Source organism: Paenibacillus lemnae (genome assembly GCF_012933385.1).
In the GTDB taxonomy this organism is placed as follows: Bacteria; Bacillota; Bacilli; order Paenibacillales; family Paenibacillaceae; genus Paenibacillus_AQ; species Paenibacillus_AQ lemnae.
In genome coordinates this window covers 1-57,671 of record NZ_JABBPN010000012.1, presented here as the reverse complement: position 1 = coordinate 57,671, position 57,671 = coordinate 1, and the positions used below count along the sequence as shown (strand labels likewise).

Genomic DNA, 57,671 nt, shown 5'->3' with positions numbered 1-57,671 from the left:
CGGTCTTCCCCTACCAGCAGAGCATTGGCTCCTGCTTTCAAATAGGCTTGTGCTTCTTCGAGCGATCCAGCGGGAGCCAGAAGCTCAGGTGTATGGGTCATGATTCTTCCTCCTACTGCTTATTATTCCATTTTCTTGCTGATCTCAATATTTTTAAGATGTTCTTTATAAGTCTTTGCAAATAAATGTTCCTGCGTGCCATCCTTTTTCGTAACATAGAAAAGATAATCAGACTTTTCCGGCATCAGGGCAGCTTTTATCGAATCCAGACTGGGACTAGAAATAGGCCCCGGAGGCAGTCCTTTATTCCGGTATGTGTTGTACGGATTTTCAACCTCCAGATCTTTATAGAGCAGACGTTCCTTCGGCTTATCCAGCAGATACTGGACGGTAGCATCAATTTCCAGCTTCATGTCCTGCTCCAGCCGGTTATAGATCACGCCAGCCACAAGCGCACGCTCTTGATCTGCCACCACTTCCCGCTCGACAAGCGAAGCTACAGTAAGCAGCTCATGCAAAGTTAACCCTCTTTGTGCTAACAGCGTTTCCCAATCCGTGATTTCCTCCAGACGTTTATCGGTCTGGCTCAGCATAGTCTGAATGACCGTCTCTGCCGTCACATCTTTAGGCAGCTCATATGTAGCCGGGAATAAATATCCTTCCAGATGATGGCGAAGCGCAGCTTGTTCAGGAATTTGTTTCGCTAACTCAGAATCCCAGCCGCTGTTTGTATCCATCAGGCTCAGTAGTTCATCACGATCCAAACCACTTTCCTTCGCAATGGTCTCCGCCATCTGCAGCACGGTGAACCCTTCTGGTATAGTGAAACGAATCATTTCCGCAGGCTTGACTTCCCCATTGTTCAGCATGGTTATAATTTGATCATATGTGATGCCCGGTGACGTCTCATATGTCCCTGCCATGAAACGGTTCCCCTCATTATTCAGCTTCAAGTATCCTTTGAATAATAAATCATCTTTAATAATTCCCTTTTTCTTTAACAGTTCAGCGATGCCTGAAGTGCCCATTCCGGGCTGAATGGTAAATTCAATCGCTTCCTCTGAAGCTTCTACAGGCTTCATTCCTTCCCACACATACCAAGCCGCACCGCCGGCAAACAAGAGCAGCACGAGAGCCGCAATGGCCAGTTTCTTCATGAAGTCGTCTCCTCCATACCAAAAAGGGCGGACTTCTCCGCCCTTCCTGGAACTGATTGAATTTGTGCCTGTATTACCGGGCACGTATTCTTTAGTACTCGTCTTCTTCAGGAAACGTCAGCTCATCATACAGCTCTGAGACGTTCTCCCACTCTTCGTCATTATCAATGGTCGCTAATTCCAGGCTACCATCAGGACTTTTTACAATTCGAAGCACTTCATATTCCTCGTCCTTGCGGTCCGGCTGCACCAATATAGCATAACCTCTGCCGTCCACTTCAAACTCGGCTGCAATATCATAAATTTCCTTCTGTCCCTGCTCATCCTGCAGCTCGACACTTTCACCAAAAGCTTCTCTCAGCGATTGAGTCCAGACGACCTGCTCCAGAGAAAACTCAGTCATTGTCCTGACTCCCGTCCAGCTGCTCAACAAGGGTGTTGAAGGTCTCTTCCACGATACTCCATTCCTCGTCATCCTCAATCATGTACAGCTTGAGATCGTCTCCATCTTCTTCATAACGGAAAGCATAGACCTCATCCGTCTCTTCGTCGGCTGCTTCCACCGGAACCACCATCATATACTTGGCGTCAGAGTCGTCGACTTCAAATTTCATAATGACTTCGAATTCTTCTTCATTACCTTCGTCATCTGGAATATAAATAATTTCCGGTTCTTCTTCCATGCCGATTTGTTCGTTTGTCATCTGTTATCACCCTCACCTTTACCTTTTAGAGTCCAAGTAGTTTTGCAAAATCAAACCTGCAGCCATCTTGTCTACGACTTGCTTGCGCTTCTTCCGGCTGACATCGGCCTCCAGCAGTGTCCGCTCAGCGGATACGGTGGATAGCCGCTCATCCCAAAGGTGAACAGGTAAGCACAGGGATTCTCGCAGCAGATCAGCGAATTCCATGCAGATTTCACCCCGGGGACCGATACTGCCATTCATATTCTTGGGCAGGCCGACCACGATTTCACTCACCTCGTACTCTTTTACCAAGGCGGTAATCCGTTCCAAACCCGTGTTCTCTCCGCGCCGTTCGATGACTTCCAACCCTTGAGCTGTCCACCCGAACACATCGCTGAGCGCCACACCGATTCGACGGTCCCCGTAATCCAATCCCATGATCTTCATCCTTGCACTCCTAACGGTGACTGGCTAGGTAGAACCGGACCAGTTCTTCAATCAATTCATCTCGCTCTTTCTTGCCGATCAGGCTTCTGGCATTGTTGTGCCGAGGTATATAAGCAGGGTCCCCGGAGAGCAGATAGCCGACAATCTGATTGATCGGGTTATACTCTTTTTCAATCAATGCGTCATACACCGACAACATTATTTCCCGGGCGGAAGCCTCCTCCTCATCACCTTTTACATTGAACTTGACTGTCTTATCCATTGAGTCCATGTGTGACACCTACCTTCTTCAAAGAACATGTTCTGAACACGCTTCGTCGAATATATATTTACCAGCTTGATCTGATTCTATCATACCACACCCGCGGCCACCTTAGGAAATCGAAGAGTAAAATTTTAGAGGGATCCAACGATTTCCTCAGCACGCTTTAATGCTTCCTTGAGTTTCGAAGCATCTTTGCCTCCCGCTTGCGCCATATCAGGACGTCCGCCGCCGCCGCCGCCGCAAATAGCTGCTACTTCTTTGACCAGCTTGCCCGCATGAAGTCCCTTCTTCACCAATTCCTGAGGAACAGCAACGACAAAATTCACTTTGTCACCGGAAACCGCTCCCAGCACAAGAACAGCATCGCTCAATTTGCCTTTCAGTTCATCGGCTATCGTGCGCAGTGTATCCATACTGCCAGCCTGAACTTCGGCCGCGAGCAGCTTGGTACTGCCTGCGGTGATCACCTGATCACTCAGCTGCCCCGCTTCAATCGCACTCAATTTACCTTGCAGCGATTCATTCTGGCGAAGCACGTCTTTCAGTTGAAGCTGAAGAGCTTCAATGCGTTTGGGAACATCGTTAACACTGCTCTTCAGCAGTCCCGCTGACTGCTTGAGCAGTTCGATCTGGGCTTCAGCAAAATTGTAAGCATAACGTCCGGTTACGGCTTCAATCCGGCGGACACCTGAACCAATACCGCTTTCTCCCACCAGCTTGAAGATGCCAATCTCCGAAGTATTCCCCACATGACATCCTCCGCAAAGTTCCAGGCTGTAATCCCCCACCTGTACCACGCGTACCACATCACCGTACTTCTCGCCGAAGAGCGCCATTGCGCCCATGGCTTTCGCCTCGTCAATCGATTTATTCTCAATAATGACCGCTGATCCTCTCCAGATCTGCTCATTCACACGCTGCTCGATATCCGCGAGTTCTTCAGGAGAGATGCTGCCAAAATGAGAGAAGTCAAAACGCAGACGCTGAGGTTCCACCAAAGAACCCGCCTGGTTCACATGTTCGCCGAGAACTTCTTTAAGCGCTTTATGAAGCAGATGCGTGGCCGTATGGTTTTTCACAATATCCCGGCGCTGGCTTTGAGCTACTTCGGCTTTTACGGTCATATTCACTTTGAGCTCGCCGCTTTCCACGGTAACCAGATGAACATGCTGTCCGTGGGGGGCCTTGAACAGACCGTCCACTCTCGCCCGTACACCGTCACCCTCCAGTATTCCCTTGTCACTGACCTGGCCGCCGCTTTCCGCATAGAACGGGGTTGCATCCAAAATCACTTGACAGGACTGGCCTTCACCCACTTGCTCGACAAATCCATCCTCGGTAACTAACGCAATAACCCTGGATTCATGTGTGGTGTCCTGATACCCTACAAATTCACTTTCAGTGGTGAAATCCGATAGAGCACCTCCCTGAACCTTCATACTTTCGGTTTCTTGACGTGCAGAACGGGCGCGGTCCCGCTGTTCCTTCATCGCTTCATCAAAACCTGAGCGGTCCACAGTAAGTCCATGCTCGGAAGCATAGTCTTCCGTCAAGTCAAACGGGAATCCGTACGTATCGTACAATTTAAACGCATCACTTCCGCTGATCTGAGCAAGTCCCTGCTTTTGTGCATTGGCACTCATGTCAGCCAGGATGTTCAGTCCATCGGAAAGCGTTCTGTGGAACTGTTCTTCTTCCGTTGCAATCACTTTTTCGATAAATTCGCGCTTCTCCACAACTTCCGGATAGTACATCCCCATGATATCCCCGACTGTTTTCGTCAAGGTGTACATAAAAGGTTTATCCAATCCCAGTACCTTGCCATATCGTACAGCACGGCGGAGCAGGCGGCGGATGACATAACCGCGTCCTTCGTTGGAAGGAAGCACACCATCACCCACAGCGAATGCTACGGTGCGGATATGGTCAGCAATGACTTTCAGCGCCACATCAAACTCCGTTTTTTCATTATATTTCACGCCGGCGATCGCTGCGGTTTCCTGGATGATAGGCTGGAACAGATCTGTATCGAAGTTGGAATCCACATTCTGCAGAATGGATGCAAAGCGCTCAAGACCAGCTCCGGTATCAATATTTTTATTAGGAAGCGGTGTGTAGCTGCCGTCCTTGTTATGATTAAATTGCGAGAATACAAGGTTCCACACTTCCAGATAACGTTCATTCTCGCCGCCCGGGTACAGCTCCGGATCCGAAGTATCACTGCCATAGGCTTCGCCACGGTCATAGAAAATTTCCGTGCAGGGACCGCAAGGCCCTTCGCCAATATCCCAGAAATTATCTTCCAGTTTGATAATTCGGCTCTCAGGCAGTCCGATTTTGTCTTTCCACAATGCATAGGCTTCTTCATCTTCAGGATACACCGTCACAGACAGGCGCTCACCATCAAATCCGATCCACTTCGGATCCGTCAGGAACTCCCATGCCCAGGTAATGACTTCTTCTTTGAAGTAATCCCCAATCGAGAAGTTACCCAGCATTTCAAAAAAAGTATGGTGACGGCGCGTCTTGCCGACATTTTCAATATCATTGGTACGGATACACTTCTGGGAGTTGGCAATCCGTGGATTCTCAGGCTTCACCCGCCCGTCAAAGTAAGCTTTCAAGGGTGCCATACCCGCATTGATCCACAGCAGCGACGGATCGTTATGGGGAACGAGGGGCGCGCTGGGTTCAATTTTATGTTGTTTTTCTGCAAAAAACTCCAGCCATTTAGAGCGGATCTCACTTGCTTTCATATATTTAGCCTCCAGATCTCATATGCAGTCCGAAATGTTCCGGACAATAAAAAAAGCCCCTGAATAAAATCAGGGACGATGTTCTCGCGGTACCACCCTGGTTATCTCCCAAGCACATCTGACTGTAGACTTCTAACGGTCATGACGGCTCAAGTGATCGCCTTGTAAGCAGGGATAACGGCCGCCACCCGGTGAGGTTTGTCTCACACTCGGAAATTAGCTTTCAGCATGCAACCCTTTCAGGCTCTCCCACCCATCGGCACAACGTCCGAAGGAGCCTGTTCTCTGTGAAAGAATACGCGCGCTTACTTTTTTTCCTCATCGATTTCTTCTAATTCACGCTTAATATTTTCAAGTATATCCATGCCTAAAGGTTATGTCAATGCAAGCAGTCTACAGGATTTTCATCAGATTTTCCGGCGCACATAATAGGCAAAAAAATGCTGCAGCAGAACCTTGATGACCGCAAATACCGGCACCGCGAGAATCAATCCCACCATTCCGGCCAGCTGCCCGCCTACCAGCAGGGCAAAAATAATTAGAAGCGGGTGCATATGCAGCTTTCGGCCAACCACCTGAGGCGAGATCACATTGCTCTCCAGCAGCTGGCAGACCAGATTCACAAGGGCAACCATAAGCATCATACGCCAGGAGATCGTCGAAGCCATGAGCAGTGCAGGAGCGGCACCAAAGAACGGCCCTACATAAGGGACGATATTGAAGACAGCGACAATACTGGCAAACAGCAGCGCGTATGGCATACCGATCAGCATGTAACCGATATAGGCAAACACACCGATAATGAGACATACAAGAAACTGCCCTCTTACATAATTACCTAATGCTGTGTCAATCTCCCGCAGCAAGGTCACGATTGATTTTCTTCGGCTGCGCGGCAGATAGGAAACCGCTGTACGCTGAAACACATCAAAATCCTTTAATATATAAAAGATGAGAAACGGAACCACCAGCACATTAAAAAGCACACTGATGGTAGCTCCAATATTGTCCATGAACTGTGATATGTTTCCCGCCAGACGCGTCTCCATATGATACAGCCAGCTGTTCATCCCTGTCCGGACACCTGGAGGCAGGAGTTTGCTGTCCAGGCTGCTCATCAGGCTTTGTGCATGCATCGTAAACTCCGGCAGATGTTCATTCAGCTCTTCCAGCTGGCGAATCAGCATCGGAATCATGTTGATTACAATGACCGCCAGGCACGTTAAGAACACGGCATAAATCAGCAGGACCGCAATACTCCTGGGTACCTTTCTCTCTGAAAGCATGCAGACGATCGGGTTCAGCACATAGGATATGATCATGGCGATAAGGAACGGAGCCAGTACTGCTTTTAAAAAACGGTAGACATCCATAAATAACGGCCGCAGCAGCCAGATAAAATAAAGAGCAATGAGTCCCAGCAGCAGCCAGATCAGAAACCGGAACCACTTGTTTGCCGTCAGTTGATCCACAGGGCATTTCTCTCCTCTCGAAACTGGCTTACCCTGTAAGTATATGTACGGGCCATCGAAATTAATCTCTTGGGCCAATTATAACGATCATTCGCGGCAACAAAAAAGATGCTGCAGCAAGCGTTCATCACGCAGCTTCAGCACCCTTTTTCGGAACTAGGTTATGTATGCATCAGTTGGAAGCATGGATTTGTGGAAAATCCTGCGGGAACTCATCGCCGAAGAACAGATCGTCCAGAGAACTGAGCGTTCCGTCTTCCTCCACCTGATAAACAGACATTTTCTCACCGTTCACGGTTAATTCTATAAAGCATCCCCAGCAATAAAACTGATGCGAACCAATTTTACCAATATCTTTGGAACTGCAATTTGGACATTTCATCATCCTTACCTCACCCTATCCATTCACAGAATTAATGGCTTTTTCCAATCGCTGTTCGCTGAGCGAGGGCACCATGACGGCACTTTCTCCAATACTCATCTCCGAGGTGCAAGGCAGCCATCTCCGGCCTTCAATTAAATCCGTTACAAATCCGTCTGAAATTTCGAGTCCTAGTACTTTATTGCCCTGTTCCTGCTCAAAATAAACATCCGAAATTCGACCTAGCAGCATCCCTTCCTCAGTCAGCACCTGCATATCTTTCAGTTTCCGCCGCCCAAGCAGATAGGTAAAAGGTATTTGATCGGCATCCGTTTTCTCGATAGATTCTTCATTCCGGATCATAACGGCATCTTCACCGTAAGCCTCGATGTTGTCCCATGAGACGGTTTTCACATGCGATGAGAAAAGAGTTTTCCCTTCCAGTTCAAACCCGATAATATTCCATTCTTCATCTAATATGAAATCGTGGATTTTGCCGATTTCCTTGCCGTTCTCCACGTCGAATACAGACAGTCCAATCATCTCCTGGAGCTTCATGCTGATGAATACCTCCTATCTACGCAATCGTTTAAGAATGGTTCCAATTTTCTGAGATACGTACTCCATTTCCTGAGTAGTATTACCCAAACCAAAACTAAAACGAATCGCTGATGCAGAAACATTTTCAGGAAGATTCATCGCTTTTAGTACATGTGAAATTTCCAGTGAACCTGAGGTACAGGCTGAGCCGCTCGCGGCCGCAATCCCCTCCATATCCAGATTCATCAGCATCGTCTCTGTGCGCACTTCCGGAAAGCTGATATTCAGAATATGCGGCAGGAAGTGATCTGAGCTGCCATTGATCATGTATGCATCTTCTCCGGCTTCGCTGTTAATGCCCGTAAGCAGTGTATTCCGAAGCAGCAGATGATGCCCTCTTCGCTCCTGCAATCCATGAACCGCCAGATGAACCGCCTTGGCGAATCCGGCAATTCCAGCCATATTCTCCGTCCCCGCGCGCCGTTTCTTCTCCTGCAGTCCGCCGAACTGCCGGGGCATTAGCGGGATCTCCTTACGCTGTACAAGAGCTCCCACTCCCTGAGGGCCATTAATCTTGTGGGCTGAGAAGCTCCATATATCTACCGGAAAGTCGCTGCTGCAGCTGATCGCCTCTGATCCCAGAGCCTGTACCGCGTCTGTATGCATGATAACTCCGCGGCTGCGGGCCATCTCCCCAATCTCGGCAATCGGCTGAAGTGTTCCCACCTCATTATTGCCATACATGATCGAAATCAATGCGGTATTGTCCCGGATACTGGCCTCCACGTCCTGCAAGGAAACCCGGCCACTCTGATCTACGGGAAGATACGTCACCTCACATCCTCTGCGCTCCAGCTCACGGCAAGTATGCAGTATAGCATGATGTTCCACGGAAGAGGTAATAACATGTTTACCTTTAAAACCAGCTGCTTCCATTACCCCAAATAATGCTAGATTGTCGCTCTCCGTACCACCGGACGTGAAAATCAGTTCATCTGCGGAGCATTTCAGAAGCGATGCCATTTCATCTCGCGCCCCGTTTACAATTTTCTTGGCTTCCCGTCCGTAAGCATGTACGCTCGAAGCATTGCCAAACCGGCCTGTCATGACGGCCATCATGGTTTGTGCGACCTCTGGATGGACCGGCGTAGAGGCTGCATGATCCAAATAAATAGACTTCATCACTGCGCCCCTAGATGTAGAACATATAGTTGTCCGCTGCGGACTGCTCTTGATAGTTAATCAGGTAATCCAGTGTTGTCGAATCCAGCACCTCGGCAATGCTGTCCCGGATCCGGAGCCAAAGGTCACGCTTGGCCGGATCATCTTCTTCTGTGAAATCCACGGGGGAAATCGGGCCTTCCAGCACCCGGATGACATCTCCTGCCGTAATGCTCGCCGGCTCGTTTGAGAGAATGTAGCCGCCATACGCACCGCGGACACTTTTCACCAGTCCGGCATTGCGCAGAGGCGCTATGAGCTGCTCCAGATAATGCTCGGACAGCTGGTTTTTCTCGGCAATGCTCTTAAGCGATGTTGGGCCTTCACCAAATTTTGCTGCAAGCTCCATCATAATGGTCAATCCGTATCTTCCTTTTGTCGATATCTTCAAAGATGACACCTCTCTTAACTTCATTTGTATGTGTTCAAGCGATTTAAGTACGTTAAGGTTAACGAAAACAGAAGGTCTACATACTGACTGCTGTATATATTCTCTGTATTCCGATTAAACACCTCTGTATATGGTAACATACCGTCACACTGAATGGGTAATTTTCAGACCGCATTTTCAGAAAATGTTCACGTGGAGTGGACAAATCCTGTCGTGTAGAGTTGGACAGCTTGTGTTAAAATATACAGATGGGCACACTTTAACAGAAAAATGGTGATCATAATGTCAGAACCTATACAAAAACAAAATAAACGCATTATCGTCGGCATGTCCGGCGGAGTCGATTCATCCGTAACCGCGCTGCTGCTTAAACAGCAGGGGTATGATGTGATCGGCATTTTCATGAAAAACTGGGATGATACCGATGAGTTCGGCTACTGTACCGCAGAAGCGGACGCTGAAGATGTCCGCCGCGTCTGTGAACAGCTGGATATCCCATACTATACCGTCAATTTCGAGAAAGAATACTATGATAAAGTATTTTCCTATTTTCTCGATGAATATAAGGCCGGAAGAACACCAAATCCGGACGTCATGTGCAACCGTGAGATCAAGTTCGGAGAATTCCTGAATAAGGCCCTGGATTTGGGAGCAGATTACGTGGCCACCGGTCATTATGCACGAGTGGTACAGAATGATGGCGTCTACTCTCTTCTTCGTGGTGTGGACAGCAACAAAGACCAAACCTATTTCCTAAATGCACTCAATCAGGAACAGCTATCCAGAGCCATGTTCCCGATCGGACACCTGCCGAAACCGGAAGTCCGGCGCCTTGCCGAGGAAGCCGGTCTGTACACAGCGAAGAAGAAAGACAGCACCGGTGTTTGCTTTATCGGGGAAAGAAATTTCAAAGAATTTCTAGGTCAATATCTTCCGGCCCAAGGCGGCGATATGGTCGATATTGTCACCGGTGATGTAAAGGGACGGCATGATGGTCTGATGTATTATACCCTGGGTCAGCGTCAGGGACTCGGCATCGGCGGTTCAGGTTCCGGTGAGCCCTGGTTTGTAGCCGACAAGAATCTGGAGGATAACATTCTGTATGTGGTACAGGGCGACCATCCAAGCCTGTACTCAACAGGTTTGATCGCATCAGGAATTAACTGGATTGCAGGAGAAGAAGCGATGCCCATCCGCTCATTCAACTGTACGGCGAAATTCCGCTACCGCCAGCCAGACCAGGATGTAACGATTACTCGTCTGGAAGACGGGAATCTTCATGTTGCTTTTGCTTCTCCGCAAAAAGCTATCACGCCCGGCCAGGCCGTTGTATTCTACCAAGGCGATACTTGTCTTGGGGGGGGCACGATCGAATCCGCTGAAAAAATTCCATACTAATGGATTTATTCCCACATTAAAAGGCACGTCCTGCAGTCAAACTGCATGGACGCGCCTTTTTTTCATAATTAATTTGCTGCTGACGGCATCGGCGTCGGTGTGGGTTTACCATAACCGGTGCTGTATTTGGCATCAATCGTCTCACGGATGTCCGTCAGGCTTTTCCCTTCGCTCTTCAGCATGGCTGATTCTACAGCAATATCCAGACAGACGCCGCAGCGGGTGCCATGATCATCCCACTCAACACTGCCGTCTTCCCGAACTTCGTTGATAAAGCAGTTCAGGTTGCTCTTGTGTCCCGCACTTTCCCCACAGCCGCAGTAGCACGGCATAGAGGAGAGCACATCATCAACCTGCGCGGCAAGCGCATAGACCGTACGAATTTCTTTGCTTTGATGATCAAGAAAAGTTGGCAGCACATCCTTAGAGGCTGTCACTTCCTGTATATCACCATTAGCCAGCTGGACATGGGATTCATGCTGATGCCCGGCTTCACTTTCGTGAACGGCTTCAGTCGATTCCTGTTTCTGATCCTGGCCGCAGCCGCTCAGCAGAATTCCCGCCGATAAAAGAAGGATTACAAATTTGGATCTCTGCATCTTGGGTTTGCTCCTGTTCTTGTATAAATTTTACTTTAAAGCTTTACTCCCCCCGGCGCAGGCGCTGATTATGGGCAATCTTCTGCTCGTTTCCCTGCTCCGTTGCCATGTAAAACTCCCGATTGGAAAGCTCTTTTGGCAAATAATCCTGTTTCACATAATGTCCTGGATAATTGTGCGGGTACTGATATCCTTCATGTCCTAACTTCACCGCACCTTTGTAATGCGTATCCCGGAGATGCAGCGGGACCTCAGCCGATGGATATTCCTCTACGGCAGACATCGCTGAAGCGATGGCCGTATAGACCGCATTCGATTTGGGACTTTCCACGCAGAACAGAATAGCCTGAGCAACGTTCAGCTTCGCTTCCGGCCAGCCATTATTCCGATATGCCTCCAGCGCACTCACCGCCTGAACCATCGCCTGGGGATTGGCCAGTCCAATATCTTCACTGCTGGCTGCGATCAGCCTGCGGATAAACGTCATGGGGTCCATCCCGAGCTTCTCCACGGCGTAAAAGAACCAGAATAATGCAGCATCACTGGAACCGCGGATGCTTTTATGAAATGCTGACAACACATCATACTGTGTAGACTCGTCCGCTTTTACAATCGGTCGCCGGATCGACTCTTCCGCCACCTCCAGTGTAATGTGAACCATGCCCGAAGCATCCGGAGGTGTCGTCATGGCGGCTAACTCCAGTGCTTGTAAAGCCCTGCGAATATCTCCATTCGCCATGGCCGCGATGTGCTCCAGCGCCTCTGTTTCGACCTCAAGCTGCATAAAGCCCAGTCCCCGCTCAGCATCCTGCAGCGCCCGCTTCATGGCAATCATCGCATGCTCCTGGTTGAGCGGCTGCAGCTGAAAGAGTGTGGAGCGGCTCATCAAGGCTCCATTGACGTAGTGAAATGGATTTTCCGTGGTTGCTCCGATGAATATGATGGTACCCTTTTCTACGGCAGGAAGCAGCGCATCCTGGCGAGAGCTGTTAAACCGGTGAACCTCATCCAGAAACAGGATGGTTTTCGTGCCGTACAGCGAACGGTTGCTCTGGGCTTGTTCAATCACTTCCCGTACATCCTTGACCGAGGCATCAACCGCGTTTAGACGGACAAAGGTCCCCTGGGTATGCTTTGAAATAATATGAGCCAGCGTCGTTTTACCGCATCCAGGAGGCCCGTAGAGCAGAATGGATGACACCTGATCGGCCTCAATGGCTCGGCGAAGCAGCTTGCCAGGGCCTACGATATGCTCCTGTCCTATATATTCATCCAGGCTTTCAGGACGCATCCGGTCGGCCAGAAGCCGAGAGCTGATGTCCTCATCCCGCCCGAACGCAAATAAATCCATATCTATACACTTCCTTGCTGTATCTTAAAATCATTCATCATTTTTCGTTTGTCGATGGTACTATCATATCACATTGCACAAGGATCTTTCCTCCATGGGAAAGAGACTGCAGCAATCGCCGCAGCCTCTTTCACTATACTGTAATAAGTATGCTTATGATCCTTCCGGCCACCCGGTTTCTGTAATGTCATCCAATCCGCTGTGCAGACAGGCAGGAAGCTGATCTTCATAGAAAAGCCACAGCTCATGCAATGCTCTTGTGCAGCCAACGTACAACAGTTTGGCATCCCATATTTTGTCCGCATAATGATAGGCATCCACATCGGCAGCAATGACGGCATCAAACTCCAGCCCCTTGGAGAGGTACACTGGCAGAATGGAGAGTCCGCCCTGGTATGTTCCTTTGCCACCATCAATAAGATTGAGTTCCGGCCATTCCCCGGCCAGCATCTCATGAAGCTCGGCGGCTTCCCGCAGTGTACGTGTCAGTATAGATACCGTCCGGTAACTGCCTTTGGAGCTTAAATGACGCAGTGCGCGCCGCAGATCCTCTTCACGCCCGGCACCTTGCCCATAAGGTATGAGCCGGACGTCATCCCCGCTGCGAAATACAGGAACTGCCAGCAGGTCACTCCGAACACCCTGATCCAGAATGACATTACCAAATTCAATAATTTCCATCGTGGACCGGTAGCTTGTAGTCAGTGCAAAGTAAGCCTGATGTTCCTCTTCAAAAAGTGAGCTCAGTTCATCCCAGGCATGCACGCCTTTATAAGCATGAATCCCTTGAGAAAGGTCCCCAAGAATGGTAAAAGAGTGTCCTCGGACATATCGGTCCAGCAGTGCGATCTGGAAGGGCGAAAAATCCTGTGCCTCATCAATAACCACATGATCAAATCTGAGATTTCCATCCATTTCATGGAGCATGGTCTGAATGTACAGCAGCGGGGTCAGATCCTCTTCCTTAATCAGACCTGCTTTCAAGTTTTTGCGAGTGACTGCCATCGTTTCCTGCGGAATTTCCTTCAACCAGGCTTCCGGCCAAATTGACGATTTGGACGCCCCGAACAGCTGCTTGTACAGAGTCAGCGGATCAAACTTCGGCCATTTATTGGCATAAGCCTTTTCGCGCTGAGATGCTTTTTTCTTCCGTTCTTTCAGTACGGCCTGAGAAGGAGACTTCTTCAGTTCCATCTCCACCCAGCGGTGAATTCTGGCAAGCACTCGTTCTTTCCGTTTAGCCAGAGGATACGGTTTGTATTCCACTTGAAACCATTCCTGTATCTGTTCCTTGAGCAGGACAGCACCGTCCCATGGCGTGAAATCCAGTTCCGGCAGTGAAGCATCTTCAAGCTGCTCCATGCAGCGCGTGATCAGGTCCATGAAAGTGATAGAACCTTTGTATCTTCCACTGTCGTTGTTGCTCCATTCACGGGTACCCTGGCCGGTTTCCGTCTCGAACCAGTAGGCAAACGTCTTGCCTGTATCTTCTCCGTTCCATGGGAGATCCAGCTGCTCGGCTGCCCAATCTTCAAAGGTACGCTGCTGGATATCGCCTACGCCTAACTCCGGGAGAACATTTGAAATATAGTCCAGAAACATGCGGTTCGGCGCAAAAATAATCATCTTGTCAGCCGTGACCTGTTCTTTGTACTGATACAACAAAAAGGCGAGTCGGTGGAGAGCAACCGTCGTCTTTCCGCTCCCAGCAACCCCTTGTATGATCAATGCCGTGTTTTTGGCGGCCCGGATAATCTTGTCCTGCTCTGCCTGTATGGTGGATACGATATCACGCAGTTTATTGTCCTTGTTTTCCCCTAGCCGATAAACGAGAAATTCATCCGTAACTGCAGGTCCGCCGCTGTCCCGGTTGTATGTATCGGATACGCGCTCCAGAATCTGCTTTCGGATGACCATGTTTCTTTTGAGGTACACCCGTCCTTCCACAAGGCCTTCCGGTGCTTCATAGGAAGCGAGATCCTCTCCCCCTGTAAACGAGTAAAACAGGCTTGCTGCCGGTGCTCTCCAGTCCATGACCATCGGATGCTCGCCGGCCGTCTCACGGTCGAAACCTACCTTACCGATGTACAGCGGCGTTTGCGCATCCTTACCGCTTTCCTGAAAATCCAGCCTGCCGAAATAAGGTTCGGCCTGGCTCTTGAAAAGCGCCTGACGCCGCTCCTCACGGCCAGCCTCCAGCACCTGTTCTGTAAAATCATGCCCGGTATATACGGGTATGCTGGTCAATCGATCGAGCTGACGGTCAATTTCAGCAATCGTTTCATTTAATTTCCGTTCTTCTTCTTGATAGGCACTTTGAAAAGAATCTGCCACTTTCAGTTACCTCCTAAGATACGATTTTCCCCGAAAAGGATTCTCATTGTAGCATAGTCGAGACATAACAACAAAGTATTTTAATGAAAGCTGTGAACACATCAAAAAGACGTAAGCCTTTTAGAAGATCGGCTTTACGTCTTTTCGAGGTTATGGGAGTTTACGTGTTGATGCCCTGCTTCTCCAGCAGTTCTCGAACGGCAACAGATACCATAATTAATCCGGCAACCGGCGGCACAAATGCATTACTCGCTGGCGGCTGTTTCGCCTTCCGGATTTCCGGAGCATTCTCCGGCACGATTTTGTCCGTGACATCTTTCCGGGGTTTCATCGGTTCTTCCAGCGAGAACACAACTTTGACGCCCTTCTTGATGCCTTCTTTCCGCAGCTTTGTGCGGATGACCCGGGCAATGGGATCCATGGATGTTTTTGAAATATCAGCAACCTGGAATTTTGTAGGATCCATTTTGTTCGCCGCGCCCATGCTGGATATCATCGGAATTCCGCGTTTCAGGCATTCCTTGATGAGATGAATTTTGTACATAATCGTATCGGAAGCGTCCAGCACATAGTCCAAATCATACTTGAACAGCTCCTCATAGGTTTCATCGGTATAGAACATATTCAGCGCAATCGCTTCACACTCGGGATTGATGAGCTTGACGCGGTCTACCATCAAATCCGCTTTTTTCTGGCCGACGGTGGTCGTCAGAGCATGAATCTGTCGATTGATGTTGGTGATATCGACAACGTCCTTGTCGATCAGAATAATACGGCCTACTCCCGTCCGGGCAAGAGCCTCGACAGCGATGGAACCGACACCGCCAATCCCCAAGACAGCAACCGTACTGTTCTTCATAACATCCAGGCCCTCTGGGCCAATGGCAAGCTCGGTACGTGAAAATTGATGCAGCATATTAAGCAGCCTCCTTAGCAGAGAAAAACGGTGGTCCATGCCTTTAAAGGATAGGGTCCGCCGTTTTTCCCGGATATGGTATCTATTACTTCTTCGCTTTACGCTTTCTTCTCTTCAACCGGCTTTTTGGACAGCTTGATGTGCAGCTGTTCCAGCTGACCGCTGTCTACTTCAGATGGCGCATCCATCAGCAGATCTGTAGCGTTCGCTGTTTTCGGGAAGGCAATCGTCTCACGCAGGTTTGTGCGTCCAGCCAGCAGCATAACCAGTCGGTCAAAGCCGAATGCAATTCCGCCGTGAGGAGGTGTACCGTATTCGAATGCATCCAGCAAGAAGCCGAATTTCTCGTATGCCTCTTCAGGGGACAGACCCAATGCTGCGAACATCTTCTCCTGAATATCACGTTTGTAAATACGCATGGAGCCGCCGCCTACTTCATAACCATTGAGCACGAGGTCATAAGCTTGTGCACGGACGGCAAGCGGGTCTGTATCCAGCAGTTCAAGGTCTTCGTCATTTGGACGAGTGAACGGATGGTGCTCTGCAACATAACGTTTTTGTTCTTCATCATAGCTGAGCAGCGGGAAGTCCAGTACCCAGGCAAATTTGAATTCTTTATCGTTAATGAGACCCAGCTGACGTCCGATTCTGAGGCGAAGGGCACCCAGTACATCTGCAACGACTTTGCTGTTGTCTGCGGAGAAGAGAAGCAAGTCTCCGTCTTCTGCGCCGGTGCGTTCCCGTACCGCTTCAATTTCTTCAGGGCTGAAGAACTTCACAATAGGACCCTTGAATTCGCCTTCTTTAACCTGGATCCAGGCCAGGCCTTTAGCTCCATAGCGGGCTGCAAACGGTCCGAGATCATCAATTTCCTTCCGAGTCCAGGTACCGCAGCCTTTGGCGTTCAAACATTTCACTTCTCCGCCTTTTTCGATGACCGAAGCAAAAACTTTCACGCCGCTGCTTGCCACGATGTCATTCATTTCGATCAATTCCATACCGAAACGCAGGTCAGGCTTGTCCGATCCATATTTACCCATCGCATCTGCATGGCTGATTCGCTGGAACGGGGTCGCCAGTTCCACACCCACGGTTTCCTTGAAGAGGCGAACCATCAGCTCTTCCATCATGGTCAAGAGATCATCCCGCTCCATAAACGAAGTTTCGATGTCGACCTGTGTAAATTCCGGCTGCCGGTCAGCACGAAGATCTTCATCCCGGAAACAGCGGGCAATCTGGTAATAGCGTTCCAGGCCGCTCACCATCAGGAGCTGCTTGTAAATTTGCGGAGACTGCGGAAGCGCGAAAAATTCACCGGCATGAACACGGCTTGGCACCAAGTAGTCACGCGCGCCTTCAGGTGTACTTTTTGTCAGAATCGGTGTTTCTACATCAGCGAAGCCTTCTCCGTCGAGGAAATCGCGGAAAATTTTTGACGCTTTCGAGCGAAGCATCAGCGTCTGCTGCATTTCCGGACGACGCAGGTCCAGGTAACGATATTTCAGGCGGAGCTGCTCATCCACCTCTACGCCGTCTTCGATAAAGAACGGAGGCGTTTTGGCAGCATTCAACACTTCAATTTCCGTAACCTGTACTTCAATCTCACCTGTAGCAAGATTTTTGTTGACCGTGTCCGGGTCGCGCTTTACAACTGTACCGGATACAGCCAGTACGTATTCGCTCCGCACTCTGTCTGCCGTAGACAGCGCTTCTCCGGAAAAATCAGGGTTAAACACAACCTGCATAATGCCGCTTCGGTCGCGCAGATCAATAAACAGCACGCCCCCCAGATCGCGTCTGGTCTGCACCCAGCCGTTCAGTGTTACTATTTCTCCAATGTTCGCAGCTGTCAATTGACCGCAATGATGTGTCCTCTTTAACATGATTTCATCATACCCCTCTTGTTATAATAAAGCCAAAATGGCCGTTTAACCCAGTTCAAGGTGAAGATCGTTCAGCTTGACGAAGCGCTGCTCACCGGTTTCCATTGATTTCAGGGCAATTTCTCCGCGTGCCAGCTCATCATCCCCGAGAATCGCAGTAAATCGTGCGTGCAGCCGATCCGCTGATTTCATTTGAGCTTTCATTTTGCGGCCCATGTAGTCTCTTTCTGCGGAGAACCCAGCTTCCCGGAGCTTGAAAATGATCTTCACAGCTTCCTGCTCTGCTGCCTCTCCGAGACTTACCACGTATACATCCAGCGGTTTGACTGCCTTCAATTCAACCTTCTGGTGTTCCAGAATGAGCATAATCCGCTCCAAGCCAATGCCAAATCCGATCCCTGGCTGATCGGGTCCGCCGATCTGATCAACCAGTCCGTTAAAGCGGCCTCCGCCGCCAACCGTATCAATGGCACCGATCCCCTCGGCTTTGAATTCAAAAGCGGTGTGCGTGTAGTAATCCAGTCCGCGGACCATGCGCGGGTTCACTTCATAGATTACGCCCATAGCATCCAGATAACCTCTTACCTTGTTGAAGTGAGTCGTGCACTCCTCGTCCAAGCTATCCAGAATGGAGGGTGCTCCAACGAACTTATCCTGGTCTTTCTTGCAATCCAGCACTCGAAGCGGATTGCGTTCCATCCTGGATTGACAGTCACTGCACAGGCTGTCCTTCATCGGTGTAAGGAAAGCCAGCAGTGTATCCCGGTAAGCCGCACGCACCTCTGGTGTCCCCACCGAATTGATTTCCACTTTTACGCCGGAGAGTCCTAATTCCCTGGTAAACGAATAACCCAGTGCAATCACTTCTGCGTCGATGGATGGATCGGCTGTACCGAATACCTCCACCCCAAATTGGTGGAATTGACGATATCTCCCGGCTTGGGGGCGTTCATAGCGGAACATGGGAGCAATATAGTACAGCTTGGTAATATCGGGCTCCCCGTACAGCTTGTTCTGTACATAGGCCCGAACGACACCGGCAGTTCCTTCAGGACGGAGTGTCATGCTCCGGCCTCCCTTATCGAGGAAGGAATACATTTCCTTTTCGACAATATCCGTCGTCTCGCCGACTCCACGCTCAAACAGGTCTGTCTGTTCAAATAAAGGTGTCCGAATTTCACGATAATTGTAGCGGCGGCACAATTCTCTTGCCTTCTCTTCTACGAACTGCCATTTTTCTACTGTACCCGGCAAAAAATCCTGAGTTCCGGTTGGCTTTTCAAATCTCATATTCGCCATGATTCATGTCCTCCATTGATCATCAGAATAAAACAAAAAAACTCTCGCCCTGCTGTTCCAAGAACAACAACAGGGACGAGAGAGTTCATTAATGAAATCACCCGTGGTGCCACCCACATTTCGAAAGATATCATGTCACTTTAGCCGTATCATGAAGTGCAAGCACAATGTCTTTCGCTTAACTAACCGATAACGCCCGGAAGCGCAGAGTCAGCTACATGTGCAGATCTCCTAAGGTCTGCATTTCGCTGTCTGTTCTCGGGGAAGTCATTCGTCCATTCATCATGAGAATCCTTACAGCCTGTTGAGATTCTTCTCTGAACATGTGGGTCTGGATTACTTGGTCCCGTCATCAAATCACTATTCTGTTATTACAGGCATTGATCCGCCCAAAACTTTATATTTTTAGATTGTAATGAACCACTGCATTAAAGTCAAGAAATTCTACAGCAATTTTCGATATCGTGAAAAAAAAGACCTGCGATCCGTGATCGCAGGTTTCAAGGTTATATAAAAAAGGGGGTCATGCTCTTATTATAAACATCCTATATTAATAAACGATGTATACTTTATTACAGTTATATTACAGCTCTGGAAGCGTTTTAAATAGCAGACATTAAAAAAGCCGCCTGTCAGGCGGCCTTTCAATGAATTATTCATCAAAACGTTCGATGAATGCATGGTTGGAGCGAAGTTTACGAACAATGCTTTCATAGTCAGCATCATTAACTTTAGCAGTAAGCACATATTTAAGATCATCAAAGTCTGCGTCGTCCAGATCAGCATCTTTCCATTCATCACGGTCATGATCATCCTCGGTCACTGGCTCATCCTCGGAACGATGGTTGTCTGCAGGTACACCCTGTACACCTACAACAGCTCCTGCTCCGCTTGGATTACCTACAGTACCGCTGCCAGATGTTACGCCGCCAGAGCCTGCGCCGCTCCATGGAATCAATGGAACCAGAATATTCGCCCCACGGCCCACCGTTTCCTGCAGTTCACTGACTTCAAGCTGGTCGGTTTTGTACGTTAATAGCGTCGTTTTTGCGCTCTCAGCTTCGTCTTCTGATCTGAAATAAGCTTGAAGATGTTTGGACATGATTAATTCCTCCTTTTTCATCAACAGTTTTCATGGTCCGATATTCGTGCTGGCGGCAAGCGGTGAGCTGTGACTGGATGTTAAAGCACCTTCAGCAATTCACGGACAAATGCGGGTTCATCCTTTGGTGTTCGCGAGGTAATAAAGTTTCGATCCACAATTACCTCTTCGTCCTTAAATGAAGCTCCGGCATTCACCATATCATCTTGAAGCGGAGGATATGATGTAATAGTCCGACCCTTGAGAAGTCCTGCACTTGCCAGAATTTGAGGACCGTGACAGATCGAAGCAATCGGTTTGCCAGATTTGTCTGCCTCTTTTACAAAGTCTAGTATATGGGAATCCAGTCTCAGATTTTCTGGAGAAGATCCGCCTGGAATAACCACCGCATCATAGTCCTGAACATTGACTTCGGAAATCGATTTTTCAATTGTATATTGGGCTTTACCCTGCTTACCTTTAACTTCTGATCCCTTTTCCAATCCAATAATATCCGCCTGATGGCCGGCTTGTTTCACTTCATCGTAGGGAACCTGCATTTCAGAGTCCTCGAATTGATCGGCGATAAGAAAAGCTACTTTACTCATAATCTGTTAAGTCTCCTTTCGTTTCGTTCCTCGATTTCTTATTACCCTGTTGTGCAATTTTTATAACAGTTCTTCGTTGAGAACTTTTTAAGATGATGACCATTTAAAGCCCATACTAAAAAGCCCTGCTCACTTATCAGGATAAGCAAACAGGACTTTTGTGAAGGAAGTAAAACTCATTTTCGAACTAAGTGACTCTTCATATTTATTTTTTGATCACATGTTGATATGAGGTCCCCGGGCTGCTGCATAAGCGAGTTCAACCTGTATGTCTCGCTCATGCTTCCTGATAACAGTATAGAAACATTCTTACAAGCTGAGTATTGGGGAGAATAGCGCATAACAAACTCCTTATCACAAAAGAGATTTGTACTTATTATGCCCGCGTTTCTCGTGTTTAAGCACATTTTGATGCCTAAAGCTAACTGCGGCTGTCGATGATTAATGTAACCGGTCCCCAGTTTGTCAGAGATACATCCATATCTGCACCGAATACTCCCTTTTCGACGTTCAGACCGTTCGCTTCCAATTCACGGTTAAATTGATCATACAGACGCTCGGCGGCTTCCGGCCGGGCTGCAGCCATAAAGTTGGGCCGCTTTCCTTTTCTGCAGTCTCCATACAGCGTAAACTGGGATACCGACAGAACGGCACCTCCCGTGTCCAGTACACTCAAATTCATTTTCTGCGTCTCATCTTCAAAAATCCGCAGCCCTGCCACTTTATTCGCAAGAGCCTTGGCGTCTTTCTCATCATCCTCATGCGTAACGCCGACCAGTACCAGGAGACCGTGACCAATTTCCCCTACGACCTGATCTTCAACTGTTACTTTTGCATGTTTGCATCTTTGAATAACAACCTTCATATTGTTCCACTCCTAGCATAAAAATAGCGGGCCAAGAGCTTCAAATGAAGCCTTAACCCGCATCGAAATTCTAGCGTTACTGCATAATACGGTTAACCGTATAAACATCCTTAACACGTTTAATCTTATCTACTACCGACTGCAGATGATCTGTGTTGCGGATCAGGATGGTCATATGGATCATGGCCATTTTATTCTTGTCTGAACGGCCGGTTACCGCCGAAATATTGGTCTTGCTCTCGGAAACCGCCTGGAGGACTTCATTCAGCAGGCCGTTGCGATCATGGCCTGTGACTTCAATATCCACACTGTAATTGGCTTCCACTGTTGTTTCCCATTCCACTTCAATGACCCGAGCCGCATCTTCGCCATCTCCTGTGGCCGGAAGATTCGGACAGTCTGCACGGTGAACAGAGACTCCGCGTCCTCTTGTCACATATCCAACAATATCATCTCCTGGTACCGGATTGCAGCATCTGGCGAACCGGACCAGCAGGTTGTCGATTCCCTTCACCCGCACCCCGTTCGTCGGACGGTTGCGCTTCTCAGGCGGAGCTTTGATCTCTTTCATCTCTGAAGTCAGTTCAAGGAGATTGGCTTCCTCCTGCTCCTTCCGGAGCTTTTCCGTAAGCTTTGTACAGATCTGAGCTGCCGTAATGCCGCCAAATCCGACAGCTGACAGCATATCTTCAATATCATTAAAAGCAAACTTTCGGGCAGCATCAATCAGCTTGTCATCTTGCAGCCAATCGGAAGAATCGAGACCCAGCCGCTTCAATTCACGCTCAAGCAAATCGCGGCCCTTCTCGACATTTTCTTCCCGCTTCTCTTTTTTGAACCACTGCTTGATCTTGCTTCGGGCATGGGAAGACTGCGCGATTTTTAACCAGTCCTGACTTGGGCCGTACGAGTGTTTGGATGTTAAAATTTCGATGATATCGCCGGTTTTCAGCTGATGATCAAGCGGCACAATCCGGCCGTTAACCTTGGCGCCAATCGTGCGATTTCCGACTTCAGTATGAATACGATAAGAAAAATCCAGCGGCACCGAACCCGCCGGGAGCTCAATGACCTCCCCTTTCGGAGTAAACACAAATACAAGGTCAGAGAAAAAATCCATCTTAAGCGATTCTACAAACTCCGATGCATCTTTAGCTTCATGCTGAAGCTCCAGAATTTCGCGGAAAAAGGTAATTTTATTGTCAAAATTGCCGGAAGCGGAGCCTTCCTTGTAAGCCCAGTGTGCCGCGATCCCGAACTCTGCTGTCCGGTGCATCTCCAGTGTACGAATCTGCACCTCGGTCGGTTCACCGTTTGGACCTACGACGGTCGTATGCAGGGATTGGTACATATTCGCCTTTGGCATCGCAATATAATCCTTGAAGCGTCCCGGCATCGGCTTCCAGAGGGTATGAATAATACCGAGTGTCGCATAACAATCCTTAATATTGTCTACGATAATCCGGATGGCAAGCAAATCGTAAATTTCATTAAACTGCTTGTTCTTGACAGACATTTTGTTAAAAACACTGTAAATATGTTTGGGACGGCCCGAAAGATCAGCCTGAATTCCCATCTCATCCAGCTTCTCGCGGATACAGTCAATAACATTATCAATGAACTGTTCCCGCTCAGCGCGTTTCTTGTGCATCAGATTAGCAATGCGGTAATACTGCTGCGGATTGAGATACCGGAGGGCAATATCCTCCATCTCCCACTTGATCGCAGAAATACCAAGACGGTGGGCTATGGGACAAAAAATTTCCAGGGTTTCATGAGAAATTCGCCGCTGGCTTTCCTCAGACTGGTATTTAAGTGTTCTCATATTGTGCAGCCGGTCGGCAAGCTTAATGACAATAACACGGATATCCCGGGCCATCGCAATAAACATTTTCCGATAATTTTCGTTCTGCTGTTCTTCCTTGGAGCCAAATTTGATCCGTTCCAGCTTCGTTAATCCGTCTACGAGCATCGCACAGGTATCGCCGAATATGTTCCGAATCTCTTCAAGCGATACCGTTGTATCCTCCACGACATCATGAAGCAGAGCAGCAATAATAGACAACGTGTCCATCTGCATATTGACAACGATGTCTGCTACCGCGAGCGGGTGAAGAATATAAGGTTCTCCCGATTTACGCACCTGTCCATGATGGGCCTGTTCCGCAAAGTCGTAGGCTTCCTGGATGCGAAGAAGATCGGGTTCTTTAATATAGGCGCCTGCCTTTTCAAGTAATCGCTCTATGCCCATTGACGAGTCCTTTCTATTCCTATCTATATAAAACGAAAACCCGCCCTTGTCAAAACGCGCAGGTTGCCTTAAGTGATGGTTTTCTACCATTATGACGCTTCAGGCGCTGTACGTCAACATCATGGTACATAAGGGAATACTTCTGATTTTCGAATCGTGGAAAGGCTGATAAAAAGTCCTGCTGCTCTTGCAATCCTGCCTCCAATAAATTACACAATTATAGAGAAACTAGTCGTTTCGTGAAAATTAATGTTGAAAAAACGAACAAACCTATTTAATCTAGTAAAGATCATTAGGAAATAGAACCTCTGATGAAACAGAAATTGAGGAGTGAATGGTTTTGCAGCGCGAAATTCAAGTTGATGAGAAACTTCCATTCGGACCGGGCTTTCTGCTGAGTTTGCAGCATTTGTTCGCCATGTTTGGAAGCACGGTACTTGTACCGAACATTTTCGGGGTAGATCCCGGTATGATCCTGCTGATGAACGGTATCGGCACACTGCTCTATATCCTGCTCTGCAAAGGAAAGATCCCGGCTTACCTTGGATCCAGCTTTGCATTTCTGGCTCCGGTCGGAATCGTCCTTCAGGACAATCCGGATGCGAATTACGGAAAAGCGTTGGGAGCCTTTATTATTACGGGTATCATCTTCTGTATTGTTGCGCTCATTGTGAAGTTTGCAGGAACGCGCTGGATTGATTTTGTATTCCCGCCTGCCGTCATGGGAGCCATTATCGCAATGATCGGTCTGGAGCTGGTTCCGGTCGCGGCAGATATGGCAGGCTTCCTCCCTCCGTCCGATCCTGCAGCAGCGGAAAGCTGGAGCATGGATCCCGCAACCGTTACCGTGTCATTGGTCACACTTGGAGTTACCGTATTCGGCTCTGTGCTGTTCCGGGGCTTTCCGAAAATCATCCACATATTGATCGGTATCATTTCCGGTTACGCACTGTCCTTCGCACTCGGACTTGTCGAGACCGATAAGATCAGCGGGGCAAGCTTTTTCTCAGCTCCTACTGTAACGACACCAGAGTGGGATCTTGCTGCCATCTTGACTATCATCCCTGTATCCATTGTTGTCATTGTGGAACATATCGGCCATTTGCTTGTAACGAGCAACATCGTAGGCAAGGATTTGTCCAAAAATCCAGGGCTTCACCGTTCTCTCCTGGGTAATGGTATTTCCACAGTCTTATCCGGCTTTGTCGGATCTACGCCAAATACAACCTATGGTGAGAACATCGGCGTCATGGCTCTGACCAAAGTGTATTCCATACGCGTCATTGCGGGTGCTGCCGTTATCGCTATTCTGCTCTCTTTCTCGGGCACCTTCTCCGCAGTAATTGCCAACATTCCTCGTCCGGTTATGGGCGGTGTTTCCCTGCTGCTGTTCGGTGTTATCGCTGCATCCGGTCTGCGGATCTTTGTAGAGAAACGCGTAGACTTCTCTAAAGCAACCAATATGATTTTGGCAACCATCGTTCTGGTCGTCGGCATCAGCGGCGTTACGCTCACATTCGGAGATGTTGAATTGAAAGGAATGGCCTTGGCTACCCTTGTCGGCATGGTGCTAGCCATCTTGTTCCGATTGTTCGACATTCTGGGAATATCCAATGAAAGATCAGAAGAACAGCCTCTCCCTGAAAAGGTAACAGAATAAACAGCAAGGACCGCCCCTGTTCAACCAGAGGCGGTCCTTATTTATTTCCCGGGAAAGGGCGTGCAGCAATTAAACCTTATTCGTAATTCATGAGTGTAAATACATCGATATCCTGCAGCTTGTCGCGGCCGTTCAGGTCTGCAAGCTCGATCATAAAGGCTGCACCGACAACATTACCGCCCAGCTGGCGCACCAGATTAACCGATGTTGCAATGGTTCCACCTGTAGCGAGCAGGTCATCAGCGATCAGCACATTTTGACCCTTCTCAATCGCATCAATATGCATGGCCAGCTTATCTTTTCCGTATTCCAGATCATATCCGACCTCGATCGTTTCATAAGGCAGCTTGCCGCTTTTGCGAATAGGTGTAAAGCCGACACCCAGCGCATAAGCCAGTGGTGCGCCTACTACGAAACCGCGGGCTTCTGGACCTGCAATGACATCAATCTTCAAATGCTGTACCATCGCCTTCAGTTCATCAATCGCACTGCGGTAAACCTCGCCCTGATTTAATAAGGTGGTAATATCTTTAAAACTGATCCCGGCCTGCGGGAAGTCGGGGATGACCCGGATATAATCCTTGAAATTCAATTTAATCTCCTCCTAAATTATGCTGCACTGTACATTAAACTTTTTATTTAAGATACGCCTTGTGAGCGGTTCTTCATCCAATCCATAACCTGTGTCGTGTTACCGAATAATAAATGCTGTTCCATCTCAGCCATACTGGCAAGCTCACGAAAATGACTGGAGGCATCCAGCGGCTTTTTATCCGGATTCGGAACGAAGGATATCATATCTCCAGAGACCTTGATAAAAGATAATTCTTCAAACACATTCAGCACCTTGGACAGCATACGAACCGACAAGCCCGACTGCTTTCTCATCCGGGCAATGATGTCGCTTCTGGCGACAGACTCTGCTCCCGTTCTTGCCAGAACCGTATACAAGGTTTTGAACTGCTCGCGTGTCGGGATCTGCAGTCTCTCCCGCTGATCTCGCGCCGGATGCAGCAAAAATATATTAGGCACCTGACGGAATTGTGACATCAGCTCATCCATTTGTGACGGCATTTCAGGCAAATCGACAATGAACAGAACAGATATTTGTCCTGTTTCCGCCTGCTCTGCCCTATCGTTCGCCGGCAGAATGCCTGCTGACATATCATATACCCAAAGAGCCAGCCCGGGCAAATGAGTTTTCACTTCCTGAAGTCTATTATCGGCACATATAACCGCCGTGCGGGATTCCGCACAACGCAAGTGAGGCTCTAACGATTCCCTCAGCCGGGTTATCTCACGCAGAGGGTCTTTAATGCCCCGATAATCAAACACCTGATTTTCGGGTACAGACATGTCATGAATCATTAATTGTGGTTTACGGTTACCGTTCCATTCGTTTACTGACATTTCTCCTAGCACATCCAGCCTCGTACCTGCTGGCAGAACATCTGCCAAGTGACCATATCCGAATGCTACACCTTCCAAAGTATCAGAGTTCTGCTGCATTCGAAGTTTTAGATGTCTGCTGTCTTTGCCCATTTTGCGGGCTTCCTTCACTTCCAGATTCCGAAAGATTATCTTGGGAACAGCATTCCCCATACCGAAAGGACCTAATAACTCCAGTGCGTCCAGACTCTCAAGCGTAACATCACGGATACAGCATTCCAGATCCGCCTCTTGTACCGGAACAAAATGTTCCTCCTGCAGTACAGTATCCGCAAAGCGGCACAAGGATTCTTCAAATTCCTGAAGTTTGTCTCTATGCAGGCTCATCCCGGCTGCAGCCGGATGGCCTCCAAAATGGTCCATGGTCTGTCTGCAGGAATGCAGGGCTTCGTAAATATCCAATCCGGGAATGGAACGTGCAGAACCTTTGCAGGTTCCGGTGTCAGGATCGATTCCCAGAATAATAACCGGTCTGTAGAACCTTTCTAGTATCTTAGAAGCAACAATGCCGACGACACCGACGTTCCAGCCTTCCCCGGCAGCAATCAGAACCGGGGGAAGCTGATCCGCTCCCCATCGGTTCAGAATCATACCCATTGCTTCCTGTACGATCAGTTCTACCGTCTGTTGACGCGACTTATTCAAGGCATCCAATTCCCATGCCAATCGTTCGGCATCCTCGCGTTGTTCTGTCGTCAGCAGGGTGACCGCTCTTCCCGCATGATCCATACGCCCAGAAGCATTAATTCTAGGTGCCACAGAAAAAGCGATATGAACAGCGGTTACCTGATCTACATGCACGCCGCTGACTTCAAGCAGTGCTCTCACACCCTCATAGCGGGTATGCCGCATGGATTGAAGACCCTCTTTGACCAGGATTCGGTTCTCGTCATGCAGTGGCATCAGATCGGCAATCGTGCCAATCGCCACAATCTCCAGCCATTCTGCAGGAGGAGACTTAACCAGAGCCTGGGCCAATTTATAAGCCACCCCTACTCCAGCCAGCCCTTTAAACGGATAAGGGCATACAGAAAGCTTTGGATTGATCAGTGAGTATGCATCCGGCAGCGTTTCCGGTGGTTCATGATGATCCGTGACAATGACATCCATGCCCAACGCATTCGCATAGGCAATTTGTTCCACCGCACTAATTCCAGTATCAACGGTAATAACGAGGGTGACTCCTTGCTGGTGCGCCCAATCCAGAGCATGGTTGTGAAGACCGTAGCCTTCATTGGAACGGTGGGGAATATAAATGTCATACGAAGCGCCAAGATACCGCATCAGCTGTATCATCAATGTGGTGCTGGAGACGCCGTCTGCATCATAGTCACCATAAATCAGAATGTGTTCACGTTCCTCCAGAGCTCTGTGTATTCTCGGAACTGCTGTGTCCATCCCATGCAGCAGCATTGGATCATGAGTATGCTCAAAGGATCCTTTCAGGAATACATCCGCATCTTCTGCAGAGAGAATCCCTCTGCCTGCCATTAATGAAGCGGCCAGAGGGGATATATTCAGTGCTTTGGCAACCTCTAGGGCCGCTTCCTCATTTCCCGGAAGTGTTCGCCATTCATACTTGGGGTACAGCACAATGATTCACCTTTCTTCCTTGCTTAATAACGCAAACATCTATCCTGCTGCTGAATTATTGAGGCAGCGTCGGGAGGTCGTTGTCGATCAAATCATAGTTGGATTTATACGGATATCCAGTCTCATAAGGCACGGTAATAATCTGGGCTTCTATAATCTGAACAAAACGGTGCTGAAGCAGTTTGCGTATACGTTCGGCAATTTCATGAGCCTCCCACACCGTGATCTTCGGGTTGACGGTCACTCTCACGTCCAGCTGCACCTGGGCGTGTCCGCGCGGATGCACCTTTAGCTCCTCAATGGTAATGACGCCGTACACACGCTGAATGGTATCGTAATAATCAGCACTATGCTCAAGTGAGGGCGGCAGGTCAGCATCCCGCTCCTCTAATGCTTCCAGCATTCGTTTTAATCCTTTATACACGACTACCAGCGATATTAGGAAGGCCATCAGCCAATCTGAGTACAGCAGGGCATTCCAGCCGATATAAGGAGCTGCCATGGACAATCCGATTCCGATGATTACGCCCATGGAAGCGTATATACCAGTCCGATGATTTCTGGAATGAACCTGAAAGCTTGCACGGCTGCTTTCCGCCTGATTCCGTGCATGATATTGAAAGACCGCTTCCTTCACCATGAGTGATATCAGAACAACAAGAAGAGCAGAATCCTTCGGCACCTCTGGTGTACGCGAAAATACATCACGAATTGCAGCGAATGACATCCACAGTCCTCCCATGACCAGGAGCAGCGGGACCAGGATGGCTCCCATTCGCTCTGCATCAGAGTTGTGATCATTATCTTTACGAAAGCGCCTGCTTAAATAAGTGTCTGATGGCCCGCGGGCAGCCAACAGTGCCAGTCCGTTCGCCGCTGAATGCAGAGCATCAGCCATGAGTGCCCGGCTCCCCGAAAAATAACCAACAGCTCCCTTTCCGGCAGCTATAGCAAAGTCACTAATGATTCCAGTCCATACCGCTCTGGTTTGTTGTTGCGGAGATGGTACATTATTCACATGAGGCCCCCCTCAGTTATCTCTGCTGCAGCATCCACAAGCCTGTAATTTAGAAAGCCGCGTCGCCTGCGACACGGCTTTCTATCATTTTAAATCTCAAACAATCCGTCTATACCTCAGTTTTGGAAGGCTGTGGTGCAGACGGTTTGGCAATATTTTTCCCTTTCAGCACCAGCCACAGTGGACTTGCGATGAAAATGGAAGAATACATACCGACTGCGAGTCCGATTACAATCGCCAGCGAGAACATACGGATTGAATCACCGCCCATGACCAGCATGAGGAATGCGGCAATCAGTACAGACAGCGCAGTATAGATCGATCGTTTAAACGTCTGCGCCACACTCTTGTTCACCAGTTCCACGAGATCTGTATACTTTTTAATCTTGGCAAATCTCAGGTTTTCCCGAATTCGGTCAAAGATTACGATCGTATCATTGATGGAGTAACCAATAATGGTCAAAATCGCAATGATGAAGGTAATATCCACTTCCAAACGCAGGATCGAGAACACACTGATTACGACAAACGCATCATGCAGCAGCGCAACAATGGCCGCCAAGGCGAATCGCCATTCAAAGCGGATGCTGACATAAATAATAATACCGACACAGGACAGGAGTACGGCATAGATCGCGTTTCTGCCCAACTCCTTGGCCATCTCCGGGTCTACCGTATTGACTTCAAAAGAAGCGGTCTCGTCCAGTTTCAGTATGCCAGCCTTTAAAGCGGCATCTTGTGTTTCTGTCAGCACATCACTGAATCGGATGTTCGTACGTTCTGCACCTGGAACGATCACAGGCTCTTCCTCAACCCCAATCTCATTAATAACAGGAAGAAGCTGCTCCTCCGTCATCGGCTTGGAAGTTGTAATATCAACATTGGAACCTGATCGAAAATCAACGCCGTAATTCAAACCGAAAGCCGCCAGAAAAATCAGGCCCGCTATGGTCAAGATGATCGAGAACGTATAAAAGTATTTGCTTGTCCGTACAAAATCAAAATTGTTAAAGCGCACGTATATCACTCTCCTTTACACCGAACTGCCCCGGTTTGCTGGCCCATCCAATTTTCACAAGAAGATTGAGCAGGAAGCGGGAGAAGTATACGTTCGTTGCAATACTTACCAGAATTTCAAGGATGAGCACGATCGCAAATCCTTTAACAGCCCCGGTACCGAAGGCAAACATTACGCTGGCCACGATAATGGTTGTAATCTGGGAATCCATAATCGTCCGGAACGAAGATTTCCCTCCTGAAATAACAGAAGAGTTAATGCTCTTGCCGCTGCGCATCTCTTCACGGATCCGTTCGAATGTAATGATGTTAGCATCCACGGCCATTCCGATCCCGAGAATAAATGCCGCAATCCCTGGAAGCGTCAGCGTAAAGTCAGCCAATACGAAAATCAAAATCAGCAGCCAGGTATGAAGAATCAGGGCAAAGCTGGCTACAAGTCCCGGTATACGATAAATACCCACCATAAACACTAGAATCAGCAATGATGCGATCAATCCCGCTTGGAGCGTCTTGGTTAGTGATTCCATGCCCAATGTTGCTCCAACACTTTGGGAGTATTTCTCAGTCAGTTTCAGCGGCAGGGCGCCCAGATTAATGGTATCCCGCAGCTGCTGTGCTTCTTCTCTGCTCTCGGATCCTGTAATGGTTGCATTGCCATCTGTCAGAACGGCTTGCACCGTCGGCGCAGAGAGTAATGTATCGTCCAGATAGATAGCTAATTGCTTGTTAAGCAGACGTTTCGTAATATCAGCAAATTTTGCTTTATCTTTCACTTGAATGCTGACAATCGGCTCATTCAGATTACCGACACCAGCAGAAGCTCCGTTCTCCACAAAATCATCACCGCGAAGCTCAATCTTACAGAACTCTTCTTCGCCTTCTTTACAACCGTCATTACTCCGGAACGTCAGGTTTGCCGGTTCCTTCATAGTCTGACGAATCTCTTCCTCGTTCGCCACGCCAGGCACCTTCAAACGAATGCGGTTGGCGCCCTCAGGTGTAATCTCAGGCTCGGTCGTTCCCAGAGCATCTGCACGTTTCTGCAGGCTCTTCGCGGTCTCCTGAAGAGACTCAGGCGTAACCTGTTGTCCTTCAGTGAGCGGCTCTGCTTCATACAGGATTTCAAATCCGCCCTTAAGATCCAGACCCAAACGGACGTCTTTGACTAATCCCGGACTCGTCACAACCATAATACCGGTGAGCACGAGCACGGTAACGATGAAACTGATGATTCTTTTCATGCCGTCCCTAGTTCCCCCTTTTGTTTCAATATTCCTATTATAGCCATGCCTCAAAACCCAGTCAATTTATCAAAAATTGTCGGGACGAAAACGTGATACGCCAGCCCAAGAAAAAAGGACCTTCCTCTCAATCAATAAAAAGGAGATCCCTTATATGCAGAAATCGTCATATAATTCATTAGACTTGTGGCCTTTAACGACAAGATATCATTAACCATCTTATGAAGCCGCGGAATGCCTTGTTTCTCGTACTTGCTGCTGACACAGCGCCAGATATCATCGGCGGTTACATGTTCATAGCCGATTAACCGCATCTCTTCGGCCTTACTGGTACAGATCAAATCAATGGTCTCCATCCATTCTTCATCTTTGATGGATTCTATCTCCATACACCTGGCCCCCTTCATCGTTGTCCTTAGCATATCATTCGACCGGCTGCATGAACTATCCTTCTTTTAGTAACACGTACTGTTAAAAAAGTAAAGTCATCAGATGGGACATGTAGGGCATATTCATGATAAGGATATCAAAATAAATGAGTATCTGAGCCAAGGAGTTGGGATGAGCATTGAACAAGCAATCGTTTATCAAAGGGACCCTGATCCTGCTGACAGCTGGTATTCTTAACCGTCTGCTCGGTTTTATCCCGCGGATCGCACTCCCCCGGATTATCGGACCGGAAGGAGTCGGTATTTACCAGCTCGGCTATCCTTTTTTTATCGTTCTGGTTACGTTGATTACCGGAGGCATCCCTTTAGCCATCGCCAAACTGGTCGCTGAAGCTGAAGGGGCCGGCCATACGGAACGCTCCCGTCAAATACTCCGAACCAGCCTGATCCTCACTGTTTCTGCAGGCGCAATGTGTATGGTACTCAGCCTTTTGCTCGCTCCTTGGATCACCCAGGTCATTCTCCCGGATGCACGAGTTTACCAGACTTTTGTCAGCATGACACCCATGATGATGATCATCGCTGTATCTGCCGTGTATCGCGGATATTTTCAAGGAAAACAGAATATGGTTCCTTCAGCGGCCTCATCCATTATCGAAACGATCGTACGCATTGTATGCATGCTGTGGTTTGCTCATCTGCTGATGCCTAAAGGAATTGCTTTCGGTGCAGCAGGAGCCATGCTCGGTACGGCAGTTGGAGAGTTGATCGGAATGTTGGTCCTGCTGTGGCAGTATGAGCGTGAGCAGAAAAGGCGCAAAAAGATGCACACCGAAAAGTCTTTAGATGATCCTGAGTCTGAGAAAAAGAATAGCCAGGGCACCGATGATGCATCACTGAACAACCGCAGCATTCTCAAACGGCTTGCGGGAATCGCTCTTCCTGTCACCGGAGGGCGGATGATCGGTTCGGTTTCCTATCTCCTGGAATCCATAATTACCGCCAGAAGTCTGGCTCTGGCAGGAATCGCCACATCTGTGGCAACGGCCCAGTATGGAGCACTGCAGGGCATGATCATTCCGCTGCTGCTGCTTCCCGGAGCTATAACCATGTCGCTCGCAGTCGCCCTCGTTCCTTCTCTATCCGAAGCGGCAGCTCGGGGGGACAAAACTTTGATCCATAAACGCATGAATCAGGCTTTACGTCTTGCTCTTGTCACCGGAGCCCCTTTTGCCGTCATCATGTTTGTTTTGGCAGAGCCTTTATGTATGCTGATGTACAGCAATGCCGAAATCGGCAGTATGCTGAAGATCATGGCTCCGTTTGCTCTGTTTCTATATGTACAGGCCCCGCTTCAAGCTGCCCTGCAGGCATTGGACCGGCCAGGAAGAGCATTGATCAATACGCTCATAGGGGCTTTTATCAAGCTGGGTCTCATCTTGTATTTATCGTCCAATCCGGAGTTCGGCATTCACGGTGCGGTGATCGCCATCATTGTAAACAGCATTATAGTTACCTTCCTGCACAGCTTCAGCATCTCCCGTCTCATCGGGTTCCGCTTCAAAGGAGTTGACTATATCAAAACCATAGCTGTCATGATCATTATGGGGGGCGGACTTCTTTACAGCTATCGTCACTTTCCTTTTTCAGAAGTACCTTGGCTTCAATTTTTGACGGCCTGTTTCGCAGGCGTCGTTCTATTCGCAGCAGCTGTTTTTATGGCCAAACTCGTAACACCAAGAGATTTGGTGCGTGTGCCAGTACTGGGGAAATGGTTTGTCCGGTTTCAATAAACAACGAATCCGGTTAGGTATCCTTTCGATCTACGTAAATTTTACCTTTGTGATCAATGGAGCATAGAAATATATCTTTAAAATCCCGTCCTCCATGTTTTTGGATCTCGTTTTTCAGCCAGAAGCGGGTTTTATCAATGAGCTTCAGATTGTCATCCTGAACCTTGCCGTCCAATATTAAAGGCACCGGCAGACCTTCATATGTTATTTTGTCATACGGAATCGTGATCTGCTCCTGATCCCGGTTTCTTGAATGGTTTGGACTTGATTTCTCGGGTTGTTCATTCGATGACTGCTGTGAATCCTTGGGAATAACGGTGAGCTGACCGCTCGTTTCCAAGATTGCAAACTCCACATCTGCCAGACTGTCGATGTCTTTTCCTCTGAGCTGCTGCATCAGATCATCCAGATTATATCGGAGCCTCGACATTTCTTTGCGATGAAGTTTTCCATTCGATACGAGAATGCTCGGTTTACCGTCTGCCAGCAGCCTGACTTTTCGATTTTTCAGCCCCCAGAAAGCCAGCCCCACCTGGATTGCTACCAGGATAACAATAGGAATCAGCCCTTCGTGCAGGGGTTTGTTCACATCTTCAATGACAAAGACCGCGATCTCAGCAATCATAATCGAAATAACGAGGTCAAAGATCGAGAGCTTCCCAATCTCCCTTTTGCCCATGATACGCATCATCAAGAAAGTGACCCCGTACATGAGTACAGTTCGGGATATCAAAATCACGATAGGATTGGTCAATGCCATTTCCCTCCCAGCATAGATAAACAGTCTCACAGTAATGGTATTCTGCCCTGGACCTGCCTTTCCATTCGAGATCGTATGATTAATTTATGGTAATTCAAAGTACAAGGTATATGTACTATCTGCAGGGGCTTGGCCATACAATGAAAGTAACAAAAATCGTTCATTAAAGGGGGCATTTTATCTTGGAACCGATCCGGCGTGTGTTCTCGATTCGCATCACCAACCCGATACTTTCGGGGCTGTTGTATGCGTTTATGTGGATGCTTGCAGGTGCGTTTGCACTTTCACTTTTGTTGTGGGCAAGTAATCTATCAGAGGCAGATCTCAACTTATATACGTACTTGGTTCATGGGGCAGCCGCGTTGTTTGGAGGGGTGGTCAGTGGTAAACGTTCGGGAAGCCGGGGGTGGTATTACGGGATCGTAACCGGACTGCTATACGGATTCCTTCTGCTGTTGATCGGGTTTCTTGCACTGGACAGTTCCATTTCTGCAAAAGATTTGACTCTGCTGGCTGCCGTGGTGGGAACAGGCGCCTTAGGCGGTATGTTCGGAGTCAATTTACGTAAATAAATTGTTAATTCTCTTTCCGGAAATTGTGGTAAACTAAAAAACGCTGTCTGACAATCAGGAAAGAGGGGGCTCTTGTTTTACCGTGTTATATCAATCCATGAACACTATTACTTTATTCACTACACTCAATATTATCGGGCTGCTGTGGATCGGAACACTCGCCAATCCATTTAAAGCCATCTATGCACTCATTAGAGAACTGATTACGAATTACCGTTTTCTACTGTTGTTTGGAGCCATGGCGGGTATTTTTCTTTTAAACAAAATGGAACAGCAGTATGAGCTCGATCACCCTGTACAGGCTGATTACACCTCGTGGATGTTTCTATGGGAAGGCCAGTTCGTGAGACATTTGCAGGAGATATTTTACACTCCATGGCTGACTCCGATTTTGGCTTATTTCTATCTTCTCGTGTTTCAGGCTGTTATTATCGGATCTCTCGGCGTGTATCTGATTCAGCAGAACAAAACACTCGTATACGCCGTCTGCTATGCCATATTAATCAACTATGCCATAGCCATTCCGTTTTTCCTGCTGTTCCCGGTGAACGAGGTTTGGTCCTACGCACCTGCAGGTGTCACCTTTTATATGCTTGATGTATTTCCGGCCTTTGAGACGATCTACAGGCCTTTGTCCGGTCTGGATAATTGTTTTCCCAGCCTTCATACATCCTTGTCCGTCACCATGGCGCTGCTGGCCTTTAAATCAGGCAACAAACGATGGGCCTGGATGACCGGCATTAGTGCCTTTATCATTGTTTTCAGCATTTTTTATCTGGGGATTCACTGGGTATCGGATATGCTGGCTGGCGTAACACTGGCTGTCCTGGCATCTACGGCAGGCCTGTACTTGGGCAAATGGACAAATGCCAAATCTTCCGAACTGCCTCTTCTGAAGAGAGCTGCTTGATAATTATGCACGATGACTGAAATATAAAAAAAGAGCTGCCCCAGAATGTAGAAATCTACTTCAAGGGACGGCTCTTCTTTTAGTTTATGCTTCTGCATTGCTTACACTGTGGCTGATCGAACTGCGATCAAAGGTCAGCTTCGTGACATCATTCACTTTCAATACCACAATATCGTCCGTGATCTCGATGATCGTACCGTGAAGGCCACCGATGGTAACGACCTTATCGCCCTTCTTCAATGCGCTAAGCATCGCGGTGCGTGTCTTCTGTTTCTTCTGCTGCGGGCGAATGAGCAGAAAATAAAAAATTACAAACATCAACACGAAAGGTAAAATCAGCCCTAGCAAACTTCCGCTTTGATTTTGTCCTGCTGCAATATCCATACTAAACATATCTTTCCCCCCCTTCATGGACCATCCATGATGGTAACCTCTTAGAACCCTTTTTCATTGTTATGCAGACCATATTTGTCAAAAAACTCATCGCGGAAATCCAGCAGACGGTCATCCATAATACTCTGGCGTACATTTCTCATCAAATTCAGAAGAAAGTGAAGATTATGATAGGTCGTCAGGCGAAGCCCGAACGTTTCATCACTCTTGATCAGATGACGAAGATACGCACGAGAATAATTACGGCATGTATAGCAGTCACATTCAGGATCAAGCGGCCCGAAGTCCCTTGCGTACTGGGCGTTGCGAACGACAAGACGACCTTGGCTTGTCATGGTCGTTCCGTTGCGGGCGATCCGCGTCGGAAGCACGCAGTCGAACATGTCCACACCCCGGATCGAGCCTTCCAGCAGCGCATCAGGCGAGCCGACTCCCATCAGGTAACGTGGTTTGTTGTCCGGAAGCAGGGGAACCGTATAATCCAGCACTTCATACATCAGCTGCTTGGATTCTCCCACACTAAGTCCACCAATAGCATAACCCGGGAAATCCATGGAAGTCAAATCCAGAGCGCTTTGGCGGCGAAGGTCTTCATGCATGCCTCCCTGTACGATGGCGAACAGTGCCTGATCCTGAGGCCGGGCATGGCTTTTCAGGCATCTTTCCGCCCAGCGGGATGTCCGCTCAGTGGATTTTTTGACGTATTCATATTCAGCCGGGAACGGCGGGCATTCATCAAATGCCATCATAATATCCGAGCCAAGGGCATTCTGAATATCCATAGCTACCTCAGGAGACAGGAACAGCTTGTCACCGTTCAGATGAGAACGGAAATGTACGCCCTCTTCGGTAATCTTACGCATTTCTGCCAAACTGAATACCTGAAAACCTCCACTATCCGTCAGAATCGGCCGATCCCAGTTCATAAATTTGTGCAGTCCGCCTGCATCCTTAACGATTTCATGTCCAGGACGTAGAAACAGGTGATACGTATTGCTCAGAATAATATGGGCATCCATGGCCTTTAATTCTTCCGGGCTCATCGTTTTAACCGTGGCCAGTGTGCCTACTGGCATAAAGGTCGGCGTATCGATCACGCCATGCGGGGTGTGCACACGCCCCAGTCTGGCACCCGACTGCTTGCATGTTTTGATATGTTCATAAGTAATTGCTGCTGCCATGTTAGACAAAACCTCCGAGTTAATAAATAAACATTGCGTCTCCGAAGCTGAAGAAGCGGTATTCCTGTTCTACAGCTTCTTGATAAGCGGACATAATATGATCCCTGCCTGCCAGTGCACTTACCAGCATAACCAGGGTAGATTTAGGCAGATGAAAGTTCGTAATCAAGGCATCAACGACTTGAAATTTATAGCCGGGATAGATAAAAATATCCGTCCAGCCGCTGCTCTCTGCCAAAGGCATGCCCTGATGCTGACTTCCTACGGTTTCGAGTGTACGGCAGGATGTCGTGCCAACAGCAACAACTCTGCCGCCCCTCTTTTTCGTTTGATTAAGCAGGTCTGCCGTTTCTTGAGAAATCATATAGTATTCCTCATGCATGACATGGTCTTCCACCCGCTCGACAGACATTGGACGAAATGTCCCTAGTCCGACATGAAGCGTAATAAAAGCAATATCGATTCCCTTGCGGGTGATGTCTTCCAGCAGTTTCTCCGTAAAATGAAGGCCGGCTGTCGGTGCAGCTGCCGATCCTTCATGCTTCGCGTAAACGGTTTGGTACCTCTCTTTATCCTCAAGCTTTTCTTTGATATAAGGAGGAAGCGGCATCTGCCCCAGAGCATCCAGAATTTCCTGAAAAATGCCTTTATAGGAGAATGACAAGGTGCGTGCTCCCATCTCTCCTTCATCTTCGATCACAGCCTTAAGCTGACCTTCTCCAAAAACAATCACGCTTCCGGTCTTCAGCTTCTTGCCCGGCTTCACCAGCGCTTCCCAGCGGTCACCTGAAAGGTTTTTGAGCAGCAGTACCTCTGCTTTGGCGCCGGTATCCTCTTTCACACCGAAGAGGCGTGCCGGAATAACTTTGGTATCGTTAAGCACCAGTGTATCACCTGGTTTTAGATGGTCTATGATATTTCCAAAGAGTTCATGAGACGTTTCGCCATTCTCTTTATTTAAAGTCAGCAGCTTGGATGCGCTGCGGTCAAGCAGCGGAGTCTGAGCAATCAGAGACTCCGGCAGCTCGAAATCATACATATCTACATTCATTTCGGTCAGTCCTTCATTATAGTTGAATTGCGGTAATAGTGTTGCAATATTTCTCTGTAATCATACCCTTGGTCAGCCATTCCCTTTGCTCCCCACTGAGAGAGGCCAAGACCATGTCCGTTCCCCTTACCGATAAATCGGAAGCCAGTGCTGTTCTGAACAGAACGTGCCTTTCCGTCAGCACTCATGATCACGGATCCCGCAGCAGCACTTTGCTTCACACCGCTTCCCGATATCACATTGATCGGACTTCCGCCGGCTAGTGTGGATGTCTTGCCGTCAGCGCCCAATACAGTATAACTTCCGGCTGGTTGTATATCAAACAGTGTGCTTGGCAGGCCGCCAAAGGCCGAACGGAACATATCCGGATAGTTCACTTTCAGCACCTGACCATTTAATTTGACTTCGGTGACTCTGCCGGAGGGACCTCTTGAAGTCACTTCCAGTGTCCTGATTTCGGACGGCAGGGCAGTTGAGGTTCTGCCCTTCAAAGTTTTAAGAATATCTTCTGATGTAAAAGGCCCGCGTACCCACTCGTAGCTGCCCGATTCCGGTACAACATCCAGAATAACCGCTGTCTGACCCGGATTCATCTGAGCCACAGGTTTAACTGCCGATTGAATCATAGGGATCGGACGCACATTCGTCGAATTTGCGGTTACCGTCATCATCTTCAGTCCCGATAGGGAGGCTCCGGATTCTTGGACATTGTCCTCACGAACATAACCGCTCTGACCGCCAGGCAGCAGGATATAATACCATTTCTTGGAGGAAGCTTGTGCCGACGCATCACCAGGGCTTTCGACAGCGGCAAACATGGCATTACCTCCAGTCCATACCTCTGATGGATCGGCAGTCATCCCTCCGCTGTTGGAAGAGAATACGGCTTCCACAACCTTGCCGCCGTTCCATATTACCTCACCTGCTGTAGCGTTGACCGCATCCGTCGTTCTGGCCGCTTCGGAACCGATACCATTATAAGCTTGGGTCAGGACGGTGTCGACCACATGGGCTACTTCAAAGCGCAGTCCTTGATACAGCGCATAGCTTCGAGCCGCGACCGCCTGCGCTTTCAGGGCTTCTTCCCCCCAGCTTGATGGAACTTCTGCTCCGACAACTGAGTACAAGTATTGTTCGAATGGCAGCTCGTTCACAAGGTACAGCTGTCCATTTTTCAAGCCGGCTTCCAGGGCTCCCCGGTATGTCCGTCCTGACCGCTCTTTGACGTAGATACCTGCTCCGCTTCCTTCAATCCATAATTTAGAATCTGTTCCGGATATGTTATATTGAACGGATTTCAACGGACCTGTCATCTCGATCCCCGCTTCTTCACGGAGGATAATTCCGGCCGGCTGGATTCCTGCCGGTTTAAAAGGGACGGCCGCTGCTGCCTGAACCGTGTTCTGAATAAGACCAAGCTCTGCAGCATTAAGAGCCTCACCTGCCCAAACCTCATATGTCATCCCGCTGCCCGTTGGAACCATCACTTTAAAAGCATCGATTTCCGCATTCCTCAGCGCTTGAATTATATTTCCTGCGGCCGCTTCAGATGCTAAAGGTCCTGATGTCAAATGCATCGTGCCTCTTGCAGCAGGAATTTGACCGTTTAAATGAGCTGATGCCGTTTTGGCAGTTCGTACTGCAGCCTCAGTCGCTGCTTGTTCTGTCGCATACATCCCCGTGTAGAGCTGATAGGATATCCCTTTCAGGCTTTGTGAAGTAAAAACCATAGGCTTATCCGCCGTCGCCTGCAGCTTTTGGGCTGCTTCCGATACGGTTTTCCAGTCATTTGACTCCAGCACCTTGACTTTATATGAATGGATGCCAAGACGAGCTTGGCTCCCTGAGGCAAGTGCTGCTGCCTGAATCGTACCGGATGGGCTCACAAAGGAAATGTTCAGAGGCTCTATGGAGCTGATCGTGACCGCTGGTGTCGTCGATTTGTATTTACTGCCCAGATCCAAATACAGAGCCACACGAATGTTATCCATCACTGACACTTGTGCTTGAACCGCTGCTGGTGCTGTCAGGCAGACACTGCCTGTTACCGCAGCAGCGAGCATCACTTTCATGCTTACAGCAAGTATGTTCTGTCTCCAGTTTCTTCTCATCCCGATATTTCCTCCTGAAACAGGCGTATTGTATTTATCTTGATCAATAACGGCGGTCTTCCGGAAATGGAATGCCTAGATGGCTGTACCCTGCCGGGGTTACCATTCTGCCTCGCGGTGTTCGCTGCAGGAATCCGATCTGAAGCAGGTAAGGCTCGTACACATCCTCGATCGTCTGGCTTTCTTCCCCGATCGTTGCAGCAATCGTATCCAATCCGACCGGGCCGCCCCGGAAATTCCGGATCATGGCGTTCAGCATCTTGTGATCGATCAAATCCAGTCCCATTGGATCTACCTGAAGCATCTTCAGTGACTCCTGAGCTATCTCCGGCGTAACGATACCATCTCCGCGGACCTGGGCGTAATCCCGCACACGTTTCAGCAGGCGGTTCGCAATTCTGGGTGTTCCTCTGGATCGCAGCGCAATTTCATCCGAAGCATCTCCAAGAATTTGAACCCCCAAAATATCGGCCGCCCTAGATACAATGTAACTAAGCTCATCTACCGTATAGAACTCCAGTCGGCTGACCACGCCAAAACGGTCACGCAGCGGAGCTGAGAGCAGACCGGCACGAGTTGTAGCACCGATTAAGGTGAACTTCGGCAGGTCCAGCCGGACAGAACGTGCGCTGGGCCCTTTGCCAATCATAATATCCAGCGCAAAATCCTCCATCGCAGGGTACAGCACTTCCTCCACCGTACGGTGCAGCCGGTGAATCTCATCGATAAACAGCACATCACCTTCCTGAAGATTCGTGAGCAGTGCAGCGAGATCGCCAGGTCGTTCAATAGCTGGACCGGATGTGGTTCTAAGGCTTACACCAAGTTCATTGGCGATGATGTTGGACAGCGTTGTTTTACCCAGCCCTGGGGGGCCGTAGAGCAGCACATGATCCAATGCCTCTTTTCGCATTTTGGCTGCTTCTATATAAATCTGCAGGTTCTCCTTCACCTGGTTCTGGCCTATATACTCGGCGAGATAGCGGGGACGGAGACTGAGTTCAACCGCCTGATCTTCCATCATTAAATTGGCTGTGATAATACGGTCATCCATCCTTCAACACTCCTTCCCTTTCATGTTTCAGTTACCCGGCATATAGGAGCTGAAGGGCTTTTTTCATCAGAACATCGACTGTGGCACCTGCACTCTGATCCTTGATTTGCAGCCACACCTTATCCAGCTCTCCATCTGTATATCCAAGTGCCTTCAGTCCTTCACGCGCTTCACTCCATGATCCGGTCTCACCCGCTTCTTCCTCCGCGACTGCAAACAGACCTGTATTGATGAGACTTGTGCCGAAGCCCTGCAGCTTGTCCTTGAGGTCCAGAATCATCCGCTGCGCAGTCTTCTTCCCGATCCCGGGCAGCTTCACCAAAAAGGTTATATTCTCCTGGTAAATGGCAGACACCACATGGTCTGGTGAACCACTGCCCAAAATGCCCAGTGCAACACGCGGACCAATACCGGACACCTCAATCAGTTTTCTGAACAGCCGCTGTTCTTCTCTGGATGGAAAGCCGAAGAGCAGCATCGCATCTTCCCGTACGTGATGATGGGTAAATACGGTGACCGTTCCCTCGCTTTTGGCGAAAGCAAATGGATTCGGGCAAAAAACACGATATCCTACACCGTTCACATCAAGCACGATATATTCATTCTCCAAGTGCGCGACCTGGCCGCGTAAAAAATCTATCATTTTCGCAATACCTCATTTAATTTGGAATTCAGTGTACTGGAATGGGCGTGGCATATCGCTACAGCCAGTGCATCCGCCACATCATCCGGTTTAGGCACACTCTGAAGCTTCAAAAACATTCGCACCATTTCCTGCACCTGTTTTTTCTCCGCCTTGCCGTACCCGACGATTGCCTGCTTCACCTGCATTGGCGTGTATTCACCAATCGGCAGACCTCGCTGAACGGCAGCCAATATCAACACCCCTCTAGCCTGAGATACTGCCATTGCATTGGTTACATTTCGGTTAAAGAACAGCTTCTCGAATGCAACCTCATCCGGTTTATATTGATCAAGCAGCTGTACCATGCCCTCGTATACTTGTATCAAACGTTCTTCTTCCGGCGTATGGGCCGCTGTCTGAATGCTGCCATACTGCACCGGTGTCAGCTTGCTTCCCTCTTTATCTACAAACCCGAAACCGACAATCGCGATCCCCGGGTCAATTCCCATGATACGCAAACCTAACCTCTCCCTTGAAGCGAACATATGTATCGTTATTCCATTATAACAAAAGATCTGTGCTGCGTTGAGGAAAACTTTGAGCTTTTCATAAATCGTACACGCTCGCCCGCCTTTCAGAATTTTAAGCACAAAAAAGGCCCGCCCTTAAAAAGGGGGAACCTGTTTTATCGCTCTTCTGCCTGGCTTAGTGTGACGTCATTACATCTTCAGCCAGATCTCTCGCATAATCACTGAATGTTGAGAGAACACTGTTGTACTCGTCCATATCCTGAATCCGTATGCCGTGCTGAAGCTGCCTCACCACATCGGAAGGTAGCGACGATTCCATGGAGCCGATATCCAGCTGGAAGAAGGTCCTTAACACTTTTTCTTTCTCGGGAGGTCCTTCAAACAACGTTAAATTACCCTGGCTGTCTACGCTCATGTAAGCCTGCTCCTTGCAGGCTGGTGACAGATCATCCGTAACCGTTTCTTCAAGCCATACCTGACCATCCTCATCAAATCTCCCCACCAGAGCCGGATTGCTGTTCATCAGTGCATAGATACCGTCCGTGTTCAACCGGCCTGCACTGCGCTCTTCCACGCCGCATACATAAACGGTTCTTAGATGCACGTTCATCACGTCCTTGGCTGCGTTCAACTGCTGCATGAATTGCTGCTGCTCTTCTAAGGTTTCATCATCATTTTGCATATACAGCAGGGTTTCCAGTGCAAAAGGCTGCTTGATTGCGTCTTTGGTCAGCAGTTCATTCATTCGATCAGGCAGATGCTGTCCAGACCAGGCAAGTATACTTATTATGAGGAAAAGGGCGCAAGTCCAGATCGCTCTTCTCCAGCGTCTCCAACGTTTTCTCCATGTTCTTCGAATACGAAAAATATTCAAATTAATCCCCTTCTATCCAATGTTTTTCATAGTTTGGCCGGTTATTCCGCCAAATATTCAAAACTGTGGCAGCAAAGGACAGCATGACGGTAAAACAAAAAAAGACTACGCATCTCAACTAACAGATGAATAGCCTTCTTTATAAATCGGGACGACACGATTTGAACATGCGACCCCCTGGTCCCAAACCAGGTGCTCTACCAAGCTGAGCTACGTCCCGACAAGCGATAGAAAGATCATATCACACAGTAAATAATGATGACAAGAACTTTTTAAATGCTGATCTTTTCAGGACGCTTACAAGTAATCCAGACTATTAAATATAAGAATCAAACCTGCTATGCACAAGATCCAGGACAGCATCGATCCGGACTGCTTCACCAGCCAGTTATGCATTCGCTGCAGCCATCGATGAACAGAAGGACCTATGAATGACGAGAGCATGTACAGCAAGATAGCGGGAAGCATCATAACCAGTTGATATCCAATTAAAATCGGCAGCCATTCAACCAGCGCAAGATTTGATGTTGTCATCAAACCGATGGCAGCGAAGTAAGGAAAGGCCGTTCCTGCTTCCAATATAAATGTACTTACACCAAGCGCAATCATAGGCAGGATACCGGCAGACCGAGGGCGCAGCTGCCCTGCCTTCCCTGTAGAGGGTTTTATAAAAAAGCTTATCGCAAACAGAAGAATGCCTGCTATAAACAGCGTCCAGCTTACGGCTCTATGCTCCAGAAGGGAAGTGAAAGTCTCCATTAATATGCCCAAACCCAGCATCAGCATCAGACCCAGTACGAAATACAACCCGGTTACTGTGATGAGATAAACCAGCAGACGTGAGCCTCTCTTAGTCGTCTGAGTTATCATGACATATAACGTTACTCCAATGATCGCGGGGCTGAGCGTATCCAGCAGAGACAATCCCCCGATGGACAGCAGCAGTTCAGAACTCATTGATTCTCATGCCCTCCTTCCTGGTCTTTGCTTGAACCTGGAGGCTCACTGGTCTGTGCAATCATATATGCGCTATAAGCTTTTTCCATATACTCAAGCACCTCTGGCTCCAGGGGATAAAGCCCCAGGCGGTGAGATTCCTCTGGAGATTTCCGAGCTTCCCATAGCTTGTCCAGGAAGGCATCCTGTCCGTGGAACTGTTCCTGCTGCTTTTCCAGCATTCGTCTGATAATATTCTGCACTTTCTTACACGACGGATCTTCGTGTATACATCCTTGGAGCTGGCCAATCAATGCAATCCATTCTAGAGAGTCCGGATCACTGCCCTTCATCGCGGGAAGTTTGTCCCAAAGTACGATTTCATCGCCCGACAATAAGGACTCCTTATAGGATTGGAGCTTTGTTTTGTCCTGCTTTGTCAACTGGATCAGCTTTTGTATCGCTTCCTGTTCATCGCCTCTTTCGATCATCAAGCCGTTGATGAATTCTCTGATCGAGACTTCCATGCTCTTCAAACGCTGCTGTTCTTCTAAAATGTAGGCTAACTGGTTTTTTAAGCCTCGTTCCCAGTTCCACAATGGATCTGTCAACATGCTCTGAATTTCTTTGAGAGGGTAACCCATACTTTTTAAAAACTGTATCTGCTGCAATCTCTTTAAATCCTCTTCGGTATATAACCGATGGCCGCCTTCTGTCTTGGATGCTGGATTCAGCAGCCCTATGGAATCATAATATCGCAGCGTACGGACTGTAATTCCTGTTAACTGCGCAATATCCCGTATATGAATAAACACCGTGAACTGTCACCTCCGTACCGCCTCTGTTTCATTATTCTTTCTCTTTTTCATCCACCAGTACATATTTCAACAAATATCCTATACCTAATCCCACGAGCACACCAGGTAAAGCCTGGTCAAACATCAATCCGATCCCTGCTCCAATAATTACACAAGCATAGATCAAAATATCTCCAGCTTTCATAACCGTCTCACTCCATCTCTGTTTACATTGTGACAGACTTTCATTATACAAAATGACGCTGCGTCAGTTTCAAGAGAAAGTTATCCCACACCTCAATCATGCAGAAAACCTTGATACTGACGCAGCGTCACCTGGTATGCTATTCATCATCCTACACATTTCATGAGGTGAATCTAATGAGCACACGCTTGATTGTTTTTGTTTTTTTATTATGCCTGATGACAATACTGACGGCTTGTGGTGAACGAGAAGGTACAGTTGATGTGCAAAGCACATCGCTTGAAGGAGTGGAACAGATCCACATTGACCATGGCAGTACATCCGTGCACCTGGAGTCGGATCCGGAGTTGAGCGATTTGGAAGTCTCGATCACGACCTATGACAGCGAACCCGCAGTACTTTTAGACACACAGAATGATACAATCAGCATTTCTATGAACTATGATTTACGCCGAATCGTAAATATAGGCAGAAAACCCCATCTCACCATCCGTGTTCCAGATTATTATAAGGGGAAAATTGTCGTCCAGGGTTCTTCTGGAAATGTCAATTCAGCTAATGTGCAGGCCGAGGAACTAATCATTCAAGGGAAGAGCGGCCGGATCTCTTTGGACTATGAGGAACTCCGGACCCAGCTCCAGATATCTGCAAAAAGCGGAAATGTATCTTTAAGTTTGAATGACAAAGATTCCGACGTCACATGGTCATTGAAATCAGGAAGCGGAAGACGCACCAGTGCCATAGGTTGGGATAATACTCGGGAGGGCAAAGACGTGACTCAAGGTGTAACGGGAAGCGGAACTTATCGTGTAGACATCCAGACAAGTTCCGGCAATATAAGCATCCAGTAAAGCTCGTACTTCTAATTTTCAGAAAAACAGACCCGCAAGCGGCGCTTACATCGCCAACCTGCAGGTCTGTTTAATTAATCTTGTTCTACTACAACGAGCAATGAAGAGAATACGTCCCTGGGCGCGCCTGGCGTATTGACACCATCAACCTTGTTGATTGGTGTATTCTCAATATCATATCCGCCGTTCCCATTCGTGACCACCGCAGTGGATGATCCTCCCCCATCCATGTTGAGGGCTTGATAGGCTCCCAGCTCCTTCATATACAGCCCGAGCTCTTCGATATAGAAGCCTGTGGAACCATTTGCTCCCCGACCATCAATGACGACGAAAAATACCGTGCCATCACTGCGGATTCCAACTGCTGTTCTTGGATGCCGGTCATTATGTCGGTAATAGGTCTGCTCATCATAATCCGGGTGATTAGGATCCGAAATGACCAAACCGTTAAAATCCTGATGCACACCATCTTTGACCATCCAGTACTGACCACCGGAAGCCTGGAACAATTCTTCTTTCATCTGCTCCCAATCGTCGGTGTAGCTTCCAATAACCGGAGTACCATTATCTTTAATCCCGAAAAATCCATGGAAAGGATAGTTTTTACCATCCACACCCGGTACGCGCACACCGTTGATGATCCCGGATCCGTCCTTGATCATATAGCCTTCCGGTCCTTGCTCCGTATAGAACTCCCCGTTCACACCTGCAACAACTTCTTTGCCTGCAATTTGAGTTGTTGCAGCTTGGTCAGCAACGTTCGCTTTAATACTGTCATGCCCTTCACTATCCTCAATGCGGATATAATCCCCGTTGGCATCTGTAGGTGGAATCTGGTTGTTCTTGGTACCAACAATAATCTCGTTTTGCGGCAAATTCAGATCCACATCGATGATATTCGCTTTTTGCACATTACCATTGACGTCGATAAAGTCCATCTGCCTGTGCTGTACACCTTGTGAGACTACAACAGACTCGTCGCGCAAAGGTCTGCGAATGATCGGTCCGGATACGCTTTCCGCAGGATTCTCCAGTGACTGCAGGACAGGACGTCCCAGCTGGGAGTCCATCTCCCAAATCACATTAAAATTCCAACCCAGATTTACATAAGTGGACTGCGTACCCAGCGCTTGGTCTGTTACCGATAGACCTTGTCTGTTGGAGGCGGTCCCCTCGGTAACAACGATACCTTGGACAAGAGCCTGCTCTGAAGCTATATTATTCTGAAATACAGGGGTGCCATTCACACGTCCGTTCACTCTGGCGATATTACTATTTCCGCCATTGGTGATGGTGCCCGCCAGCAGAGCATTATTTCGAATAATCGCACTGCTGTATGCATATCCCGAAACACCGCCGGTATTATTTAACTGGGAATGTACATCAGGAACCGCATACGATGTCTCCAGCACAGAGCCGCTTTCCGATACGGCAACCAGTGCACCGGCTTCCACCTTAGCTCGGACCATAACATCTGTATAGCTGTTTCTAATGAGATTGAAATTGTGAACAGCGATGCCGGCACTCCGGTAACCTCCGGTTACGACACCTGTTACAAAGCTTTCACGTATCGTTCCACGGTTGTTCGCCACCATGCCGCCGGCCCAATAGGTTGAGTCGCTGCTGAGGCCCATTATGGCCACATCTGCAAAACCGACGTTCTTAATCACACCGTAGTGGTCGACAATGAATGCTGCTTTACGCTGGCTTGTATCACTTGTAATGGTCAATCCGGTAATATGGTGTCCGTCACCATCCAGTGAACCGTAAAATGACGGGATCGGTACAAACTCGCCGGAGAGTTCAATATCTGCAGTCAGCACGAAACTACCGTATGGATCACTGCGAATAAGTTCAAGATCTGCAGCTGCTGCAATTTCTACATCCTGTATTTCTCCTGCATACTGGAGGGTTGGCCGCTCTAGAACTGGATTCATCTCCCAGACGGATTGAAAATCCCATCCGAGCGTATTTTCGTAGGCTGACTGCTCAGTCAGCGTTTGATCAGTTACGGACAAGCCCTGAGCATTCCCAGATGTCCCTCCCGTTACTACCGCCCCTTGGACAAGGGCATTCTGTGAGGCTATATTATTCGAGAAAGTGGGGGTGCCATTCACGCGGCCTGTTATTCTGCCCGCATTCAGATTATCGCCGTTAGCAATCGTACCCGCGAGCAAGGCATTATCTTCTATAGTCGCATTGCTGTATGCGTATGCGGAAATTCCTCCCGTGTTAAATTCCTCTGAATACACATCCGGCACTGCATAAGATGATGACAAAGTGGAACCGCTCTCCGATACCGCAACCAGCCCGCCGCTTTCCACTCTGGCACTGACTTCGGCAGCCGCATACACATTACGAATAACGCTGTAATTGTTTACTGCAATACCGGCACTCCGGTAACCTCCTACTACAGAACCCGTCACAAAGCTTTCCTGAATTGTTCCTCTGTTTGTCGCTACCATGCCCCCGGCCCAATAAGTTGAGTTGGTATCCAGGCTGGTAATATTCACATCCACCAAGCCGATTCGCTCAATCGTACCATAGTTGGTCACGATTAAGGCCGCTTTAGGCTGACTGGAATTTGCAGTGATACTTAAACCAGAGATATGGTGGCCCTTTCCGTCCAGCGTCCCGCTGAATGAAGAAATCGGAATGAACTCACCGGACAACTGGATATCGTTGCTCAGTTCAAAATCTCCCGTTGGATTATTCCGAATTTGCTCCAAGTCGGATGCGCTGCTAATTGTGATCACAGAAGAGGATGAAGCTTCAACTGGCAATTGAGCCGTAACAACCAACGAACATAATAAGGTGAATGTTAAGAACAAAGACGCTAATTTTCTAGGAAAATGATTCATGACATCGCCTCCTGTCTAAAATGGGCCGTCCCTTTCTAACTGTCCTGGTTATGCGTTACCTTCAACCTTCAATCCATACCGGTGCTGTAGCTGCAAACTCACCGTCATTTTGATAAATTTTGACGAAATAGTAACGCTCCGAGCTCGGCAGTGAAACTTTATAATGAATATGATTGCTGTCTTGAACGTCGACGGAATGGATGACTTTCCCCTGTTCTCCAATGATCTCGGCCTTCACGATCTGCCCTTCCGTTTCCTTGCCGTACATTGCTCTGATGTCTAAATCCAACTGGTCTGTCTTCTGAATCCGAGACCCCATAATGGAATCATTTACTTTGAACCAAACCTTCAAATGCAGTGCCGATGTAAAATACACACGCTGATGCCTTACCGCATCATAAAAATGCTCTCTCGTTAATTGATCCACCAAGAGCCCTGTGCGGAGCGTGTTTTGCGTTCCCCACTGTCCATGATGATTATCCTGACTCCCCACCGGTGCCACATGCCATCCTTTATCCAGTGCCATCACATAATAATAGAGTCCGCCCAGCTCCTTGCTTTCGATGGGATTGATCTCAATCATATGCATCACTTCATCCAGCTCCGCATCATAAGGATCAAATCCGTCGAGATGACGATTGCCGCAGGACCACGGATGGTTCCATTGTTGAATCGAATCAGGATATTGTTTCAGCAGATCATAATACGTAGGAATATCGTTGTATTCGGTTTCATAGGTGTTGATAAAAAAGTCCATATTGTACGTGTTCATATGACCGAACTGATTGTACCAGGTTGTTTCAGCACCAAACAGTGCAAGAAAAGCGCCATCTTCTGTTTTGTTGTCAGCTATTTTCTGAATATCCACCCACTTGCGGCTTTTTTCCCACTCCAGATAGTGATCATAAAGATTGCTGTGTTCGGTGATCGCCAGAAAGTCTAGTCCAGCCGTGTACCGAGCGTAATCGTACGCATACTCAGGAACACCGATCCCATCCGAGAATCCGGTATGACTGTGCAGGTTACCGAAGTAAATATGGTACTCGCCATTTGCCGGTGCTGCTAAAGCTTCGGGACGGGGCCTCGGTGCGGGAAGCTGACTTTTCCGGGCTACTTCCAGCCAATGAATCATCAGCTCCTGCCCCGGGGCAGCCTTCTTAACCACAAGGTACATATCATGAACTCCTGTCAGCTTCTCAGCGTCTTTGTGATGCAGACGCCCTGCCAGCATGGACCAGCGTTTCCACTGTTTAAACAGAATGAGCTCTCCGACCTTCTCACCTTCCAGATCGTCTACTCGAACCTCTAAAACGACTTGTTTCGCTTTATCAAGATCTGTAAAACCGAACTGGCCTCTCAGCTGATCAATACCTTCCATTGTGAAGTCCACATCCCGATAGAGCAGATAACTGCCTGCTCCACCGCTGACCAGAACCTCTTCTACACTTCCTGGCTCCAAATCTAAAGATTCACTTTCCTCAAATCCGTAGCTTTGATCGCAGCTCAGTGCATGAAATTTACGAAAAGCTGTCTTCTGCGGAGCTTGGGTTATCACCGTGCCTGCTTCATGACCGTAAACTTGAACGTTGTACAATTTTGCGGTTTCGCCTGCTGAGCAGTATGTAATAGTTACTCTAAGGTATCTCGCGCTCAGCGATATGTCATACTTGTCCAGGATGTTCTCTGATGGAGTACTCTCCATCTTTTCCAAGCAGCATTCCCAATTTAGATTATCCTGACTGTGCTCTATAAAATAATGCGTAATCTCTGCCGTATCTTGCCGCGCCTGAATGCAGACTTGTTCTATTTGGCAGTTTCGGCCCAAGTCAATCTTCCACCATTTGTAATAAGGACCTCCTGCCCAAAATGTGTCTGGCTGTCCATCAATCGCTTTTTCAGCTTCATTGTCGTCCAGCTGCTCTTCAGCTATTGCTCTTTTTCCGCTGCTTAGCAGCATCAGCTGATTTACGTTTGCTTTCTCGTTCGACTCATTCATCCTTCCATTCACTCCGATCGTCAATTGTAATCAACCTTTGATGGCCCCCATCATTACGCCCTTCACAAAATGTTTCTGTACAAGCGGATACAACAGCAGCATTGGAAGACTCGACACCACAATAACGGCATAGCGCATTCCCTCAATTAACAGCAGCTGCTGCATCAGGCTCTCACCCTCTCCGCCTGCCATCGCTGACATATCTTCCTGTATTAAAATACTCCGTATCACCATCTGCAGTGGAAATCGCCAATGATCATTCAAGTAAATTAATGCTGTGAAATAGGAATTCCAGTGTGCAACACCATAATACAGCGCCATCACCGCGATAATTGGCTTGGATAGCGGAAGGACGATACTTGTCAATGTCCTGATATTGCTGCAGCCATCCATAAAGGCTGCTTCCTGCATTTCAATGGGGATTGAGTTTTGAAAATATGTTCGCATGATGATCAAATTCCATACACTAATCGCACTAGGGATGATCATTACCCACAAGTTGTTGTATAGTCCCAGCATATTTTTGTAGATGAGATATGTCGGGATCAATCCTCCATTAAAGAGCAGCGTAAACGTAAAGAGCAATGCCAGTACATAACGCCCTTTAAAATCCTTACGTGATAAAACGTAAGCTCCCATTGTGGTCATTACGATATTAATGGTCGTTCCAAGTACCAGATAAATTAATGAATTTCGGTATCCCGTCAAAATATCTGCATTGCTCAGTACTTTCTGATAGGCACTGAATGTGAAATCTTTTGGAAGCAGCCATACTTCACCCTTCGCGATATACAGAGGATCACTGAACGACGCACTCAGAATATAAATCAAAGGATACAATGTGACCAACATGATGATCGAGAGAATCGTATAGATCACAATGGTGAATATTCGATCTCCCCAACCGGCTATTTTATGTTCCATAATCAGGACTCCTCCATCACCACAAGCTGGTACTGCTGACCCTCTTGGCAATTTGGTTGACTATTATGATGAGAATAAAGTTAATGACTGAATTGAATAATCCCACTGCCGCCGAGAAACTGAACTGTGACCCCAGAAGACCGGTCTCATACACGTAGGTGGAGATAACGTTCGATGAAGGTTTGTTCAAATCATTCTGCATCAGATAAATTTTCTCGAACCCGATGTCCATGATAGAGCCAAACTGAAAGATCAGCATAATGATTGCTGTCGGAATCAGGCACGGAATCGCGATATGAATCAGTCGCTGTAGTTTGTTCGCTCCATCGATCATAGCCGCTTCGTACAGTTGTTTATCGATGTTCGCCAACACGGCTATATAGAGAATGGAACTAAAGCCCATATTCTGCCATATATCAGAAAACACATAAATGGATTTAAACATGTCAGGTTCGGTCATAAAATAAATCGGTTCCTGTCCAAACAGACGAAGAATATTGTTGATTAATCCGGTTGAAGGAGACAGAAAAGCCATAATCATGCCGACCAGAACCACCATAGAAAGAAAATGCGGCATGAAGGTGATGGACTGAATACTTTTTTTGAACCATTTCGTCCGCACTTCGTTGACCATCAGTGCAAAAATGATCGGCAGCGGGAAAGCGACAAGAATTTGGAACAAGCTGATACCGATCGTGTTTTTTATCAGGGTCCAAAATTGATAGTTATTAAAAAATCGAATGAAATGCTTAAACCCCACCCATTCGCTGTCCCATATGCCTTTGGATACAGAAAAATCCTTAAAAGCAATCTGGATACCGTACATCGGTAAATATTTGATAATAATAAAATAAGCTACAACCGGCAAAGCCAGTAAATATAGATCCCAGTTCTTTCGAACAGAACGAGGAAACACAGACTTCACTAATCCTCTATCCTCACCTGGTGTCATATCAGCACCCCTTCACAATTAAACACGGCTGCCATTCCATATGTTGTGGAAGACGGGAACTCGTGATGTATGGAGGTATGATCCTTCATCATCAGGAGTTCCGCGATTCCAGTGTTGCTTAGTCTTAAGCTATAGTTATTGCTTGTATCTGCTGTAAGCCTCTTCGTAAATCTCTTGCAGGCGTTTCAGCCCCATCTTCTCCAATTGAGCTACGTAATTATCGAATTCATCCAGTGATGCCTTTCCTTGAACGAACTCGGCTGTACGCTGTGTCACCATACCGTAAATGTCGGTTTCCAGCGACAGCTTCTCATCAAACTGCTCTGCTGTGAAGCTGAATGGAGCCCACAGTTCTTCTGGCAGATACGGCTTCAGATTCTCAGCTGCTGCCTTTGCTGACGGCTGGGTTTCACCGCCTTTGAAGTAATCTTCCAAAATAAGCGTTGGCAGAGACCCTCCAGCATAAGGAACATACTTGGACACGACCTGGTCGAATGAAGAGCCTTCCGGAATGTTTTCTACGATCTCAGGCAGAAAATCATAATTGCCATCCTTATCCTGCTGATAGCTTTCTCCTTCAACGCCCAGGTACAGCATTCGGCTTCCCTCTTCACTGTAGAAATAATCGATCCAACGCATGGTGGCTACAGGATTTGGATTTGTTTTACTGATCATAAATGCGCCTCGGGAGCCCAGGTTTCCTCGTGCACTGGTATACAGCTGATCTCCATTCGGGCCAGTGAGTGCAGTCTCCAGTCCGACGAAGTCATCCGCGTTGCTGTTAGCACGTCCAATGACATTACCGAATGAGAAACTGCCGACCTGATTTTGTTCATTTTTAGCAAGTACTTTCGTGCCATCATTCGTGAAAATTTCTTTATCTATAAGCTGCTCTGCATACAGTTTGTTTAAATACACTAACAATTCTTTATATTCCTGACTTGCCGGGAAAAAACGAAGACTTTCTGAGGAAGGATCTAAATCCCAGTTTCCATTGCCCATTCCCCGGTTACCCAGGCCAAACGCGCCTCTGATTACTTGAATGGCCTCATCTAGCGAGTCTGCCGTCATTGGAATTTCATCCTTCTGACCATTCTTGTTGGGATCTCCATCCCTGAACGCTTTCAGCACTTCGTACAATTCGTCGGTAGTTGCCGGGGATTTCTTACCCACTTGCTCAAGCCACTGCTGATTGATAAACAGCTTGCGGTTGATTTCAATACTTGGTGAATCCGTCAGGTTTGGAAGTGCATAAATACTGCCATCAGCTGCCGAAATCCCCTTTTTCACATCCGGGTATTTCTCTAACACCGCTTTAAAATTCGGAGCATATTGATCTATTAAATCATTCAGTTTTATAAAAGATCCCTCGGCACCATATTTGTCGATGTCATTATCCGGCATTTTTGTTCTGTAAAACATATCCGGAAGCTGGTCACTGGCCAGGGCCAGGTTACGCTTTTCATTGATATCAGCGCTGGTGTAAGCATCCCATTGAATCTGGATACCGCTCATTTTTTCATATTCTTTCCAAGCCAGAATATCATTCCATTCCGTCGGCTGAGCCGGGCTCAAAAGCACCATTGCAGATAATGTAAGCGGTTCATTAACAATCGGGAATCCTGTTTCATTCACATTGGAAGCCGCCGCATCTATCTTTTCCTGATCGGTATTGCCTGAGTCACCCGTATTGCTGTCACCACACGCGGAAATGATCAGCATCATCACCAACATTAAAGCAATCATCGAATGTATTTTTTTCAACTTAATACCCTCCCCGAGGAATATGTTTTTTTGCAGCATCATGAGAAAATAAAGAGTAAACCATGGATCAATAATGACTTTGTTAATCCTCACTTTAGTCAGGCTGCTTGGTCGCCTTCATTTGATTCCCCCTTACTTTGAAAGCGCTTCATAATTTATGTAAATCCGGGCTGTAAGATATATATAAGACTCCGGATTTTCAACAACAAGGTTTGATTCGAGTATCAGCTTCTTCTAATCTTCAATTAATTAATAATTTTTCTTTCTGAGCGTTTGTTTATATTTGTACTTATACTTCTCGCTGCGGATATAGCTTTCACAGAACTCAATGCAGTGATCTTGTGCCGAAGTCAGACGAGTCAGGTGCAGTACCGCCGCATTTTTTTTAATTTGCAGAAATTCTGCAATGTCCCCAGGACAATTAACAGCTTGTGCTTCCACCTCGGCTTCCTCAGCCATCAAGTTGGAATGACGATAAATCGTTGCATATAAACCATCACTTTGCAGCTCTTCCATCGTTGCACCTTCCATGACGCTGCTAGGAGTGTAAGCACGTTCCCAGGCAAACAGTTCATCGCCGATAAATCGGAGCCTGGTGATTTCAAATACGTGCTCCCCAGCATTTGCACCAAATAATTGAGCCAGGAACTCTGTAGACTTGGTTTTATGAAAACCTAAAATCTGAAAGTTGGAGAGCAAGCCTTCCTTTTCAATTTCCTGAGACAAGCTGTAAGAGCTGGTAAGTTCATGTTCAAATTTAGGAAGAGATACAAAAGTCCCCTTCCCCTGTTTTCTCACCAGATATCCTTCTTTGACCAGGTCCTTCAGAACTTCTCTAACAGTGATCCTGCTGACTCCATATTCTTCGCACAATTCTCGTTCACTTTGGATCTGGCTGCCCGGTGACCAAAATTTTTTCTCTATCTTTTCAAGCAATTTCCCCCTTAGCTGATACTGTAATGTAACGGGTAATGTATCATCTAACACATTGATTCCTCTCCTCTGTCTAAATCTTAATCCCGAATTGTTAACCCAGTGTTTTCTCTAACTGGTTATAACATTATAATATAATAATATTATAGTCAACACTTTTTACATTTCTTTAATATCCAGTTAATACAGATCTGAGCGACAACAAAAAAAGCCTGCGGATAGTATCCCGCAGGCTCTCAAAATAGGGTTTATCAAATAATGAGTATAAAACAAAAAAACTTCCCAATGGAAGTTCACAATTAAATTTAAAAATGGCGTCCCCTGAGAGATTCGAACTCCCGGCCTTTTGATTCGTAGTCAAACGCTCTATCCAGCTGAGCTAAGGGGACACATATGGAGCGGACGACGGGAATCGAACCCGCGACCCTCGCCTTGGCAAGGCGATGCTCTACCGCTGAGCCACGTCCGCATACAATAAATAATGGTGGTGAGCCATGAAGGACTCGAACCTTCGACACCCTGATTAAAAGTCAGGTGCTCTACCAACTGAGCTAATGGCTCATACAAGCATAAAATGGTATGAATGGCGGAACTGACGGGATTCGAACCCGCGATCTCCTGCGTGACAGGCAGGCATGTTAGGCCTCTACACCACAGTTCCAAATTGGTTGCGGGGGCAGGATTTGAACCTGCGGCCTTCGGGTTATGAGCCCGACGAGCTACCGAGCTGCTCCACCCCGCGTCAGTATTGTGTTATATGGTGGAGGCTGAGGGGATCGAACCCCCGACCCTCTGCTTGTAAGGCAGATGCTCTCCCAGCTGAGCTAAGCCTCCATACAAATCAATTTTGCTATAATAGAAAATGGTGACCCGTAGGGGATTCGAACCCCTGTTACCTCCGTGAAAGGGAGGTGTCTTAACCCCTTGACCAACGGGCCATCTTTGGAAAACCGTTCTGGCGGAGAGAGAGGGATTCGAACCCTCGAGACGCTTTTGGCGCCTACACGATTTCCAATCGTGCTCCTTCGACCAACTCGGACACCTCTCCAAAAGTGGCTCCCCGAACAGGACTCGAACCTGTGACAACTCGATTAACAGTCGAGTGCTCTACCAACTGAGCTATCAGGGAATATGTATCGCTTGGCGGCGTCCTACTCTCCCGGGACCCTTCGGTCCAAGTACCATCGGCGCTGGAAGGCTTAACGGTCGTGTTCGGGATGGGTACGCGTGGAACCCTTCCGCTATCGCCACCAAACATGTTCAGATGTTTGATCACCTGAAAACTAGATACGAAACGAATGTGCGTGTTTAGAAATCTTCTCCGTAGCAACCCTTCCGATCCTTAGA

Annotated in this window: 52 protein-coding genes, 10 tRNA genes and 1 rRNA gene (1 of these 63 running past the window's edge); 6 read left to right on the top strand and 57 right to left on the bottom strand. The window is 48.0% G+C overall.

Annotated elements, in window-relative coordinates:
* The 12 genes from HII30_RS13545 to cymR form a co-directional block, all read right to left on the bottom strand.
* On the bottom strand, positions 1-101 hold the start of the coding sequence (locus HII30_RS13545; RefSeq protein ID WP_169505574.1) for a peptidase U32 family protein. Its footprint begins 832 nt before the window's first position; the window shows 101 of its 933 coding nt (coding positions 1-101); it begins with the start codon at positions 99-101; its stop codon lies off the left edge, out of view.
* Positions 102-122: 21 nt separating this feature from the next.
* Positions 123-1,157: an endolytic transglycosylase MltG gene (gene mltG, locus HII30_RS13540; protein WP_169505573.1), complete on the bottom strand. Its 1,035-nt coding sequence runs from the start codon at positions 1,155-1,157 to the stop codon at positions 123-125.
* Between the two features lie 91 nt (positions 1,158-1,248).
* Positions 1,249-1,560, bottom strand: coding sequence for a DUF1292 domain-containing protein (locus tag HII30_RS13535; protein WP_169505572.1), 312 nt, complete (start codon positions 1,558-1,560; stop codon positions 1,249-1,251).
* Positions 1,553-1,861 (bottom strand): DUF1292 domain-containing protein, encoded by a 309-nt coding sequence (locus HII30_RS13530; RefSeq protein ID WP_169505571.1) that lies wholly within the window; start codon positions 1,859-1,861, stop codon positions 1,553-1,555. The genes HII30_RS13535 and HII30_RS13530 overlap by 8 nt, the downstream gene beginning before the upstream one ends.
* 18 nt (positions 1,862-1,879) lie before the next feature.
* On the bottom strand, positions 1,880-2,290 hold the full coding sequence (ruvX, locus tag HII30_RS13525; protein ID WP_169505570.1) for a Holliday junction resolvase RuvX: 411 nt from the start codon (positions 2,288-2,290) through the stop codon (positions 1,880-1,882).
* A gap of 10 nt (positions 2,291-2,300) precedes the next feature.
* Positions 2,301-2,561, bottom strand: a complete 261-nt coding sequence (locus HII30_RS13520; protein WP_169505569.1) for an IreB family regulatory phosphoprotein — start codon at positions 2,559-2,561, stop codon at positions 2,301-2,303.
* 125 nt (positions 2,562-2,686) lie between these two features.
* Positions 2,687-5,311, bottom strand: a complete 2,625-nt coding sequence (gene alaS, locus HII30_RS13515; protein WP_169505568.1) for an alanine--tRNA ligase — start codon at positions 5,309-5,311, stop codon at positions 2,687-2,689.
* A 407-nt stretch (positions 5,312-5,718) separates the two neighbouring features.
* Entirely contained in the window at positions 5,719-6,783 is a 1,065-nt protein-coding gene (locus HII30_RS13510; protein ID WP_169505567.1) for an AI-2E family transporter, read from the bottom strand.
* Between the two features lie 172 nt (positions 6,784-6,955).
* Positions 6,956-7,165, bottom strand: a complete 210-nt coding sequence (locus tag HII30_RS13505; RefSeq protein ID WP_169505566.1) for a hypothetical protein — start codon at positions 7,163-7,165, stop codon at positions 6,956-6,958.
* Between the two features lie 15 nt (positions 7,166-7,180).
* The gene (locus HII30_RS13500; RefSeq protein WP_169505565.1) at positions 7,181-7,702 is read right to left on the bottom strand and encodes a PRC-barrel domain-containing protein; all 522 of its coding nucleotides are present in this window, start codon (positions 7,700-7,702) and stop codon (positions 7,181-7,183) included.
* Positions 7,703-7,717: 15 nt separating this feature from the next.
* Entirely contained in the window at positions 7,718-8,866 is a 1,149-nt protein-coding gene (locus HII30_RS13495) for a cysteine desulfurase family protein (RefSeq protein WP_169505564.1), read from the bottom strand.
* 10 nt (positions 8,867-8,876) lie between these two features.
* Positions 8,877-9,296, bottom strand: coding sequence for a cysteine metabolism transcriptional regulator CymR (cymR, locus tag HII30_RS13490; RefSeq protein ID WP_169505563.1), 420 nt, complete (start codon positions 9,294-9,296; stop codon positions 8,877-8,879).
* Positions 9,297-9,578: 282 nt separating this feature from the next.
* On the opposite strand from cymR, the gene mnmA reads away from it, so the two are divergent.
* Positions 9,579-10,694, top strand: coding sequence for a tRNA 2-thiouridine(34) synthase MnmA (gene mnmA, locus HII30_RS13485; protein ID WP_169505562.1), 1,116 nt, complete (start codon positions 9,579-9,581; stop codon positions 10,692-10,694).
* 68 nt (positions 10,695-10,762) lie between these two features.
* Here the strand turns inward: mnmA and HII30_RS13480 are convergent, their stop codons facing one another.
* The 10 genes from HII30_RS13480 to HII30_RS13435 form a co-directional block, all read right to left on the bottom strand.
* Positions 10,763-11,293 (bottom strand): PCYCGC motif-containing (lipo)protein, encoded by a 531-nt coding sequence (locus HII30_RS13480; protein WP_169505561.1) that lies wholly within the window; start codon positions 11,291-11,293, stop codon positions 10,763-10,765.
* A gap of 43 nt (positions 11,294-11,336) precedes the next feature.
* The gene (locus tag HII30_RS13475) at positions 11,337-12,644 is read right to left on the bottom strand and encodes a replication-associated recombination protein A (protein WP_169505560.1); all 1,308 of its coding nucleotides are present in this window, start codon (positions 12,642-12,644) and stop codon (positions 11,337-11,339) included.
* A gap of 153 nt (positions 12,645-12,797) precedes the next feature.
* Positions 12,798-14,978: an AAA family ATPase gene (locus HII30_RS13470; protein WP_169505559.1), complete on the bottom strand. Its 2,181-nt coding sequence runs from the start codon at positions 14,976-14,978 to the stop codon at positions 12,798-12,800.
* Between the two features lie 160 nt (positions 14,979-15,138).
* Positions 15,139-15,894, bottom strand: a complete 756-nt coding sequence (locus HII30_RS13465; RefSeq protein ID WP_169505558.1) for a tRNA threonylcarbamoyladenosine dehydratase — start codon at positions 15,892-15,894, stop codon at positions 15,139-15,141.
* A gap of 98 nt (positions 15,895-15,992) precedes the next feature.
* Positions 15,993-17,777 carry an aspartate--tRNA ligase gene (gene aspS / locus HII30_RS13460; protein ID WP_169505557.1) on the bottom strand — a complete coding sequence of 595 codons (1,785 nt, stop codon included), beginning with the start codon at positions 17,775-17,777 and terminating at the stop codon, positions 15,993-15,995.
* 45 nt (positions 17,778-17,822) lie between these two features.
* A complete protein-coding gene (gene hisS / locus HII30_RS13455; RefSeq protein ID WP_169505629.1) occupies positions 17,823-19,067 on the bottom strand; it encodes a histidine--tRNA ligase in 1,245 nt (414 codons plus the stop codon).
* A 661-nt stretch (positions 19,068-19,728) separates the two neighbouring features.
* Positions 19,729-20,178 carry a hypothetical protein gene (locus HII30_RS13450; RefSeq protein WP_169505556.1) on the bottom strand — a complete coding sequence of 150 codons (450 nt, stop codon included), beginning with the start codon at positions 20,176-20,178 and terminating at the stop codon, positions 19,729-19,731.
* An 80-nt stretch (positions 20,179-20,258) separates the two neighbouring features.
* Positions 20,259-20,765, bottom strand: coding sequence for a type 1 glutamine amidotransferase domain-containing protein (locus HII30_RS13445; RefSeq protein WP_169505555.1), 507 nt, complete (start codon positions 20,763-20,765; stop codon positions 20,259-20,261).
* Positions 20,766-21,186: 421 nt separating this feature from the next.
* On the bottom strand, positions 21,187-21,630 hold the full coding sequence (dtd, locus tag HII30_RS13440; RefSeq protein WP_169505554.1) for a D-aminoacyl-tRNA deacylase: 444 nt from the start codon (positions 21,628-21,630) through the stop codon (positions 21,187-21,189).
* A gap of 76 nt (positions 21,631-21,706) precedes the next feature.
* Complete coding sequence (locus tag HII30_RS13435; protein WP_169505553.1) at positions 21,707-23,881, bottom strand: RelA/SpoT family protein; 2,175 nt, start codon at positions 23,879-23,881, stop codon at positions 21,707-21,709.
* A 340-nt stretch (positions 23,882-24,221) separates the two neighbouring features.
* Here HII30_RS13435 and uraA point away from each other — a divergent pair, with 340 nt between their 5' ends.
* Entirely contained in the window at positions 24,222-25,541 is a 1,320-nt protein-coding gene (gene uraA / locus HII30_RS13430; RefSeq protein ID WP_169505552.1) for a uracil permease, read from the top strand.
* 76 nt (positions 25,542-25,617) lie between these two features.
* On the opposite strand, the gene HII30_RS13425 is transcribed toward uraA, so the two are convergent.
* From HII30_RS13425 to HII30_RS13400, 6 genes are all read right to left on the bottom strand, one after another.
* Complete coding sequence (locus tag HII30_RS13425) at positions 25,618-26,133, bottom strand: adenine phosphoribosyltransferase (RefSeq protein WP_169505551.1); 516 nt, start codon at positions 26,131-26,133, stop codon at positions 25,618-25,620.
* A gap of 47 nt (positions 26,134-26,180) precedes the next feature.
* Positions 26,181-28,583: a single-stranded-DNA-specific exonuclease RecJ gene (gene recJ / locus HII30_RS13420; protein ID WP_169505550.1), complete on the bottom strand. Its 2,403-nt coding sequence runs from the start codon at positions 28,581-28,583 to the stop codon at positions 26,181-26,183.
* Positions 28,584-28,638: 55 nt separating this feature from the next.
* The gene (locus HII30_RS13415; protein WP_169505549.1) at positions 28,639-29,601 is read right to left on the bottom strand and encodes a cation diffusion facilitator family transporter; all 963 of its coding nucleotides are present in this window, start codon (positions 29,599-29,601) and stop codon (positions 28,639-28,641) included.
* A 109-nt stretch (positions 29,602-29,710) separates the two neighbouring features.
* Positions 29,711-30,619 (bottom strand): protein translocase subunit SecF, encoded by a 909-nt coding sequence (gene secF, locus HII30_RS13410; RefSeq protein WP_169505548.1) that lies wholly within the window; start codon positions 30,617-30,619, stop codon positions 29,711-29,713.
* On the bottom strand, positions 30,609-31,862 hold the full coding sequence (secD, locus tag HII30_RS13405) for a protein translocase subunit SecD (protein ID WP_169505547.1): 1,254 nt from the start codon (positions 31,860-31,862) through the stop codon (positions 30,609-30,611). Before secD ends, secF begins: the two co-directional genes overlap by 11 nt.
* A gap of 131 nt (positions 31,863-31,993) precedes the next feature.
* The gene (locus tag HII30_RS13400; RefSeq protein WP_169505546.1) at positions 31,994-32,251 is read right to left on the bottom strand and encodes a post-transcriptional regulator; all 258 of its coding nucleotides are present in this window, start codon (positions 32,249-32,251) and stop codon (positions 31,994-31,996) included.
* 179 nt (positions 32,252-32,430) lie between these two features.
* Between HII30_RS13400 and spoVB the strand changes: the two genes are divergently transcribed.
* Complete coding sequence (gene spoVB, locus HII30_RS13395; protein ID WP_169505545.1) at positions 32,431-34,044, top strand: stage V sporulation protein B; 1,614 nt, start codon at positions 32,431-32,433, stop codon at positions 34,042-34,044.
* A 13-nt stretch (positions 34,045-34,057) separates the two neighbouring features.
* On the opposite strand, the gene HII30_RS13390 is transcribed toward spoVB, so the two are convergent.
* Positions 34,058-34,756, bottom strand: a complete 699-nt coding sequence (locus HII30_RS13390) for a DUF421 domain-containing protein (protein WP_246246402.1) — start codon at positions 34,754-34,756, stop codon at positions 34,058-34,060.
* Positions 34,757-34,986: 230 nt separating this feature from the next.
* On the opposite strand from HII30_RS13390, the gene HII30_RS13385 reads away from it, so the two are divergent.
* Both HII30_RS13385 and HII30_RS13380 read left to right on the top strand, forming a co-directional pair.
* A complete protein-coding gene (locus tag HII30_RS13385) occupies positions 34,987-35,376 on the top strand; it encodes a TIGR04086 family membrane protein (RefSeq protein WP_169505543.1) in 390 nt (129 codons plus the stop codon).
* A gap of 97 nt (positions 35,377-35,473) precedes the next feature.
* Positions 35,474-36,286 carry a phosphatase PAP2 family protein gene (locus HII30_RS13380; RefSeq protein WP_169505542.1) on the top strand — a complete coding sequence of 271 codons (813 nt, stop codon included), beginning with the start codon at positions 35,474-35,476 and terminating at the stop codon, positions 36,284-36,286.
* A gap of 84 nt (positions 36,287-36,370) precedes the next feature.
* On the opposite strand, the gene yajC is transcribed toward HII30_RS13380, so the two are convergent.
* The 12 genes from yajC to HII30_RS13320 all read right to left on the bottom strand — a co-directional run bounded on the left by yajC (position 36,371) and on the right by HII30_RS13320 (position 46,043).
* Positions 36,371-36,679 carry a preprotein translocase subunit YajC gene (gene yajC, locus HII30_RS13375; protein WP_169505541.1) on the bottom strand — a complete coding sequence of 103 codons (309 nt, stop codon included), beginning with the start codon at positions 36,677-36,679 and terminating at the stop codon, positions 36,371-36,373.
* 41 nt (positions 36,680-36,720) lie between these two features.
* Positions 36,721-37,860: a tRNA guanosine(34) transglycosylase Tgt gene (gene tgt / locus HII30_RS13370; RefSeq protein WP_169505540.1), complete on the bottom strand. Its 1,140-nt coding sequence runs from the start codon at positions 37,858-37,860 to the stop codon at positions 36,721-36,723.
* Between the two features lie 19 nt (positions 37,861-37,879).
* Positions 37,880-38,911 carry a tRNA preQ1(34) S-adenosylmethionine ribosyltransferase-isomerase QueA gene (gene queA, locus HII30_RS13365; RefSeq protein WP_169505539.1) on the bottom strand — a complete coding sequence of 344 codons (1,032 nt, stop codon included), beginning with the start codon at positions 38,909-38,911 and terminating at the stop codon, positions 37,880-37,882.
* A gap of 5 nt (positions 38,912-38,916) precedes the next feature.
* Positions 38,917-41,022, bottom strand: coding sequence for a SpoIID/LytB domain-containing protein (locus HII30_RS13360; protein ID WP_169505538.1), 2,106 nt, complete (start codon positions 41,020-41,022; stop codon positions 38,917-38,919).
* Positions 41,023-41,065: 43 nt separating this feature from the next.
* Complete coding sequence (ruvB, locus tag HII30_RS13355) at positions 41,066-42,076, bottom strand: Holliday junction branch migration DNA helicase RuvB (RefSeq protein WP_169505537.1); 1,011 nt, start codon at positions 42,074-42,076, stop codon at positions 41,066-41,068.
* A 31-nt stretch (positions 42,077-42,107) separates the two neighbouring features.
* A complete protein-coding gene (gene ruvA / locus HII30_RS13350; RefSeq protein ID WP_169505536.1) occupies positions 42,108-42,719 on the bottom strand; it encodes a Holliday junction branch migration protein RuvA in 612 nt (203 codons plus the stop codon).
* Positions 42,716-43,219, bottom strand: coding sequence for a crossover junction endodeoxyribonuclease RuvC (gene ruvC / locus HII30_RS13345; protein WP_169505535.1), 504 nt, complete (start codon positions 43,217-43,219; stop codon positions 42,716-42,718). Before ruvC ends, ruvA begins: the two co-directional genes overlap by 4 nt.
* A 187-nt stretch (positions 43,220-43,406) precedes the next feature.
* Positions 43,407-43,976, bottom strand: coding sequence for a BofC C-terminal domain-containing protein (locus HII30_RS13340; protein WP_246246378.1), 570 nt, complete (start codon positions 43,974-43,976; stop codon positions 43,407-43,409).
* Between the two features lie 275 nt (positions 43,977-44,251).
* Positions 44,252-44,325, bottom strand: a tRNA-Pro gene (locus HII30_RS13335).
* A gap of 77 nt (positions 44,326-44,402) precedes the next feature.
* Positions 44,403-45,062 (bottom strand): GAP family protein, encoded by a 660-nt coding sequence (locus tag HII30_RS13330; RefSeq protein WP_169505533.1) that lies wholly within the window; start codon positions 45,060-45,062, stop codon positions 44,403-44,405.
* Entirely contained in the window at positions 45,059-45,856 is a 798-nt protein-coding gene (locus HII30_RS13325) for a MerR family transcriptional regulator (RefSeq protein ID WP_343045108.1), read from the bottom strand. Before HII30_RS13325 ends, HII30_RS13330 begins: the two co-directional genes overlap by 4 nt.
* Positions 45,857-45,890: 34 nt before the next feature.
* Entirely contained in the window at positions 45,891-46,043 is a 153-nt protein-coding gene (locus HII30_RS13320; protein WP_169505532.1) for a hypothetical protein, read from the bottom strand.
* Positions 46,044-46,219: 176 nt separating this feature from the next.
* Here HII30_RS13320 and HII30_RS13315 point away from each other — a divergent pair, with 176 nt between their 5' ends.
* Entirely contained in the window at positions 46,220-46,894 is a 675-nt protein-coding gene (locus tag HII30_RS13315) for a DUF4097 family beta strand repeat-containing protein (RefSeq protein ID WP_169505531.1), read from the top strand.
* 74 nt (positions 46,895-46,968) lie between these two features.
* Here HII30_RS13315 and HII30_RS13310 read toward each other — a convergent pair whose 3' ends face one another.
* From HII30_RS13310 to rrf, 16 genes are all read right to left on the bottom strand, one after another.
* Positions 46,969-49,755: a phosphodiester glycosidase family protein gene (locus tag HII30_RS13310; RefSeq protein WP_169505530.1), complete on the bottom strand. Its 2,787-nt coding sequence runs from the start codon at positions 49,753-49,755 to the stop codon at positions 46,969-46,971.
* A gap of 61 nt (positions 49,756-49,816) precedes the next feature.
* The gene (locus HII30_RS13305) at positions 49,817-51,751 is read right to left on the bottom strand and encodes a CehA/McbA family metallohydrolase (protein WP_169505529.1); all 1,935 of its coding nucleotides are present in this window, start codon (positions 51,749-51,751) and stop codon (positions 49,817-49,819) included.
* 30 nt (positions 51,752-51,781) lie between these two features.
* Positions 51,782-52,675 carry a carbohydrate ABC transporter permease gene (locus tag HII30_RS13300; RefSeq protein ID WP_169505528.1) on the bottom strand — a complete coding sequence of 298 codons (894 nt, stop codon included), beginning with the start codon at positions 52,673-52,675 and terminating at the stop codon, positions 51,782-51,784.
* A gap of 16 nt (positions 52,676-52,691) precedes the next feature.
* Positions 52,692-53,627, bottom strand: coding sequence for an ABC transporter permease (locus HII30_RS13295; protein WP_169505527.1), 936 nt, complete (start codon positions 53,625-53,627; stop codon positions 52,692-52,694).
* Positions 53,628-53,762: 135 nt separating this feature from the next.
* On the bottom strand, positions 53,763-55,391 hold the full coding sequence (locus HII30_RS13290; RefSeq protein ID WP_169505526.1) for an extracellular solute-binding protein: 1,629 nt from the start codon (positions 55,389-55,391) through the stop codon (positions 53,763-53,765).
* A gap of 249 nt (positions 55,392-55,640) precedes the next feature.
* Positions 55,641-56,378: a UTRA domain-containing protein gene (locus tag HII30_RS21935; RefSeq protein ID WP_169505525.1), complete on the bottom strand. Its 738-nt coding sequence runs from the start codon at positions 56,376-56,378 to the stop codon at positions 55,641-55,643.
* 258 nt (positions 56,379-56,636) lie between these two features.
* Positions 56,637-56,713: transfer RNA gene (locus HII30_RS13280), tRNA-Arg, on the bottom strand.
* Positions 56,714-56,718: 5 nt separating this feature from the next.
* Positions 56,719-56,793 (bottom strand) — tRNA-Gly (locus HII30_RS13275).
* Between the two features lie 16 nt (positions 56,794-56,809).
* Positions 56,810-56,885, bottom strand: a tRNA-Lys gene (locus HII30_RS13270).
* Between the two features lie 23 nt (positions 56,886-56,908).
* Positions 56,909-56,985 (bottom strand) — tRNA-Asp (locus tag HII30_RS13265).
* Between the two features lie 4 nt (positions 56,986-56,989).
* A tRNA-Met gene (locus tag HII30_RS13260) sits at positions 56,990-57,066 on the bottom strand.
* 16 nt (positions 57,067-57,082) lie between these two features.
* Positions 57,083-57,158 (bottom strand) — tRNA-Val (locus HII30_RS13255).
* Positions 57,159-57,187: 29 nt separating this feature from the next.
* Positions 57,188-57,262, bottom strand: a tRNA-Glu gene (locus tag HII30_RS13250).
* Positions 57,263-57,280: 18 nt separating this feature from the next.
* Positions 57,281-57,372: transfer RNA gene (locus HII30_RS13245), tRNA-Ser, on the bottom strand.
* Positions 57,373-57,377: 5 nt separating this feature from the next.
* Positions 57,378-57,453, bottom strand: a tRNA-Asn gene (locus HII30_RS13240).
* Between the two features lie 9 nt (positions 57,454-57,462).
* Positions 57,463-57,579: ribosomal RNA gene (gene rrf, locus HII30_RS13235) — 5S ribosomal RNA — on the bottom strand.
* Positions 57,580-57,671 lie beyond the last annotated feature (92 nt).

Coding starts and splice junctions, on each gene's coding strand:
- mltG (WP_169505573.1), bottom strand. CDS start 1,157: ATGAAGAAACTGGCCATTGCGGCTCTCGTGCTGCTCTTGTTTGCCGGC.
- HII30_RS13535 (WP_169505572.1), bottom strand. CDS start 1,560: ATGACTGAGTTTTCTCTGGAGCAGGTCGTCTGGACTCAATCGCTGAGA.
- HII30_RS13530 (WP_169505571.1), bottom strand. CDS start 1,861: ATGACAAACGAACAAATCGGCATGGAAGAAGAACCGGAAATTATTTAT.
- ruvX (WP_169505570.1), bottom strand. CDS start 2,290: ATGAAGATCATGGGATTGGATTACGGGGACCGTCGAATCGGTGTGGCG.
- HII30_RS13520 (WP_169505569.1), bottom strand. CDS start 2,561: ATGGACTCAATGGATAAGACAGTCAAGTTCAATGTAAAAGGTGATGAG.
- alaS (WP_169505568.1), bottom strand. CDS start 5,311: ATGAAAGCAAGTGAGATCCGCTCTAAATGGCTGGAGTTTTTTGCAGAA.
- HII30_RS13505 (WP_169505566.1), bottom strand. CDS start 7,165: ATGAAATGTCCAAATTGCAGTTCCAAAGATATTGGTAAAATTGGTTCG.
- HII30_RS13500 (WP_169505565.1), bottom strand. CDS start 7,702: ATGAAGCTCCAGGAGATGATTGGACTGTCTGTATTCGACGTGGAGAAC.
- HII30_RS13495 (WP_169505564.1), bottom strand. CDS start 8,866: ATGAAGTCTATTTATTTGGATCATGCAGCCTCTACGCCGGTCCATCCA.
- mnmA (WP_169505562.1), top strand. CDS start 9,579: ATGTCAGAACCTATACAAAAACAAAATAAACGCATTATCGTCGGCATG.
- HII30_RS13480 (WP_169505561.1), bottom strand. CDS start 11,293: ATGCAGAGATCCAAATTTGTAATCCTTCTTTTATCGGCGGGAATTCTG.
- HII30_RS13475 (WP_169505560.1), bottom strand. CDS start 12,644: ATGGATTTATTTGCGTTCGGGCGGGATGAGGACATCAGCTCTCGGCTT.
- HII30_RS13465 (WP_169505558.1), bottom strand. CDS start 15,894: ATGCTGCATCAATTTTCACGTACCGAGCTTGCCATTGGCCCAGAGGGC.
- aspS (WP_169505557.1), bottom strand. CDS start 17,777: ATGTTAAAGAGGACACATCATTGCGGTCAATTGACAGCTGCGAACATT.
- hisS (WP_169505629.1), bottom strand. CDS start 19,067: ATGAGATTTGAAAAGCCAACCGGAACTCAGGATTTTTTGCCGGGTACA.
- HII30_RS13450 (WP_169505556.1), bottom strand. CDS start 20,178: ATGTCCAAACATCTTCAAGCTTATTTCAGATCAGAAGACGAAGCTGAG.
- HII30_RS13445 (WP_169505555.1), bottom strand. CDS start 20,765: ATGAGTAAAGTAGCTTTTCTTATCGCCGATCAATTCGAGGACTCTGAA.
- dtd (WP_169505554.1), bottom strand. CDS start 21,630: ATGAAGGTTGTTATTCAAAGATGCAAACATGCAAAAGTAACAGTTGAA.
- HII30_RS13435 (WP_169505553.1), bottom strand. CDS start 23,881: ATGGGCATAGAGCGATTACTTGAAAAGGCAGGCGCCTATATTAAAGAA.
- secD (WP_169505547.1), bottom strand. CDS start 31,862: ATGAAAAGAATCATCAGTTTCATCGTTACCGTGCTCGTGCTCACCGGT.
- HII30_RS13400 (WP_169505546.1), bottom strand. CDS start 32,251: ATGGAGATAGAATCCATCAAAGATGAAGAATGGATGGAGACCATTGAT.
- HII30_RS13390 (WP_246246402.1), bottom strand. CDS start 34,756: ATGTACGGGGTCACTTTCTTGATGATGCGTATCATGGGCAAAAGGGAG.
- HII30_RS13380 (WP_169505542.1), top strand. CDS start 35,474: ATGAACACTATTACTTTATTCACTACACTCAATATTATCGGGCTGCTG.
- yajC (WP_169505541.1), bottom strand. CDS start 36,679: ATGTTTAGTATGGATATTGCAGCAGGACAAAATCAAAGCGGAAGTTTG.
- tgt (WP_169505540.1), bottom strand. CDS start 37,860: ATGGCAGCAGCAATTACTTATGAACATATCAAAACATGCAAGCAGTCG.
- queA (WP_169505539.1), bottom strand. CDS start 38,911: ATGAATGTAGATATGTATGATTTCGAGCTGCCGGAGTCTCTGATTGCT.
- HII30_RS13360 (WP_169505538.1), bottom strand. CDS start 41,022: ATGAGAAGAAACTGGAGACAGAACATACTTGCTGTAAGCATGAAAGTG.
- ruvB (WP_169505537.1), bottom strand. CDS start 42,076: ATGGATGACCGTATTATCACAGCCAATTTAATGATGGAAGATCAGGCG.
- ruvA (WP_169505536.1), bottom strand. CDS start 42,719: ATGATAGATTTTTTACGCGGCCAGGTCGCGCACTTGGAGAATGAATAT.
- HII30_RS13340 (WP_246246378.1), bottom strand. CDS start 43,976: ATGAATGAACTGCTGACCAAAGACGCAATCAAGCAGCCTTTTGCACTG.
- HII30_RS13330 (WP_169505533.1), bottom strand. CDS start 45,062: ATGAGTTCTGAACTGCTGCTGTCCATCGGGGGATTGTCTCTGCTGGAT.
- HII30_RS13320 (WP_169505532.1), bottom strand. CDS start 46,043: ATGAAAGCTGGAGATATTTTGATCTATGCTTGTGTAATTATTGGAGCA.
- HII30_RS13315 (WP_169505531.1), top strand. CDS start 46,220: ATGAGCACACGCTTGATTGTTTTTGTTTTTTTATTATGCCTGATGACA.
- HII30_RS13310 (WP_169505530.1), bottom strand. CDS start 49,755: ATGAATCATTTTCCTAGAAAATTAGCGTCTTTGTTCTTAACATTCACC.
- HII30_RS13305 (WP_169505529.1), bottom strand. CDS start 51,751: ATGAATGAGTCGAACGAGAAAGCAAACGTAAATCAGCTGATGCTGCTA.
- HII30_RS13300 (WP_169505528.1), bottom strand. CDS start 52,675: ATGGAACATAAAATAGCCGGTTGGGGAGATCGAATATTCACCATTGTG.
- HII30_RS13295 (WP_169505527.1), bottom strand. CDS start 53,627: ATGACACCAGGTGAGGATAGAGGATTAGTGAAGTCTGTGTTTCCTCGT.